Source organism: Clostridium sp. AM22-11AC, assembly GCF_003473545.1.
Taxonomy (GTDB): Bacteria; Bacillota; Clostridia; order Lachnospirales; family Lachnospiraceae; genus Enterocloster.
The window spans coordinates 1-57671 of the sequence record NZ_QUCM01000016.1 but is presented as its reverse complement, the minus strand read 5'-3'; the positions used below and the strand labels follow the sequence as shown (position 1 = coordinate 57671).

General features: G+C 44.4%; 54 protein-coding genes, 3 tRNA genes and 1 pseudogene (1 of these 58 running past the window's edge). 4 read left to right on the top strand and 54 right to left on the bottom strand.

Annotation, left to right across the window (positions count from 1 at the left end; translation table 11 throughout):
- The 19 genes from DW251_RS12910 to DW251_RS12820 form a co-directional block, all read right to left on the bottom strand.
- Window positions 1-851, bottom strand: partial view of a glycosyltransferase gene (locus tag DW251_RS12910; RefSeq protein WP_118301372.1) — the 5' portion only. The gene continues 196 nt to the left of window position 1, outside the view; the window shows 851 of its 1047 coding nt (coding positions 1-851); it begins with the start codon at window positions 849-851; the stop codon falls past the left edge of the window.
- A 26-nt stretch (window positions 852-877) separates the two neighbouring features.
- Window positions 878-2002, bottom strand: a complete 1125-nt coding sequence (locus DW251_RS12905; RefSeq protein ID WP_118301371.1) for a polysaccharide pyruvyl transferase family protein — start codon at window positions 2000-2002, stop codon at window positions 878-880.
- Window positions 2003-2006: 4 nt separating this feature from the next.
- A complete protein-coding gene (locus DW251_RS12900; RefSeq protein ID WP_118301370.1) occupies window positions 2007-3218 on the bottom strand; it encodes a Coenzyme F420 hydrogenase/dehydrogenase, beta subunit C-terminal domain in 1212 nt (403 codons plus the stop codon).
- A gap of 34 nt (window positions 3219-3252) precedes the next feature.
- On the bottom strand, window positions 3253-4335 hold the full coding sequence (locus DW251_RS12895; RefSeq protein WP_118301369.1) for a glycosyltransferase family 1 protein: 1083 nt from the start codon (window positions 4333-4335) through the stop codon (window positions 3253-3255).
- Window positions 4336-4372: 37 nt separating this feature from the next.
- On the bottom strand, window positions 4373-5623 hold the full coding sequence (locus DW251_RS12890) for a nucleotide sugar dehydrogenase (protein ID WP_279217538.1): 1251 nt from the start codon (window positions 5621-5623) through the stop codon (window positions 4373-4375).
- 22 nt (window positions 5624-5645) lie between these two features.
- Window positions 5646-6386 (bottom strand): nucleotidyltransferase family protein, encoded by a 741-nt coding sequence (locus DW251_RS12885; RefSeq protein ID WP_113998477.1) that lies wholly within the window; start codon window positions 6384-6386, stop codon window positions 5646-5648.
- Between the two features lie 13 nt (window positions 6387-6399).
- Window positions 6400-7572 (bottom strand): galactokinase family protein, encoded by a 1173-nt coding sequence (locus DW251_RS12880; RefSeq protein ID WP_118301368.1) that lies wholly within the window; start codon window positions 7570-7572, stop codon window positions 6400-6402.
- A 22-nt stretch (window positions 7573-7594) separates the two neighbouring features.
- The gene (locus DW251_RS12875; RefSeq protein ID WP_182433624.1) at window positions 7595-8629 is read right to left on the bottom strand and encodes an NAD-dependent epimerase/dehydratase family protein; all 1035 of its coding nucleotides are present in this window, start codon (window positions 8627-8629) and stop codon (window positions 7595-7597) included.
- Between the two features lie 94 nt (window positions 8630-8723).
- Window positions 8724-9848 (bottom strand): glycosyltransferase family 4 protein, encoded by a 1125-nt coding sequence (locus DW251_RS12870; RefSeq protein WP_118301366.1) that lies wholly within the window; start codon window positions 9846-9848, stop codon window positions 8724-8726.
- 321 nt (window positions 9849-10169) lie between these two features.
- On the bottom strand, window positions 10170-10604 hold the full coding sequence (locus DW251_RS12865) for a glycosyltransferase family 4 protein (RefSeq protein WP_347474663.1): 435 nt from the start codon (window positions 10602-10604) through the stop codon (window positions 10170-10172).
- A 239-nt stretch (window positions 10605-10843) separates the two neighbouring features.
- On the bottom strand, window positions 10844-12298 hold the full coding sequence (locus tag DW251_RS12860) for a sugar transferase (protein WP_021869685.1): 1455 nt from the start codon (window positions 12296-12298) through the stop codon (window positions 10844-10846).
- 74 nt (window positions 12299-12372) lie between these two features.
- Window positions 12373-13077: a hypothetical protein gene (locus DW251_RS12855; RefSeq protein ID WP_118301365.1), complete on the bottom strand. Its 705-nt coding sequence runs from the start codon at window positions 13075-13077 to the stop codon at window positions 12373-12375.
- Between the two features lie 80 nt (window positions 13078-13157).
- Window positions 13158-14270, bottom strand: coding sequence for an LCP family protein (locus DW251_RS12850; protein ID WP_118301364.1), 1113 nt, complete (start codon window positions 14268-14270; stop codon window positions 13158-13160).
- 29 nt (window positions 14271-14299) lie between these two features.
- Window positions 14300-15064, bottom strand: a complete 765-nt coding sequence (locus DW251_RS12845) for a CpsD/CapB family tyrosine-protein kinase (RefSeq protein WP_118301363.1) — start codon at window positions 15062-15064, stop codon at window positions 14300-14302.
- Complete coding sequence (locus tag DW251_RS12840) at window positions 15061-15849, bottom strand: Wzz/FepE/Etk N-terminal domain-containing protein (protein ID WP_243034952.1); 789 nt, start codon at window positions 15847-15849, stop codon at window positions 15061-15063. Before DW251_RS12840 ends, DW251_RS12845 begins: the two co-directional genes overlap by 4 nt.
- A gap of 27 nt (window positions 15850-15876) precedes the next feature.
- A complete protein-coding gene (locus tag DW251_RS12835; protein WP_118301362.1) occupies window positions 15877-16596 on the bottom strand; it encodes a CpsB/CapC family capsule biosynthesis tyrosine phosphatase in 720 nt (239 codons plus the stop codon).
- 290 nt (window positions 16597-16886) lie between these two features.
- Window positions 16887-17417, bottom strand: a complete 531-nt coding sequence (locus tag DW251_RS12830; protein WP_021869678.1) for a nucleoside recognition domain-containing protein — start codon at window positions 17415-17417, stop codon at window positions 16887-16889.
- A 138-nt stretch (window positions 17418-17555) separates the two neighbouring features.
- On the bottom strand, window positions 17556-18491 hold the full coding sequence (gene cysK, locus DW251_RS12825; protein ID WP_118301361.1) for a cysteine synthase A: 936 nt from the start codon (window positions 18489-18491) through the stop codon (window positions 17556-17558).
- Between the two features lie 131 nt (window positions 18492-18622).
- Window positions 18623-19534: a glycoside hydrolase family 25 protein gene (locus DW251_RS12820; RefSeq protein WP_118301360.1), complete on the bottom strand. Its 912-nt coding sequence runs from the start codon at window positions 19532-19534 to the stop codon at window positions 18623-18625.
- Between the two features lie 178 nt (window positions 19535-19712).
- Here DW251_RS12820 and DW251_RS12815 point away from each other — a divergent pair, with 178 nt between their 5' ends.
- Window positions 19713-21053 (top strand): diguanylate cyclase, encoded by a 1341-nt coding sequence (locus tag DW251_RS12815; RefSeq protein ID WP_182433621.1) that lies wholly within the window; start codon window positions 19713-19715, stop codon window positions 21051-21053.
- 61 nt (window positions 21054-21114) lie between these two features.
- Here the strand turns inward: DW251_RS12815 and DW251_RS12810 are convergent, their stop codons facing one another.
- From DW251_RS12810 to DW251_RS12745, 14 genes are all read right to left on the bottom strand, one after another.
- Window positions 21115-21744, bottom strand: coding sequence for a nucleoside recognition protein (locus DW251_RS12810; protein ID WP_118301358.1), 630 nt, complete (start codon window positions 21742-21744; stop codon window positions 21115-21117).
- 351 nt (window positions 21745-22095) lie between these two features.
- Window positions 22096-22917, bottom strand: coding sequence for a MerR family transcriptional regulator (locus DW251_RS12805; protein WP_021869673.1), 822 nt, complete (start codon window positions 22915-22917; stop codon window positions 22096-22098).
- Between the two features lie 145 nt (window positions 22918-23062).
- A complete protein-coding gene (locus tag DW251_RS12800) occupies window positions 23063-23515 on the bottom strand; it encodes a hypothetical protein (RefSeq protein WP_021869672.1) in 453 nt (150 codons plus the stop codon).
- Window positions 23516-23755: 240 nt separating this feature from the next.
- Window positions 23756-24928, bottom strand: coding sequence for a nitronate monooxygenase family protein (locus DW251_RS12795; RefSeq protein ID WP_118301357.1), 1173 nt, complete (start codon window positions 24926-24928; stop codon window positions 23756-23758).
- On the bottom strand, window positions 24928-26652 hold the full coding sequence (locus DW251_RS12790) for an acetyl-CoA carboxylase carboxyltransferase subunit alpha (protein ID WP_118301356.1): 1725 nt from the start codon (window positions 26650-26652) through the stop codon (window positions 24928-24930). Before DW251_RS12790 ends, DW251_RS12795 begins: the two co-directional genes overlap by 1 nt.
- An 86-nt stretch (window positions 26653-26738) precedes the next feature.
- Window positions 26739-28091: an acetyl-CoA carboxylase biotin carboxylase subunit gene (locus DW251_RS12785; protein ID WP_118301355.1), complete on the bottom strand. Its 1353-nt coding sequence runs from the start codon at window positions 28089-28091 to the stop codon at window positions 26739-26741.
- Between the two features lie 27 nt (window positions 28092-28118).
- Window positions 28119-28544, bottom strand: a complete 426-nt coding sequence (gene fabZ, locus DW251_RS12780; protein ID WP_021869668.1) for a 3-hydroxyacyl-ACP dehydratase FabZ — start codon at window positions 28542-28544, stop codon at window positions 28119-28121.
- 80 nt (window positions 28545-28624) lie between these two features.
- Window positions 28625-29122: an acetyl-CoA carboxylase biotin carboxyl carrier protein gene (gene accB / locus DW251_RS12775; RefSeq protein WP_118301354.1), complete on the bottom strand. Its 498-nt coding sequence runs from the start codon at window positions 29120-29122 to the stop codon at window positions 28625-28627.
- Window positions 29123-29139: 17 nt separating this feature from the next.
- Window positions 29140-30378: a beta-ketoacyl-ACP synthase II gene (gene fabF, locus DW251_RS12770; protein WP_118301353.1), complete on the bottom strand. Its 1239-nt coding sequence runs from the start codon at window positions 30376-30378 to the stop codon at window positions 29140-29142.
- Between the two features lie 64 nt (window positions 30379-30442).
- A complete protein-coding gene (fabG, locus tag DW251_RS12765; protein WP_021869665.1) occupies window positions 30443-31183 on the bottom strand; it encodes a 3-oxoacyl-[acyl-carrier-protein] reductase in 741 nt (246 codons plus the stop codon).
- A 13-nt stretch (window positions 31184-31196) separates the two neighbouring features.
- Entirely contained in the window at window positions 31197-32123 is a 927-nt protein-coding gene (fabD, locus tag DW251_RS12760) for an ACP S-malonyltransferase (protein ID WP_118301352.1), read from the bottom strand.
- Between the two features lie 38 nt (window positions 32124-32161).
- Complete coding sequence (gene fabK / locus DW251_RS12755; protein ID WP_021869663.1) at window positions 32162-33088, bottom strand: enoyl-[acyl-carrier-protein] reductase FabK; 927 nt, start codon at window positions 33086-33088, stop codon at window positions 32162-32164.
- 158 nt (window positions 33089-33246) lie between these two features.
- The gene (acpP, locus tag DW251_RS12750; protein WP_021869662.1) at window positions 33247-33480 is read right to left on the bottom strand and encodes an acyl carrier protein; all 234 of its coding nucleotides are present in this window, start codon (window positions 33478-33480) and stop codon (window positions 33247-33249) included.
- A 101-nt stretch (window positions 33481-33581) separates the two neighbouring features.
- The gene (locus DW251_RS12745) at window positions 33582-34544 is read right to left on the bottom strand and encodes a beta-ketoacyl-ACP synthase III (protein ID WP_021869661.1); all 963 of its coding nucleotides are present in this window, start codon (window positions 34542-34544) and stop codon (window positions 33582-33584) included.
- 281 nt (window positions 34545-34825) lie between these two features.
- Between DW251_RS12745 and DW251_RS12740 the strand changes: the two genes are divergently transcribed.
- Complete coding sequence (locus DW251_RS12740) at window positions 34826-35089, top strand: AbrB/MazE/SpoVT family DNA-binding domain-containing protein (protein ID WP_021869660.1); 264 nt, start codon at window positions 34826-34828, stop codon at window positions 35087-35089.
- Between the two features lie 158 nt (window positions 35090-35247).
- On the opposite strand, the gene rsmI is transcribed toward DW251_RS12740, so the two are convergent.
- The 17 genes and pseudogenes from rsmI to DW251_RS17990 form a co-directional block, all read right to left on the bottom strand.
- Window positions 35248-36093, bottom strand: coding sequence for a 16S rRNA (cytidine(1402)-2'-O)-methyltransferase (gene rsmI, locus DW251_RS12735; RefSeq protein ID WP_021869659.1), 846 nt, complete (start codon window positions 36091-36093; stop codon window positions 35248-35250).
- A 24-nt stretch (window positions 36094-36117) separates the two neighbouring features.
- Window positions 36118-36894 (bottom strand): tRNA1(Val) (adenine(37)-N6)-methyltransferase, encoded by a 777-nt coding sequence (locus tag DW251_RS12730; protein WP_021869658.1) that lies wholly within the window; start codon window positions 36892-36894, stop codon window positions 36118-36120.
- Window positions 36884-37801 carry a stage 0 sporulation family protein gene (locus DW251_RS12725; RefSeq protein ID WP_021869657.1) on the bottom strand — a complete coding sequence of 306 codons (918 nt, stop codon included), beginning with the start codon at window positions 37799-37801 and terminating at the stop codon, window positions 36884-36886. Before DW251_RS12725 ends, DW251_RS12730 begins: the two co-directional genes overlap by 11 nt.
- A gap of 49 nt (window positions 37802-37850) precedes the next feature.
- Window positions 37851-38840, bottom strand: a complete 990-nt coding sequence (gene holB / locus DW251_RS12720) for a DNA polymerase III subunit delta' (RefSeq protein WP_021869656.1) — start codon at window positions 38838-38840, stop codon at window positions 37851-37853.
- A 163-nt stretch (window positions 38841-39003) separates the two neighbouring features.
- The gene (locus tag DW251_RS12715) at window positions 39004-39774 is read right to left on the bottom strand and encodes a response regulator (protein WP_021869655.1); all 771 of its coding nucleotides are present in this window, start codon (window positions 39772-39774) and stop codon (window positions 39004-39006) included.
- 27 nt (window positions 39775-39801) lie between these two features.
- A complete protein-coding gene (locus DW251_RS12710; RefSeq protein WP_118301351.1) occupies window positions 39802-41532 on the bottom strand; it encodes a sensor histidine kinase in 1731 nt (576 codons plus the stop codon).
- A gap of 20 nt (window positions 41533-41552) precedes the next feature.
- Window positions 41553-42599 carry an extracellular solute-binding protein gene (locus tag DW251_RS12705; RefSeq protein WP_118301350.1) on the bottom strand — a complete coding sequence of 349 codons (1047 nt, stop codon included), beginning with the start codon at window positions 42597-42599 and terminating at the stop codon, window positions 41553-41555.
- Between the two features lie 123 nt (window positions 42600-42722).
- The gene (locus tag DW251_RS12700) at window positions 42723-44162 is read right to left on the bottom strand and encodes a phosphoglucomutase/phosphomannomutase family protein (protein WP_118301349.1); all 1440 of its coding nucleotides are present in this window, start codon (window positions 44160-44162) and stop codon (window positions 42723-42725) included.
- A 93-nt stretch (window positions 44163-44255) separates the two neighbouring features.
- A complete protein-coding gene (locus tag DW251_RS12695) occupies window positions 44256-45908 on the bottom strand; it encodes an iron ABC transporter permease (RefSeq protein WP_118301348.1) in 1653 nt (550 codons plus the stop codon).
- Complete coding sequence (locus DW251_RS12690) at window positions 45902-46981, bottom strand: ABC transporter ATP-binding protein (RefSeq protein WP_118301347.1); 1080 nt, start codon at window positions 46979-46981, stop codon at window positions 45902-45904. The genes DW251_RS12695 and DW251_RS12690 overlap by 7 nt, the downstream gene beginning before the upstream one ends.
- Before the next feature lie 169 nt (window positions 46982-47150).
- Complete coding sequence (locus DW251_RS12685; protein WP_118301346.1) at window positions 47151-48278, bottom strand: ABC transporter substrate-binding protein; 1128 nt, start codon at window positions 48276-48278, stop codon at window positions 47151-47153.
- A 434-nt stretch (window positions 48279-48712) separates the two neighbouring features.
- On the bottom strand, window positions 48713-49579 hold the full coding sequence (locus DW251_RS18095; RefSeq protein WP_207663360.1) for an NAD(P)-dependent oxidoreductase: 867 nt from the start codon (window positions 49577-49579) through the stop codon (window positions 48713-48715).
- Between the two features lie 375 nt (window positions 49580-49954).
- Window positions 49955-50176 (bottom strand): annotated as a pseudogene (locus tag DW251_RS18355) (guanylate kinase); the annotation flags it as partial.
- Between the two features lie 25 nt (window positions 50177-50201).
- Complete coding sequence (locus DW251_RS12675) at window positions 50202-51686, bottom strand: aminotransferase class I/II-fold pyridoxal phosphate-dependent enzyme (protein WP_118301344.1); 1485 nt, start codon at window positions 51684-51686, stop codon at window positions 50202-50204.
- Window positions 51683-52249, bottom strand: coding sequence for a hypothetical protein (locus DW251_RS12670; protein WP_021869646.1), 567 nt, complete (start codon window positions 52247-52249; stop codon window positions 51683-51685). Before DW251_RS12670 ends, DW251_RS12675 begins: the two co-directional genes overlap by 4 nt.
- A gap of 175 nt (window positions 52250-52424) precedes the next feature.
- The gene (gene thrS / locus DW251_RS12665; protein ID WP_021869645.1) at window positions 52425-54179 is read right to left on the bottom strand and encodes a threonine--tRNA ligase; all 1755 of its coding nucleotides are present in this window, start codon (window positions 54177-54179) and stop codon (window positions 52425-52427) included.
- Window positions 54180-54388: 209 nt separating this feature from the next.
- Window positions 54389-54526 carry a hypothetical protein gene (locus DW251_RS17990; RefSeq protein ID WP_182433620.1) on the bottom strand — a complete coding sequence of 46 codons (138 nt, stop codon included), beginning with the start codon at window positions 54524-54526 and terminating at the stop codon, window positions 54389-54391.
- Between the two features lie 123 nt (window positions 54527-54649).
- On the opposite strand from DW251_RS17990, the gene DW251_RS12660 reads away from it, so the two are divergent.
- Window positions 54650-55060, top strand: coding sequence for a DUF3842 family protein (locus DW251_RS12660; protein WP_118301343.1), 411 nt, complete (start codon window positions 54650-54652; stop codon window positions 55058-55060).
- A gap of 31 nt (window positions 55061-55091) precedes the next feature.
- A complete protein-coding gene (locus DW251_RS12655; protein WP_118301342.1) occupies window positions 55092-55334 on the top strand; it encodes a hypothetical protein in 243 nt (80 codons plus the stop codon).
- A gap of 29 nt (window positions 55335-55363) precedes the next feature.
- Here the strand turns inward: DW251_RS12655 and DW251_RS12650 are convergent, their stop codons facing one another.
- The 4 genes from DW251_RS12650 to DW251_RS12635 all read right to left on the bottom strand — a co-directional run bounded on the left by DW251_RS12650 (window position 55364) and on the right by DW251_RS12635 (window position 57566).
- A complete protein-coding gene (locus DW251_RS12650) occupies window positions 55364-57196 on the bottom strand; it encodes a DUF5050 domain-containing protein (RefSeq protein ID WP_118301341.1) in 1833 nt (610 codons plus the stop codon).
- Window positions 57197-57302: 106 nt separating this feature from the next.
- Window positions 57303-57375, bottom strand: a tRNA-Lys gene (locus tag DW251_RS12645).
- A gap of 17 nt (window positions 57376-57392) precedes the next feature.
- Window positions 57393-57465: transfer RNA gene (locus DW251_RS12640), tRNA-Phe, on the bottom strand.
- A gap of 27 nt (window positions 57466-57492) precedes the next feature.
- Window positions 57493-57566, bottom strand: a tRNA-Met gene (locus DW251_RS12635).
- Between the last annotated feature and the right edge of the window lie 105 nt (window positions 57567-57671).

The window sequence follows — 57671 nt, the reverse complement described above, 5'->3', positions numbered from 1 at the left end:
GCGCCACCTACCGGGCAATCCGTGCATACCGCCGGAATTCCAATTGCCAACGCTTCCAACATGGAATTCGAAATACCTTCATAGTCAGAGGAAGAAACATAAATAGCCGATTCGGCCATAATTTTGTGAATTTCACTGGAGAAACCGTGAAATTTCACCGCCTCCGAAATGCCCAACTGCTCAGCGTACCTCACAAGGGCTTTCTTCAGCTCCCCTTCTCCGTAAATCGAAAGTTTATAGTCCTGCCGCTTTTCCCAAACAATACGGTATGCGTCCAATAGCATAAAAAGGTTCTTTTGTTTGTTAATACGACATGCAACCACAACTTCTTTTCGGTGGTTTTCTTCATTCCAGTAGGGTAATCCGCTCTTCACAGGGTTGGGAATCAAGACTCCATGTTCACGGATCTTTTGGCAAAAATAATCTCTGGCATCTGGGGTTTGAAATACGATTTTATCCGCATCCCAATACACTAAATTTCTAAGGATCTTTTTAAGCCCACTATTAAAGAACTTTGTCGGATCATTCCGCAAGGAATATATTTTAAAAAGTTTTTTATTGCCAATCAAGAAAATACCCTCAACAGAAATAAAAGAAATCATGACTTCTATATTATTTTTCTTTATGTATTTTCTCAGATTAATAGCAATAGATAGCTGCCCTCTAAATCCGCCTCTTTCTGTTCCTATATAATCATATTGAACTTTCGGATCCAAATAATATTCCCTTCTATCTGAATGTACGGCACAGAAAAACACCTCGTTCTCGTTCAATAAATGGTTTGCTAAATTAACAGCCACACGTTCTGCTCCACCACCACCGGCACTGTGAGATATAATAGCTATATTCATTCGTCCATCCTCCACTATCCTTACGGTCAAATTCCAATCTGCTCTGCCAGCATTTCCTCTAAAATCCGAATGGATTCTATTCTACTTGTACCAATCTTTTCATTCGCTTCCTTAAAATCAATCTCCTGATCGATATATGAAAAATCATTCAAATCTCGAACGATTCTATCTGTCAGTCCAGTCAATTCTAAAATACTCTGATTTCGGCTGCTGGTTCCTGTATTCGGAAGCACTTCGACAAACTGTGTATTGAAATTGATAGCAAAAGCTGTACCATGAAATGAATCTGTTACCATATAGGCAGCATTTTTTACGAGATCCAAAAATCCGCTGATATCAGGGCAGTACACAAACTTTCCGCTACGTTTTGCTTGGTGAAGCAACGGAGAAACGCGGAGCAATGGTAACTCTGCTTTTTCAGCAAACTTCACTGCGTAGTGATCTAAATCCGAATTTGCATGGATCTGATAAACAAGTACATATTTTTCAGGTTTCTTCATTGGTTTGACATATTCGGACCAAGCATCAGCGTCCATTAATAAAGTAGGATCAAGTACCTGCTTTGCCGAAATGTCCATTTTTTTCAGGAGTTCAACCGCAACGTTCTCTCTAACGGCCAAACTGTCATATTTTTTTAAAAGCACTCCATATTCTTTGAGTGTTTGTTCATCAAATATTGCTTTTCCAAAACTGGCCGCAAAAGCAAGCTTGCGTGAACTTTTCGGGGCAAAATCAAGAAAATAAGTTGGATCGTAATGTCCGGTAGAGATAGGTCCCCACACCTGATCGCTTCCGGTAAGAAAAACTTCGTCCTTTTTCTCAGCATACAATTTCTTAAGCTCCCCTGTTGTGGCACAACGGGGTCCCATCAGCAGGTATTTTTTTCTCATTGCCAAGAATTTTCTATCCATCAACAAAGTTTCAGGCTCCGCCACCATTAGATATATCGCTTTTTTAATCGGATTGCGTCTCCACTTTGTTTTTTGTTCAAGCTGCGTAATCGCCATCCTAACGCCAGTTTCGCATTTCGGAATATAATTTATTATTCGACACTCATACCCCAGATTCATAATCACTCTTTGTGTTGCAATTGCCTGTAACAGAGAACCATAATTCGTCGGAGCATGTCTTGTAATCACATTTACAACCATCAAATTACCTCTTCAAAATTTTCTTCAACCTCTTGCGCACTTTTTGCGGAATCAAATCATATCCAGTATAGAGTAAAATTTGATAACGATATTTCCTGCTGAAATAGCGCTCTACACCTTCATATCCGTTTCTTCTATTAATGTCCAAGATATTATTACGTTCCATTGGCATGACTGAAGGTGCCTTTAACTGCCCATTGGTCTTCGCAACCTTTGCAAACTGGGACGGAACAAAATGAATCTGATTTTCTATAAGTTCGAATAATTCCTGTCCCTTAGGGGAATTGATTAGAAGGCAAGAAATGCCTTTTTCTTTATCAAAGTCAGGATCATGATCCAACTCAGGATGTTCGTTTTCAATACCCCAATAGTCCCCAATTGTCACGTCTCCAACTCTGCTTGAGCCGGCATACGGGCAGCTGTAGCAGTTTTCTCGAAATATTTTACAATCATAGAAAAGCGAAAGATATGACTGAACTTTTGCAGTTTTAAAAATCGTCGTCTTCTTATCCCCGCGAACAATCTCAAAGGCAGTATTCATCCCCCAACCTTTTGTTTTATCGCGGAACTTATACTCTGTTACTTTGCCACGATATTTCTTATTCAGCTCTTGAATATAACCATCAAAGAATTCGGCAGAGGGAACGCCATGGCAAATAAGGTCCATTGTATAAAGGTTCTCATACACTTTCCCCAAATAGCTTTTTAAGCCAGCTATCTGGCACGGTGTACCAGAAAAGAGAACCGTTCGCCCATGCTGCAGGCATTCCTTTGCCTGCTGATATGTCCTGCCAATCCGACTCTGCACATACTTCGATCCTTGCAACTTCCAAAGATCCTCTTTATTCTCTACCATGATGTGGTGTGTATCGGGGTGACCGCTATCAAATGTTAATGTCGCACCAAATACACACCCACCATCCGACAAGATAGTTGAAGCCGCTGCTGAGAACAAGCCACCGGAAGCAGCCTTCATAATTTGCTTCTCATCTCTATTTGTCACAGCGTATGTACTTTCAACAGCATTCAAGTCTGATGTTTTATACTTGCAAACTCTCTTGCAGACGCCACATTCCACGCACTTGTTGGGATCGATTTCAGGATACAAAAATCCCTCCGCGTCGGGTTTCATTGAGATCGCACTTTTGGAACAGACATTCAGGCAAGCTCCGCATGCGCAGCAATCACTTTTATTCTCAAATAATACAATTCCCATTTATTCCCTCCACGAAAAATATTGCAAATACCAATCAAAAGGCAAGATAGTAATCCTGCAAAATTTTGTACGCAGTTTTGATATCATAATGGCTATTTACAATTTCATTCCGGTCAGAACTTCTTCCCTGCCCTCTACACGCAATAATTCGATTAGCCCACGCTTCCGGAGAATCACTCAATGGAAGAAAACATACTTTCTCACTGAATGCGACTTCGCTGGGGACCTTATCAGAAAAAACACAAGGCAAGTCCGCGAACTGAGCTTCAACACCCACCACTGGAATTCCTTCAAAGTGGGATGGTAACACAAAAACATCCATGGCCTGATAAAGCTCTGCGACATCGCTCCTATTGCCAAGAAACACCACCTGGTTGTTCAATGCAAGCTGCTCGACCAACGCTCTAAGTTCCTGCTCCTTTTCGCCGGTGCCTGCCAGCAGCAGAATCGCGTTCTGTTCTTTTTTGACAATTTCAGCAAAAATTTTCAGCAGGAACCTATGGTTTTTCTGATAAGACAAACGCCCAACATGTCCGATAACAAACTGATCTGTGAGGCCCAATTCTTTTCTCTTATCAGCCCTGACATCTGCATTGAAATAGAACTGCTCAGCATCAACCGCGTTCGGAATAACCTTGAAATCATCATTTCTGTACAGAAACCGTCCCGCTTCCGATCCACACGCTAAGTGATAGTTAGCAACAGAGTTAATACCATATCGGAACAGTTGCTTCAGAATATACTTAAAATCCTTGTCAATAGAGGTGTTATGGCTGTGAGCAATTCTCACAGGTACACCTGCCTTCTTCGCTGTCAGAAGAGGGAGATAGCTCATGGAGTCAATATGTGAATGAACGATTTTGTACTCCGGATGCTCCGCCCAAAATTGCTTCATATATTTGAAATATGCCGGGTAATTCTGTGGATACAATCTCGGAGCATAGTAAACCTTACCTCCAAGGCTAACAATTTCATCGTCGTAATCGCTTTTCTCCGGTCGGTGCGTCAGAAAGTCGAACTGAACTCTCTCACGATCAATATTCCGATAATAATTCATCAGCATCGTTTCCAACCCAGCGCGATGCATGTCATTTACAACTTGTAAAATTCTTATCACTGTCCGTTCTCCTTTCTGCGCCGTTCTATCGTCTCCATTAATCCCTCTGGAAAATATCTCTTGTATAAACCTTGTCCTTCACATCATCCAAGCAACTATCATATCTATTTGCAATAATCGCCTGGCTCATTTCTTTGAACTTCGCCAGATCATTTACAACCTTACTTCCGAAGAAAGTCTCGCCATCTTTCAGAGTCGGTTCGTAAATAATCACCGTTGCTCCCTTGGCCTTAATACGCTTCATGACCCCCTGAATGGAACTCTGTCGGAAGTTGTCGCTGTTACTCTTCATGGTCAGACGATATACGCCAACCACTACTTCCTTCTCCTTGTTTTCATCCCAGCTGTCATTTGCTTCATAGGCACCAGCAATTTCAAGCACACGATCAGCAATAAAATCTTTACGAGTTCTATTGCTCTCGACAATTGCTTCAATCAGGTTTTCCGGTACATCGGCGTAGTTCGCCAGCAGCTGCTTGGTGTCTTTCGGCAGGCAATATCCACCATAACCAAAGGAAGGATTATTGTAATGAGTACCAATACGAGGATCCAGGCAAACACCGTCAATGATTTGCTGAGTGTTCAGTCCCTTCATCTCAGCATAGGTATCCAGTTCGTTGAAGTAGCTGACACGCAGTGCCAGATAGGTGTTGGCGAACAGCTTAACTGCCTCTGCCTCAGTAAAGCCCATGAACAGAGTGTCAATGTTCTCTTTAATTGCGCCTTCCTGCAGGAGTTCTGCAAAAGTGTGTGCTGCCTTTACCAGTCGAGCATTATCCACGTCGGTTCCGACGATGATACGGGAAGGATACAGATTGTCATACAGGGCCTTCGACTCGCGCAGAAACTCCGGGCTGAAGATAATATTGTCGCAGTGATATTTTTCGCGGACACTTGCTGTGAAGCCAACAGGAATCGTGGACTTTATCACCATAATTGCTTCCGGGTTATACTCAATTACCAGTTTGATAACCGCTTCAACTGCAGAGGTATCAAAGAAATTTTTCTTGCTGTCATAGTTGGTAGGAGCTGCAATGACAACAAAATCAGCATCAGAATACGCTTCCTTGGCATCCAGAGTTGCAGTCAGATCCAGCTCCTTTTCTGCCAGATACTTCTCAATGTATTCGTCCCGAATCGGAGATTTCTTGTTATTGATCATCTCCACCTTCTCAGGAACGATATCCAAAGCCGTTACCTGATGGTGCTGTGCCAGCAACACTGCCAGCGAAAGCCCAACATATCCCGTACCGGCCACGGCAATTTTCAAATCTTTAAACTCCTTCATTATTACTTTCTCCCTTGTATACTTATCTTGAGAACACACTCTTCACATACTCATAGCTGTTAATATCGCCAATGTCATACCGTTTGCCCGGCATAACGTAAGCGTGCATTGGGGTCTGTTTGCTCAGCCATGCGGCAAAGCTACCTGGTGCGTCATAACCGCAGCCATTGTCCAGTGCTTCCTGAATCCGCTTTACATCACAGGCACGGTAGCAATAGAACGGCGGCACAGCCAGATTTCCTTTCGGCTCTTTCGGCTTTTCCTCATAGCTGGTAATCAGGTCATTGCCATCCAACGTGATAATCGCCGTTTTCTGCTGCTTTTTCAGTTCATTTTCCACATGGCACATCACACAGGAAGTATCCTTTTCCTTTGCGAACTCCACGAACTTGGAAAGACTGAAATCCAGCACATTGTCGCCAGCCATAACCAGCAAATCATCAGCTAAATTCAGCTTTTCCACCGCCAGCTGAATATCTTTGACTGCTCCCAGACGAGTTTCATTGGTGCTTGTGCCATCGTCGATTACAGTAATCTCATAAGGCCGCGTCTTTTGCTTATTGCTTTTCCAATCCTCAAAATGCTGCGCGAACTTGTGGTTGGAAATTACCACAAATTCGTCAATATCGGTGGTATCCACTAAATCATCCACCAGCCAATCGAGGATGGACTTTTCTCCCACTTTCAGGAGCGGCTTCGGAAAATTCTCCGTCAGCGGATAAAGCCGTGTAGCGTAGCCCGCTGCTAAAATCAAACATTTCATCTATGTATTCTCCTTACAGTTCCACACCATCGGCACTCTCGCACAGATGGAAACTGTACTTACCTTCCAATGCCGGGAACGCTTTCAGATACTCTGCTGTGACCTTTGCTTCAATATCTTCGGCCTTGTCTGGGTCAATCAGCGCCATGCAGCAGCCTTTGAATCCCGCACCGGAGAAGCGGCCACCGTAGATACCATCAGTGTCAGCCATAATTTCATACAGTTTTTTCAATTCATCGCAGCCACACTCGTAATTATAAATGGAAGATTTGCCACTCTCGAAAACCAGCTGACCGTAGCCTTCCAAATCACCTTTACGCCACAGTTCTGCACCCTTTTCGGCACGAGCAAACTCGCTGTAATAGTGTTCTGCGCGTCTACGCCACAATTCTGGCAGACGGTCTTTATAGGCTTCAAACACCTCATACGGCACATCGCGCAGCCGGGTATTTGCAAAGGTGTCATAGTCCATCCCTGCATAGCCCATTAGTGCATAGGCCGCTGCCTTGCACTCGTCCTGCCGCAGATTGTACTTAGAGTTTTTCAAAGAACGCTCCAAGCCGGAGAAGAAGATTGCCACCTTATAAGGCTTCATTTTCTCACTGGTAGGGATCAGTTCATAGCTGTCATCTTTCGTATCGAGGTACAGTAGATGGTTTTTCTTAGAAAGAACTTCGCAGCTCTGGTCGAGCTTGCCGCAAGCAACACCAACATACTGGTTTTCTGCGGCCTTCGCCGTGAGAATCATCTCCATCGGCTCTAGATGGATACCATTCACTTTGCACAGTGCAGACAAAAAGCAAATAATGACCGAAGCCGACGAGGACAAACCGCCAATCGGCAGGCTACCCTCGATAATGCCAGACAGACCAACTTTCAGGCGGTACTTTTCTCCCAGCATCTTTGCCGCACCACGCAGATGATCAGCCCAGTCTCCCTGCTTTTCTTCCGGCACTGCATTTACAAAGAACTGGGCACGCTTCGGGAAGTTCAGCGACTGCAACTCCACCACACCATTCTGTTTCGGGTGGTAGGCCATGTGGATTCCCTTGTCGATTGCCAAACCATTGATTTTTCCGTACTGATGGTCGATATGCGCACCCAGCGGACTGATGCGGTACGGGCAGAACGCCACATCAAACGGTTCCTGATGATATAATTCCTTGTAAACCTCAACACACTTCATCGGTTTATTTTCCTATTCTTCATTATTTGTAGAACTTTGCGTACCACTCAGCGAACTTCCGCAAACCCTCGCGCAAACTGGTAGAGGGCTTATATCCGAAGTCACGCTCCAACGCACTGGTATCTGCATAGGTCACAGGTACATCACCCGGCTGCATCGGAACCAGCTCTTTGTGTGCCTCGAAGTCATAATCTTCCGGCAGAACCTTTGCACGAACCAGCTCCTCACTCAAAATCTGCACGAAGTCCAGCAGATTTTCTGGATTCTGATTGCCGATGTTGTAAACTGCATACGGCGGAATCGGCAAACCGTCCTCGCCATTCTTTTTGTCCGGTGCCTTCTTCATCACACGGACAACGCCCTCAACGATGTCATCCACATAAGTAAAGTCACGCTTGCAGTTGCCGTAGTTGAAAATCTTGATGGTCTCGCCCTTCACTAGTTTGTTGGTAAAGCCGAAGTAAGCCATGTCAGGACGCCCTGCCGGACCATACACAGTGAAGAAACGCAGACCGGTGGAAGGAATATTGTAGAGTTTGGAGTAGGCGTGTGCCATCAGTTCATTGGATTTTTTGGTTGCTGCATAGAGAGAAACCGGATTATCTACCTTGTCGTCGGTGCTGTACGGAACCTTCTTGTTGGAACCGTAGACGGAGGAAGAAGAAGCATACACCAGATGCTCCAGACTCTCGCAATGACGGCAGGCTTCGAGAATATTAAAGAAGCCGACCAAGTTGGATTCCACATAAGCATCCGGGTTGGTGATGGAGTAGCGCACACCAGCCTGTGCTGCAAGGTTAACGACCACAGATGGCTTGTACTTCTCGAACAACTCAGTAATCAGTACTTTGTCAGCGATGTTGCCTTTGACAAAAGTAAATGTGGGATACTTGGCCAGCTCATTCAGACGGAACTCTTTCAGTGCTACATCGTAGTAGTCATTCATGTTGTCGATACCAACGACCGCAGCGGAAGGTGCTTCCTGATAGATTCGCTTCACAAGGTTGGAACCTATAAAGCCCGCTGCGCCTGTGACTAAAATAGTTTTATTATCCAAATTTATTGTACTCATTGCATTTGTCTCCTTATTAATTTTAGAAGAGTGTATATTGTGTCTTACTACTTTTATTGGAACAGTTGACTCTAATATATTATTTTCCTGTGTATAACTTCATCGTTTCCTTTACAACTTCATCCCAGTTATATTTCTCGCAGATAAAGTCAGCAGCCTGATTCTTCATTTTCATAACCATTTCAGGATGGTCACAGGCATCTTGCAATTTTTCTCGCAAGTCCTCTACATCTGACTTTTTGAAAATCAACGCCTTATCTTCCACAACCTCTGCACACTCTGGAATGTCGGATACCAGACAGCAATTGCCGTAGCTCATCGCCTCCAGCAGACTTAATGGCATTCCTTCCAGATCGGACGGCAGCGTGTAAATGTAAGCGTTGCTGTACAGTTCATCCAGCATTGCTCCCTGCACAAACCCAGTAAAAAGAATCCGATCGTCACCCTTCGCCAGTTCTTTCAATTCCTCCATAAAGGAATCCGTATCACTAGAGCCACCTGCGATGACCAGTTTTTTATCTGTCTTGACATTCTTGAATGCCTCAACCAGATATCGAATCCCCTTCTCCGGCACCAGACGACCGAGGAACAGTATGTAGGAATCCTTTTCCAGTCCAAAATGATCCGTGATCAGCTTTGCCTCCCGAACCTCTGGCCGATTGACACCATTAGGGATAAAATGTGTCTCCCTTCCGTAGGTCTCCATGAAATATTTCTGAACGCCTTTGCTTAGAACAATGATTTCATCTGCATATTTTACGGCATTTTTTTCACCCTGCCGGATAAATTTTGATCCAACGCCAAATTTCCATTTTTCGCGGGCCCAGTCCAAACCGTGAATAGTGCTGATTACACGCTTGCCAAAAAGTTTTGGTATCCAACAGAAAAAAGCAGGACCTTCCGCATGGATATGCACCACATCATATCTTCCAAATGCACTACAAAGTGCTGCGAAAAAGGAAGAGCTTACCGCTGCAAGTCCCTTCTTCTCAATGGTCGGAACAACCTTTTGACGGATGCCATCATATTCAATTGTTTTGTCATACTCTGCACCGCTCACATGATGGCCTGCTCTATTGTAGCAAGTTATATCACAACCATTCTGTGCCATTCGGGTGCATAACTCTTTTACAACAATCTCTATCCCGCCTTCACGCGAAAGACGTTTCTGTCCGAAAACCGCAAGTCTGATTTTTTCTTCCATTACTTCTCTCCAACCGTCATTCCATAGTTTCTATTCTTGTCCTAGGCTTATACACAATCCCAGCAGTTCTTTTCCTTAAATTGTCATGCTCATCTTTCACTATTCACCTTTCCTACTTCATAGCACAACAACAAGCCTGTATACAGATTGCAGCAACAATCTATACGCAGGCTTGTCCTCGTACCTCCTCATTCTGTTTTCTGCTCTATCAGCTTTCGCTGTGGTGGGTTAAGTATAGAGCGCAACCAGAAGCCATTAACCCCTGAAAACACGCAGGCCCTAACGCACCATGACAAGCAGAAACAAGTTGAGGTGAAAAGGTCAAGCCGCGCAAACCCGCATGAAATCAGGCTTTTTTCTGGTTGTCCATATTATTTCACACTCCCCATGTATTGTAACCACGACCCTTTTACCAAACATCTTTGGCAGCCATGAGAAAAAAGCTGGTCCTTCCGCGTGAATATGTACAACATCATATTTTCCAAATGCACTGTAAAGTGCTGCAAAAAAAGATGAACTAACAGCTGCTAATCCCTTTTTTTCAATCGTTGGAACAGATTTTTGGCAAATGCCTTTATATTCATTTTTTTTATCAAACTCTGCCCCGCTTACATGATGTCCCGACCGGTTATAGCAAGTAATCTTATGCCCATCTTGCGCCATTCTGGTGCAAAGTTCTTTTACAACAATTTCAATTCCGCCTTCTCTGCTCAGTCTTTTTTGACCAAACATAGAAATAGCTAATTTCTTTTCCATATGATTTAAAGCTTTCCTATTTCTTTATTTTGAAAAATACGTGGGAATTTCTTGTTGAGTAGACATTTCTCAGTGCGTACCAAAAACGCCTCTTTTTTCGGGCTTGCATATGACATTTTGGTTCATATACAAGCCCCATGTCTTCTCATTTTTATCCAGTTCGGTGAACTTCATGACCGCTTTATGATCATTTTACGAAGCCACCTTGTATACAATTAGTATACCATTAATTTGTGATCCTACATCGCACCGTCCCGTTTGAATACAACCAGTACGGTTTTGAAAAGGATCTTTATATCCAGAGCAAAGTTCCACTCTGCAATGTACTGCCTGTCGAGTTTTACTACATCCTCGAAGTCAGTGATGTTGCTTCGTCCGCTGACCTGCCACATTCCTGTAATGCCAGGTTTGGTGGCAAGGCGGGCACGGTGGTGAAGATCATATTTGTCCCATTCATCTACCGTCGGCGGTCTTGTGCCTACAAGGCTCATGTCACCTTTTAATACGTTAAAGAACTGTGGGAATTCATCCAGGCTGAAGTCTCGAATGATATTTCCAATTCCTTTCTTTATTGTACCATCCGGAAGTTTCTTGGTTCCGATGATTCGTGGATCCCATTCCAGTTTAAACATCATACCGTCTTTTACACGGTTTTGTTTCATCAGTTCTTTCTTCCGCTCTTCTGCATCCATATACATACTGCGGAATTTATAGATTTTGAATTTCTTTCCATTTTTTCCCACACGGACTTGGGAAAAGAAAATCGGTCCGGGAGATTGTATGTAGATCAACGGTCCTAAGATCACGGTAAGGATCAATGTGATCAGGCATCCTACCAGTCCGCCTAAAATGTCCAGAGCGCGTTTCATAAAAAGCTGCTTGGTAGTTGCATAGTTGATACTGGTTGTCAGTACTGTGTAGATTCCCAGGCGTTCTACAAATTTCTTTTCGCCGATCAGGTTGGATGTCTTTGCCAGTTTCATATGAACAACCGCGCCCATTTCTGTCAGCTGGTTTAACAGCGTTTCCGGATACGGAGCATCGTCTGGAAGATTTACAAATACTTCATCTACCCATTCCCTGCAGACGTAATCCGCTACTGTGTCTGCATTTGCTACAACTGTAATGCTATCTCCACAATCATGCCCTACCATATCGCAGTCGATCACTGCCACACCTGCAACATGAAACATTTCATAATTAAAATTGCGAATATTATAGACCACCGTATCCAGCATGCTTTTTGTAGTTATGATCAACAGAGAACGTTTCATGCTGGAACGCATTTTTCTTTTCAGCTGGTCTTTCCACAAGATACGGGTCAGATAAGAAACAAGTAAATACAGAACCGTCATATAAAGCAATGCCAGTCTGGAATAATCCTCGCTTCTTTTTATATAGAAAAGATAAAACGTAGTTACCAGGATCACCAGGATCACATGTTTTACTGTCATTGCAAATTCCTGATAATATCCACGTTTTAACACATTTTTCAAAGATTCAAAGAGTAATAGTACGCCGGCATCGATCACAACTAAGATAAATGCCACGTTACAGTATATTAAATGGCTATAGGGGTTGCTAAGGCCATTTCTTAACATATAAGCCAATAAAAATGCGATCTGTAAACTCAGTTGGTCCCAGATCATAAAATCCAGATGTTTTTCCCATCCTCTGGCGCTTTTTCGATACATATCCCCACTTCATCCTTTTTCGTTTGCGTTTATAACAGAGCCGGAAATGTCTCCCGGCTCCATCATAATAGTTGTTATTTTGCAAGAACCTGTACAGTACAAGAACCTGGTACTTCAAAACTTACATATTTTGTATTCCAGTTAATGGTAGGATTCTTAACTGTAACCCAATTGCTTGTATTGTTGTCTAAGTAGATAATTACAATATCTTTGCCTGCGGTTAAGGTACTTACATACAGATTAACTGTAGAACGAACATCATGTCCATTTTTCTGAGAGATGATCGCACGGGTTTTACCTACATTAGCATACTCTTCCAGACCTGCATTAGGAACAAAATCACTAGCCTTTTTGGTTCCGTTATTTAAGCCATTAATCTGACTTACAGATTCATCACCAAGTCCGGCAGTTTCTGCTTCACCAGTTGCAATACTCTGGTCAACGTCACTATTGGAAGCATCTTCAATCAATCCCATAGTTACTTCAGAACCATCCTTTGTAACATTGGTTACTTCCTGTCTTTCGTTGTCTCTTCCCTGGACAACAGTTGCTTCTGCTACTTTGTTTACTCCTGATCCTGCATTGGATCCAGCATTAGTATCGGAGTTCTGCTCTCCCTGCTGGCTGCCAGTATTAGTATTATTCTGGCTTTGGCTTGATGAATCCTGACCAATAGTTCCATCAGACTGACTACCAGGACTTGTAACTGCACCAGCTACTACCGGCATTGCTACCATAGCTGCAGCCATTGCCATAGCTACTAAAGCTTTCTTCTTCATGGTTATCACGCCTTCCTCCCTTTTGGGGTAAAATATATTTCAATAAGCAGCGTGTTTCCACACTGGATATTGTATAGTAATTATTCTGTTTCCCGGTAAAACAGATCTAAAATGATCTGGATCGCTGCCTGACGGTCAGCACGGTATACATCGTACTTCTCTGTTGTCTCTTCTACTCCGGGAACTGTGTAAAAATCTTCGCTGGTTAAACTGCCAGCTTCCATTCCATCCATTGCTATCTTTACATACTGATCCTTGGTCATATCTGTTACCATATAATCCTGAATCATGTCAAACAGATGTACCACGATCTGGCTGTCTGTCTTGGATGCGGCTTTTACTGCCTGAAAATACTGCGTAATATATTCCTGCTGCTGGTCCATACGGTACAGTGCAGTAAAATGATAATCCGTATCACGGTAACGCACAAAGGCTTCTGCCTGTTTTCCATGGAGAGTGACCTGATTGCCTTTGACAAATGCCGGATCCTTTTTCTCCATTCCCTCTGTAGGGACCGTTACTGTAACACCGCCTACAGCGTCATTTAACTGTGCTACTACTGTGGTATCAACTGCCATATACTGATCAATAGTAAATCCGCAAAGAAGCTTCTGTACAGATTCAACCATATTTTCACAGCTGCCTTCCCTGCCATCACCATAAGCATACGCCATAGTCAGCTGGGTGATCTTGGTATCATGAAGGGTTCTTTCCTTATTTGTAATAGGAATTTCTGTCATGGTATCACGTGGGATCATCAGGATCTTTAATGTATGTCGGGCAGTGTCCTGGGCGATCAGAAAGATACCGTCCGACTGACCGGCCAAGCCCAGCTCCTTTGTCTCTGTCATTGTATCACTTCTGTCAACACCCATACAGAGGATTGCCTTTACATACTGGTTTCTTCTGTAATTTTTTCCTTTATAGGTCAACTGATCCTGGGCTAAGATAGGCACCAGATTCAGATCTCTTGGATCTGCTGTCAATTCTTCTTTTTGCCCCGGAGCAATTCCTATTTCTTCTTCAGCAGCTGTCTGAGACTCTGCTTCAGCTTTCTGTCTTTCTTCATTGCGTGCCTGAATGATCAGTTCTGTTGCCTGCCGGTTTTTGTACATAGTCACGCCGCCCCAGATCCCCAGGGTCAGTGAAACAAGTCCTATACCGATCAAAGCGCTGTATATCTTCTTTTTCATATCAATCAGCCTGATTTCCTGTGTAACTGTTACTTATCAGTTGTCTGTGCTGCTTCAGCTTTTTCATATGGACTGTAGGCACCGTATTTATCATACTTACCATATCGGCCATACTTACCGTATTTACCATATTTTCCGTATCTGCCATAATAACCATTCTGGCTGAGGTCAACTTTGTTTAACACAACACCCAGAACACGGCAGCCGGTCTTGTCCAACTGGCTCTTTACCTTCTGTTCCAGACGGTAGCTTACTGCACCCTGTTCAACAACGATGATCGCACCGTCACAGTTGCTGGCTACAATAGCACTATCGATCAGGTTTGCCATAGGCGGTGTATCGATGATCACATAGTCGTAATCTTTCAGAGACTGGATCAGATCATGGAACAGATCTTCTTCCAGAAGCTCTGCCGGGTTTGGTGAATATGGTCCGGCAAAAATAACGCTGAAACCTTCATAGTTTGTTTCGTAAATAATGTCTTCTCTGTTTTTCTGACCACTGAGGTACTGGGAAAGACCGTTTACCTCACCTTCCAGCTGATAACGGGATACCAGAACAGATTTACGGATATCTGCATCAATGAAGATCACCTTTTTACCGATCTGTGCAAATGATGCTGCTACAGAAAAGGCAACATCACTTTTTCCTTCATCTGGAAGTGCGCTGGTAAACATAATGGTGCGGATGTTGCTTCCGCAGAACTGGATATTGGTACGCAGGGTCTTAAGAGATTCTCTATAGTTATAATCATCTTTTATTTCGCGTTTTAAAGAAATTACTTTGTTATTCATTTACGATCCCCCTGCTTTCCTTTTTTCTTATCGTCTTTGTTATGCATATGAGAACGTCTGAGTGTCTGTTCATTCTTATTTTCTTCTGCTTCACCTTCACGAAGAGGTACAGATGCAAGAACAGTCAGTCCCATATATTTCTCTACATCTTCTTCTGTCTGAATGGTATCATTTAACAGCTCTTCTACAACTGTCAGACCACATACCAGAACAATTCCTAACATAGCTCCGATCATGGCATTCTTGCCATTGCTTGGGCTTGCCTTTTTATCAGATACAGTACCTTCCTCAATTACTTTAGGAGGAACCATTTCCATAATGTCTCCGATATACTCGGAAGAAGTCTTTGCAACGGAGTCTGCAATATCCTTTGCCATCACCGGATCTGGATCCTGAGCAGTGATAGAAAGAATTCGGGTATCATTTGGGTTATTAATGGTAATCTTGCTGACCATATTTTCGTAACTGATATCCAGTTTCAGTTTATCAATGACTTCTGAAATAACCGGACGGCTGGTTACGATGATCTTGTAGTCCTGAGTCAGCTGGCTTCCGATCTGCAGGTCAGCTAAAGATGTCAGTGTAGTTTCTTTTGAAAGAATATATACCATTGAAGTCGAGGTATACTGCGGGGTAATAGCAAACTTGCTGAACAGACCGAAGGCGCCCCCCATGATCACGCCTGCGCCAACGATCCAGAGAATTCTCTTCTTTAACGCGCGGAACAGCTGGAGAAGATCGATCTCTACTTCGTCATCATTCATGTTGATTGTCTTGTTATCCATACGTACTTTTTCCTTTTCTTCCTATTATTATATAGTTTCTTTTTTTATGACGCGCAACGCGTTCTGGTAAGTAATGCACCAGATCTGTTGTGCATCAATATGACCGTCAAGCCATTTGAGTGCCTCTGTGATTTGAGGCGGTCTGTAATCTGACCTGTGCATGTCTGTCCCCAGGAAATGGATCACTCCTGATTTTACCTGTTCCCTGCACCACCGTACCTCCGGTGAGAACCAGTGTCCCTGGATACTGTCGTAATTCATCTGAAGTTTACATCCAATATCAAGGAGCTCTGAAGTTCCTTTTTTTCGCAGGCAACCGTAACGCTCCATATGAGCAAGAATAGGCGTGTACCCGTTAGAGACCAGTTTGCGGATCCCCTGAAAAAGAATTTCATAAGAAACAGAAGGCATAAATTCTACCAGAACATATTGGCTGTCTGCCATGGTATATGCCTTCCCCTCATTCAGGCGCTGTGCAAGCTCATCGTGATAAAATGTTTCCTGGCCCGGAAAGATCCTGAACTTAGGATAGGTTTTCCGAATTTCCTGCTGAAGAAGCTTTGCTGAGTCATTTAATCCTTTCAGCACATGGCGTCTGGAATAGTGAGGTGTAGCGACCACACCTACAATCCCCTGGTCGGCCGCCCGTTTCAGCATTTCAACGGATTCTTCCATTGTCCTTGATCCATCATCCACACCCGGTATCACATGTGCATGAACATCTATTATTCGCTGCCGAACTTTCATTTTTATTAGTACCTTTCTTCCGGAATATTCTCAATGGGTTTTAATGCAGAAATAAGAAGTGTCAATTTTTAAGAATACCCCCCCCCCAGCTAAATACTATATAGTTTCCGCTTCGGCACGCCGGGACTGCCTAAAAGGGGATTTTTTCTATGAATGATTTTACATCATATTCTTTATAAAAGAAAGGTCATTTTTGTTTTTTTATGAAAAATAAGGCCAAAGTTATTGTTTGTAACCTTTGCCTTAGTGAATTACTTCCTATTATATAGTGTTACACTGCGTTATTTCAGTTACAAAGCCAATTGATTTGCCAGGATCACACTGGCTGCCAGGCTGACAAACGCTGCTAAAAGTCCGCCTGCAAGTGTATAACGGGTACGGCTGATGCCTGCAGAACCGAAATAGACACTCATACAGTAAAGCACGGTTTCCGTACTTCCCATAAGGATAGATGCCATAAGCCCCACCTGGGAGTCGGGACCATAATTTTTAAACAGATCCAGCACCAGGCCTACTGCGGCAGAGTTGGAAACGAGACGTATAAAAGCAATGGGGATAATGGGGCCGGGGAGACCGATGGAAGTAGCCGGAACTTCTAAAATATGGGTTAAAAATTCTAAAAATCCCGATGCACGAAGGACGCCTACCGCTGTCATTAATCCAACTAATGAAGGAAGGACCTGGACAACGGTCTGCATCCCCTCTTTTGCGCCATATAAAAAATCATCAAATACCGGTCTTTTTCCAAGTATGGCGAAACCAACAATATAAAAAATGATCAGTGGAACCATAAAATCTGATAAAAATAAGAGAAAGCCCATAAAAAATGCCTGCCCCCACGCATGTTTTGTTTTTACAGCATACGCTGGAACAGGTTTTATTATGTAACAAATATATCCCCCGCGCAAGCGCAGGGGATATAAGTAGGAAGTATGCATTTTGCGAATATACGATCCAGATTATGCCTCAGTAAATAATGGAGTGGAGTAATATCTGTCGCCACTGTCCGGAAGAAGAGCTACAATGGTCTTTCCTTCGTTTTCAGGACGTTTTGCAAGCTGGATCGCTGCGTATAATGCTGCACCGGAAGAGATACCGGTTAAGATACCTTCTGTTTTTGCAAGAAGTTTGGATGCTTCAAACGGATGCTCATTGTCGATGGGCATAACCTCATCGTAAATCTTGGTGTCTAATACTTTTGGTACGAAACCGGCGCCAATTCCCTGGATCTTGTGGGCACCGCCGTGTCCTTCAGACAGTACAGGAGAAGTTGCAGGCTCTACTGCTACTACCTTTACATTTGGGTTCTGCTCTTTTAAGTATGTGCCAACGCCGGTAATGGTACCGCCGGTACCTACGCCTGCTACGAAGAAGTCTACCTGACCCTCTGCATCTCTCCAGATTTCAGGACCTGTGGTCTCTTTGTGGATCTTCGGGTTTACAGGGTTTACAAACTGGCCTGGGATAAAGCTGTCCGGGATTTCTTTTGCCAGCTCATCTGCTTTTGCGATAGCTCCGCTCATTCCCTTATCACCAGGTGTGAGAACGATTTCAGCTCCATAGGCCTTTAAGATGTTGCGGCGCTCTACGCTCATGGTCTCAGGCATGGTCAGGATCACACGGTAGCCCTTGGATGCTGCTACAGATGCAAGTCCGATACCTGTATTTCCGGAAGTTGGTTCAATGATAACAGAACCTGGCTTTAAAACACCTCTTGCTTCTGCATCTTCGATCATCGCTTTTCCTACACGGTCTTTTACACTTCCTGCCGGGTTAAAGTATTCCAGCTTCAGTAAAATCCTTGCCTTTAATCCTTCTTTTTTCTCCAGATTTACCGGTTCTAAAAGTGGTGTGTTTCCTACTAATCCTGCTGCTCCCTTAACGATTCCTGCCATAATAAGCTCCTTTCCATGCATTGTATGATACCAGATCCTTCACCTTTTGATCCTGGTCCCATATGCCTATCTGTTTACTGGGTTTTGATTTGTGGGTATTATAAAACCTATAAACCCACTTGTCAATAGGTTTATGGGTTTTTTGTATTGCTGACCATAGCTCCGCTGGCATCCATATAATACCAGGTATCTCCCACCTGTACCCAGCCGGTCTGTTTTACATAATCTTTCATGTAATACCATTTTCCGCCGATCTTCTTCCAGCTGTTTGCAGGTATCTTTTCACTGTAATCGGTAAATGAAAGTTCAATGGTCACATGATCATTGATCCCGTCTACATTTCCTTCCTGTGTACACTGCCAGATGGTACGGTTTGGATAGCTGTTAATGGTGCCATAGCGGGCGTACCAGATATCGTATGGGATTTCTGCTGTATTTAAGTGATTAGTGAGCCAGTCATTATTTGCATATACGATGGGACAGTAACCTGCATCTGCGATCACTTTACAGAAGGCATTGACATTTTCCGTGATCTGGGCGGAACTTAAGCCCTGTTCCAGCAGGTAATTGGACTCCACATCATAGGCAACCGGATAGGATACCGGAAAATCCTTGATAACCCGGAGCACATATTCTGCTTCGTCTGCTGCCGTCTGTGCATCCAACGCCTGTGTATAGAAGAAAACACCTGTTTTTATACCATGAGCTGCTGCTTCCGTTATATTCCGGTCAAAATACGGATCTTTATCCTTATAATAACCAATACGGATCATGGCAAAACCGACGCCATCTGCAGCTACTTTTCCCCAGTCAATGCCATTTTCCCGGTTTGCACGGTTCTGATATTTTGTCACGGTGATACCTTTTGCCACTGCCCCTTCAATGGGAGTGCCGGAAGCATCTACATAACTGCCATTTTCAAAATCCCATGCTTTTGCCTGGGCTGCCATAGGAAAAGCCAGCGAAACTGCAAGCATAGCTGCCGCTAATTTTAAAGATCTCTTATATTTTATATGCCAGATCTTATTCCCGTTCTGTCTCATTTATTATTTTCTTCCTTTCTCTGCTTTGCATTTTTAAGTTTTACTCTCATTCTTTGATTATAACATTATCCCATTATAAAAATATTAACTTTTGTCGAAGAAAGTCTAAAAATTCTCCTACCATTCTTCTAAACAGTCAGCTATAATAAATACAGTTATGCAACACGGGAGATTTTTTATGTCTAAAGTTTGGGAATTTTTCGAAAATATGAATGAGGCTGTTTATGCCTCTGATGTGGATACATACGAACTGCTCTATTTGAATAAAGCTGCCAGAGATCTGTTTCAGTTTAAGGATGAGTCTGATTATAAAGGAAAAAACTGCTATGAGATCCTGCAGCAATGTTCTTCCCCCTGTGCCATGTGCACCAACAACCGCTTAAAACCCGGTGTGTTTTATGAATGGTCCCGTTTTAACCCGCTGGTGCGCCGTTCTTATCTGCTGAAAGATACCATGGTAATTGACGATGGACGCAGAGTCCGTATTGAAATGGCAATTGACCTGGATATTCATGAACTGGCTAAACGTTCTTTTTCTGAATTTACAGACAATGAAGCACTGATCAATGAGGGACTTCGCTGTGCACTGGCAGAAGAAACACCGGAACAGTCTATTGATACATTATTACAGTATCTGGGGCAGATGTTCCAAAGTGACCGTGTTTATATTTTTGAGAAAAATAAACATGGCAATTTTGACAATACTTATGAATGGTGTGCTTCTAAGGTTTCCCCTCAGAAAAATATTTTACGCAATATCCCGCCGGAAACCATGGGTACCTGGATTCCTACCTTCCAGAAAGGTGAAAGTATTATCATCCGGAATGTGAATGAGATCGTATCTTATGACCCCACTGTATATGAAACACTGATACCGCAAAACATTGCGCGCCTTATTGTCAGCCCTATTTGCCGTGACCGGGAAGTAATCGGTTTCTATGGTATTGACAATCCGCCACTTGACCGTATGGATCATATTGCTTTTATGCTCCAGCTCCTTGGACATTTTATCAATTCCATGCTGCGGCGCAGAGACCTGGTTGGGAAACTGGAAACATTAAGCTACCATGACCAGCTTACCGGTGCGAAAAACCGTCATGCCATGAACGAAAAGCTGGCTTCTCTTGCAAACGGTGGAAGTCTTGGCATTATTTACAGTGATGTAATGGGCTTAAAGCAGATCAACGATGATTTTGGACACCAGGCGGGTGATGAGGCGTTGATCTATGCCTGTGAAAATTTAAAGGCTCATTTTCCGGATAAATGTGTTTACCGTATTGGCGGTGATGAATTTCTGGTACTGATACCGGGTATTACAGAAAATCTTTTTCAGTCTATGATCCGTTCTATGTTAGTTGACATGGCTAAAAGTTCGGTTCACCTGGCACTTGGTTCTGTCTGGGTGGATGACTGCACCGGAAAAGTAGAAAAATCGCTGTCTGAGGCAGATGCCAGAATGTATGAAGATAAACGTGCTTATTATGCCAAGAACCGGCAGTTAGACCGAAGGAGACACTGATCATGGTGTCTCCTTTTTTATTAGGATATACCCGAAATGAGGTGAGCATTTTGGGGAAGATCTATGTGGGGTTACGGAGATGATCCATGATCTTACAGAAAATGACCGCTGCCAGTGTACTTACCATTGTTGCTGCAAAACAGGGACCGGTGACGGCTGCCGGGGATGTACTGTGATACTGGCTTCTGTATGCAATGATATTCACCGGGATCAGCTGAAGGGATGAAATATTCATGATCAGAAAGGTACACATTTCATTACTGGCAGTGCCTTTCGAGACTGCGTGAATTGTCCTTTTCGCCACTTTCTCTTTTCTGCGCTCTTCTTCTACCTTTTCCAGTTCTTTCATGGCTTTTAAGCCTGCAGGTGTCGCCGCCCAGCCAAGTCCCAGGATATTTGCAATGAAATTTACACAGATCTGTCTGGCGGCTTCACAGTCTGACGGCAGATCCGGAAAGAGGAATTTCAAAGCCGGTCTCATTTTCTCTGAAAGCTGTTCTACCAGCCCGGCTCTGCTTCCGATCTCTAAGATCCCGTTCCAGAAAACTACGATCCCCAGCATGGTGATACTCAAGGTCACGGCTTCCCCTGCTGCGTTTAAGGCTCCTTCTGTTACCTGAGCCAGCCTTCCGTGAAACGCGCCCCATATGATCCCCAGAAAAAGCATTCCGCTCCAGATATAATTTAACATATTCCTTTTTCCTGTATTGCCTATACGCCCATTTATACACATTTTATGCTCTTTCACACAGAGAAATACACATTCTTATGGTGGAAAAAGTTATCCACAATCTAAATCTTGTATTTCCTCTTCTTTTTACCACATATCTTGTGTTTGTCGGTGGATAATGTGGATAACTTTGGGGATAACTCTGTTTATAGTGTGTGTAAAGCATGGGGAAACTGTGGGGAAATATGGATTTTTATGTGGAAACCGGAAATTTTGTGGATTTTTTATCCACATTTTGGCAGATTTTGCGGTTTCCTTTTGGGCTTTTCCTTGTTTTTTCCTGCTTTTTCTTGTTTTGCCGTTTTACTGTTTTTATTTTACCGGCATATACAGTTCCAGGAAATAAATGTTGCTGTCTTCTCCTAAAAACGAAGTCATATTATTGGAATACAGAACTCCTGTTGGCTCTGCTCCCTGTTCCTTTCCCCAGCGGACCATCTGGCAGGCTGTTTCTTCATCGGGATAAATATTTTCAGACTCCAGGATCGTATAAATACAGGGAACGGGTGCAGTCTGCGGATATTGTTCCAGATGGAAGTCACTGCTGATAAAGGGACCTACTTCCTGATACAGAAACAGCTTGGTGCCCTGCTCCTGCATCTGCCCTTCTTTTATGGAAAATTCGGTATAGAAATAAGTCATGTCCAACCCGCCTGTTTCAGATGACAGGGAAAACCATTTTTGCAGACTTGCGTGGAGACTGTCGCAAACTCCTAACTGATAGGCTACCGGAAAATTTTTCCAGGTACATTTTCCACCGTATTGCTCTGCCATTTGAATATCTTTTGTGGCAAGCCGCATACGGGCAATGGCCTGCTGATGATAGTGGATCTTCATCTCTTCCTGTTTTATACGGGTCTGCAGATGTTTTTTCATATATTCTACAGAATTCTCGCCTTTTATGTATCCTTCGATTTCTTCCAGGCTGTCATTCATTTTTCTCTTATATAGGATAACCATCAGTCTGAACAGGTCTTCTTCCAGATAATAACGGTATCCGTTTTCCTTTTTTCTCGCCTTTATGATCCCTTTTTTTTCATAAAAACGGAGAGTATCCCGGCTTACGCCCACAATTTCGGACATATCGCCTATGAGATACTCTCGCTGTTTTATTTCCGTTCTGTTTTCTGCCATGCCTTTCCAGTCTCCTGTTTTCCCATTTTCTCACGATCAACATTTCTTCCGAATGTGTTTATGAATGTTATCTTATCCGGATTTTGCGAGCTGGTCAATGGGACGCAGAAAATCGAAAGGAAACTGTAAAGTTTTATCTGGATATTTATCTTACTCCAAATTTGGTTCCCCGTTTGATGATACCGTTGCTGTTCCATTCATTGTAAACATATGGTCCGCCATCTGTGGTACCGTTTTCTGTAAATTCATGAGTTCCGCCATTATAGCTGTAGTTGCCCGTTACCATTTTGCAGGTACTGGTATCAAAATAATAAACATTTCCGTTGATCTTCATAATACCACCCTGAAGTTCTCCGGTATCAGCCGCATAATACCAGGTGCCGTCCTTCTGGATCCAACCGGTTCTCATTAACTGGTCATCGCCAAAATAAAACCAGTGATTTTTATACTGTACCCAGTTATTGGTGCAGTAAGCTCCATCACCCCACTGATACTTTACGCCTTTTCCTGTACCTGTAAAACCTGCTGCAAAAGATGTCATAGCGCTTCCTGCCGTCAGAGCCAGCGCAAGTACTGTAATAGCAAAACGTTTCTTCATAATTAAATGCCTCCTGCGTTTTTATATATGACAACGTCCCCCTCATGGAACATGTCCTTTTGTTTTATGCAGAAAGCATACACCTTGAAGTTACTCCAAGGTCAAGGCAAGTAAGGATTTTGTAAGGGTTTGTAAGAAAAAACGGCCATACCTTTTTATGGGTATGACCGGTATTTTTGGGGGGACTCGCGAACTCGTACCAACATGCTTATCTGTCTGCTTACGCAGGCGGTTCATGCGTTACAATTCTCCCACCAGTTCTTTCATCACATCATCTACTTTTTCAATCTTTTCGGCTCTGTAAGCGTTGCTGCCGCAGAAGAGAAGGGCGTTGTCTTCGTCTCCTTCTGCTGCATTTACCAATGCCTTTGTGATGCAGTAAGGAATGGTTTTGATATCGCAGTGTTCCAGACACTGGAAGCAGGTTTTGATGGCCGGACGGACGCCGTCTTTGATCTGCTGTAAAAACGGATTTAAGATGGCACGTCCTGGCATTCCTACCGGGCTCTGGGTGATAACGATATCTTCTTTTTTTGCGTTGATGTAAGCCTGTTTGTAAGCATCCGGAGCGTCACATTCTTCTGTCGTGACAAAACGAGTTGCCACCTGTACGCCTTCTGCCCCCAGTTCAAACTGGTGTTTTACATCTTCATGGGTATAAATTCCCCCGGCAGTTACTACCGGGATATGTTTCTGGTATTTTTCTTCGTAAGTCTTTACCACTTCCATAATGGAGCGGACTTCTTTATCGTAGGCTTCCTGGTTATAGGTATTTGGCACATCTTTGGTGTCTGCGCCGTACTCAGCCAGTTCTTCTCTGGAAAAGCCCAGATGACCACCGGCTAAAGGTCCTTCTACTACTACAAAATCAGGAACCTGCTTGTATTTTCTGTCCCAAAGTCTGCAGATAACCTGTGCAGACTTTGCGGAAGATACGATGGGGGCAAGCTTTACTTTTTTTACTGCCTGCTTGCAAAATTCTTCGCAGTTTTCTTTTGCATCTGCAATACCGGCTTTCATCTCTTCGTAAGCAGCCTGTGCATATTCCGGAAGACGTACCGGAAGACCTGCGCCGGATACAATGGCATCTGCGCCGGATTTAATGGCTTCCTTGACCCACAGGTCATAGTGCTTGGTGGCTACCATAATATTAAAACCGATAGCTCCTTTTGGCGCAATCTCTCTGGCTTTCTGCATCTCCCGCCTGATAGCGCGCAGATTTGCCTCTACAAAGTTGGTCTTAAAATCAGGTTCCCTAAAACCGATCTGTGCTGTGGAAATCAGTCCCATGCCGCCGGAAGCTGCTACAGCTCCCGCCAGTTTATGAAGGCTGATGCCTACGCCCATACCGCCCTGGATCACTGGTCTTTGCAGTACCAGATCTCCTATTTTTAAAGCTTTGATCCCACTCATTACATTCTCCTAAATCTTTCGTATCTGTGCTCTGCCAGCTCTTCCCCTGACATATCCTGATACTTTTTCATAAATCCGATCATAGACCGGTCCATATAGCCTGCGATGCGGTACAGTGTATCTGTATTTGCCGGTTCTTCCTCCGGTATGATCCGCTCGATCAGTCCCAGTTCCTTTAAATCAGCAGCGGTCACTTTCATGACTCTGGCTGCTTCCGGCGCCTTTTTACTGTCCTTATAAAGGATAGACGCAAAGCCTTCCGGTGATAAAATGGAATAAATGGCATTTTCCATCATCCATACTTCGTTTGCTACTGCCATAGCCAGCGCACCGCCGCTTCCGCCTTCGCCGATGACGATAGAAAGCACCGGTACTTTTAAATCCGACATTTCAAACAGATTTCTTGCAATGGCTTCTCCCTGACCTCTTTCCTCTGCTTCCAGGCCGCAGAAAGCTCCCGGTGTGTCTACAAAGCAGATAATGGGGCGTCCGAAGGTTTCTGCCTGCTTCATTAAGCGCAGCGCCTTGCGGTAGCCGTCTGGAGACGGCATACCGAAGTTGCGACGGATATTGTCTTTGGTGTTCTTTCCCTTCTGCTGTCCGATGACAGTCACCGGCATGCCGTGGAACATGGCAATACCGCCAATAATGGCTCCGTCATCTTTAAAGCAGCGGTCTCCATGGAATTCCATAAATTCATCAAAAACAGCGTTGATATAGTCAAGAGCGGTGGGTCTGTCTGCCTTTCTGGAAAGAAGGACTGTATCCCAAGCACTCTTTTCTGTGTTTTCCTGAGACTGTGGAGCTGCCAGGGTATTTACAGGTATATCTGTCTTAACCCCGTTCTCTTCCACATCCATATCATGTTTTCTATGCATGTAAAGGATCCGTCCGATCACATGCTTCTGGTCCTGACGTGGAAGGATCATGTCTACAAAGCCATGGTCTAACAGGAATTCCGCTCTCTGGAAGCCTTCCGGCAGCTTCTGTCCAATGGTCTGTTCAATGACTCTTGGGCCTGCAAAGCCGATCAATGCCCCTGGTTCCGCAATGATGATATCGCCTAACATTGCAAAACTTGCAGTTACTCCGCCGGTTGTTGGATCTGTAAGAACGCTGATAAACAGCTGTCCTGCTTCATGGTGACGCTTTAAGGCTGCGGAAGTCTTTGCCATCTGCATCAAGGAAACAATGCCTTCCTGCATTCTGGCACCGCCGGAGCAGGCAAACAGGATCACCGGAAGTTTTTCTTTGGTAGCACGTTCTACTGCCTCAGTGATCTTCTCCCCAACTACATGGCCCATACTGCTCATGATAAAGCGGGCGTCACAGACACCTACAACAGCAGGATTTCCGTCGATCTTTGCCTTTCCAATAACAATGGCTTCATTCAGATTTGTTTTTTCTCTGGCTGCTTCTACCTTTTTTTCGTAATTTGGAAAATCCAGAGGATTGGAAAATGGCATTTCTTTATTCCATTCCTCAAAAGTTCCTACATCGGTAAGCATTTCGATCCTGCGGTAAGCATGAACACGGAAGTAGCCGCCGCATTTGGGGCATACATAGTAATTGTTCTTTACGTCTTCCACATAGATCGGCTGCCCGCATTTATTACATTTGCGCCATAAGCCTTCCGGGATGGATGGTTCTTCTCCTTCATGGCTTACCGGTCTGTATTTGGTATCTATTTTTGTATACGTTTTTCTGAACATGTTGCGCAGCATACGACAACTTCCTTTCTGCATTATCCTTATTCAGGATCATAAATATCCGTCCGGGACCTGGTCGCGGAGGATTTTCCAGATTAAAATCATTTTATGTAGTCCGGGAAATACTTTTCAATAAATCCGGTGTCTGTATCACCCTTCTGAAAAGCCTCATTTTCCAGGATCTCATACTGAAAATCAATATTTGTTTCAATGCCTTCTATGATGACCTCGCCTAAAGCACTGCGCATTTTTGCAATGGCAGATGCCCTGTCTTTATCGTAAACGATCAGTTTCATAAGCATGGAGTCATAGTTAGCAGGTACTTTATAATCATTGTAAATGTGTGTATCCACGCGGACACCATTTCCACCAGGAATATGCACGTTGGTAATGCGGCCCGGACATGGCATAAAGTGCTTTTTCGGGTTTTCCGCATTAATACGACATTCAATGGCATGTCCCTTGATCTGGATGTCTTCCTGTGACACACTTAATGGCTCTCCTGCGGCAACACGGATCTGCTCTTTGATCAGATCGATGCCGGAAACCATCTCTGTTACAGGATGCTCTACCTGGATACGGGTGTTCATTTCCATAAAATAGAAATTTTTGTCTTTATCCAACAAAAACTCAATGGTTCCTGCATTTTCGTAATTCACGGCTTTGGCTGCCTTTACTGCAACTTCACCCATTTTTTTACGAAGTTCAGGGGAAATGACCTCACAAGGGGACTCTTCCATTACCTTCTGATGACGGCGCTGGATGGAGCAGTCACGTTCTCCCAAGTGAACAACATGACCAAACTTGTCACCCATGATCTGAAATTCCACATGACGTGGTTTTTCAATATATTTTTCAATATACATGGTATCATCGGAAAATCCCTTTACAGACTCTAACTGAGCTGCATTAAAATGCTCTGTAAAGTCCTCTTCGCTTCTGGAAATACGCATTCCCTTTCCGCCGCCGCCGGAAGAAGCCTTGATCATGACCGGAAAACCGATCTCTTTTGCCATGGCAAGTCCATCTTCTGCTGTGTATACAGGCTCTTTGCTTCCAGGAACAACAGGAACTCCGGCCTGCATCATGGTATTTCTGGCTTCTGACTTATTTCCCATGCGGTTGATGATCTCAGCAGACGGTCCGATAAAGGTAATGTTGCACTGCTGGCAAAGTTTTGCAAAACGGGCATTTTCTGATAAAAATCCAAATCCCGGATGAATGGCATCTGCCTTCATTGCAACAGTTGCGGAGAGAATACGCTCCATATTCAGATAGCTCTGGCTGGAAGGAGCCGGGCCGATACAGATGGCTTCATCTGCCAGAAGAGTGTGCAGACAATCCTTATCAGCCTCAGAGTAAACCGCAACGGTGCGGATGCCCATTTCACGGCAGGCTCTGATGATGCGGACTGCGATCTCACCTCTGTTTGCGATCAATATCTTATTAAACATTTCAAATCTCCTATGGACCAGTATTATCTATCCGATCATAAAGGTCAGTTCGCCAACAACTGCGATCTTGCCGTCTACCGTAGCAGTTGCTTTTCCTACGCCAACCGGTCCCTTCTGCTTGATGATCTCACATTCCAGTCTTAAACGGTCTCCCGGAACTACTTTGTGCTTGAATTTTACGTTATTTAAGCCGCCAAAATATGCAGTCTTTCCCTTGAAATTCTCCTGGGAAAGAATCGCTACAGCGCCGGTCTGAGCCAGTGCTTCCACGATCAGAACGCCCGGCATAACCGGTTCCTGCGGGAAATGGCCTCTGAAATATGGCTCATCATAAGTAACAGATTTGTAGCCAACTGCCTTTACGCCCGGCTCTAATTCTTCAATACAGTCTACCAGGAGAAATGGATGTCTGTGCGGAATGATCTCCTGGATTTCTTTAATACCCATTAACATGGTTGTTGCCCTCCTATTTTCTCTCGGAACCAATGTTCTCCCGGAACCTTTTTTATTTGGAAAGGTTCCAGGAGGACATCTTATTTAATACGGAATAATGGCTGTCCGTACTCTACTACTTCCTCATTATTTACAAGGATCGCTTCAATAACGCCGTCATATTCGCTTTCGATCTCGTTCATCAGCTTCATAGCTTCAATAATGCCAAGTACCTGTCCCTTTTTCACAGTATCTCCCTCTTTTACGAAGCTTTCTGCATCCGGGGAAGAAGAACTGTAGAAGGTTCCTACTAATGGGGAGGTGATCACTTTATCAGAAGCAATGTCATGGCTTTCTGCTGCTTCCGGTGCAGCTGCAGGTGCTTCTGTGCTTACTCCTGCGGAAGCTGCAGTGACTACAGGTGCTGCACTTGGAGCCGGAACTGCTGCTACAGCGCCAGGTGCGCCAACGGTGATGATCTTTGCTTCTTCTTTCTCTTTCTTAAGGGAAATATGCATATCGCCCTGGTCCAGTTTAAAGCTGGTCAGCTTTGAATCAGATACAGCCTGAACCAGTGTCAGGATTTCATCCATATTCATGTCCACGTTCTCCTTCCTTATGCAGTGAATTTCTTCACGATCAGGCTGGCATTATGTCCGCCAAAGCCTAAAGAGTTGCTGATGGCATAATTTACATCCATAGATACGCCCTCATGCATGGTGTAATCTAAGTCGCAGCCTTCACCTGGATTTTCCAGACCTACCGTTGGATGTACATAGCCGTCTTCAATGCTCTTTACACAGGTAATGAACTCTACACCGCCTGCTGCGCCTAATAAGTGGCCGATCATGGACTTGGTGGAGTTGATCTTTACTTTATTTGCATGATCGCCTAAAGCCAGTTTAATAGCCTTTGTCTCGAATAAGTCATTGTGATGGGTGCTGGTTCCATGAGCATTTACATAATCAAGCTGCTCTGGGGTAATTCCTGCATCCTTCATGGCAAATTCCATTGCCTTTGCAGCGCCGCTTCCATCTTCTGCAGGGGAAGTAATGTGGTATGCATCACAGGTTGCACCGTACCCAACTACTTCTGCCAGGATCTTAGCCCCTCTTGCCTGTGCGTGCTCTAAGGACTCTAATACAACGATACCGGCGCCTTCGCCCATAACGAAACCATTTCTGTCCTGGTCAAATGGGATAGATGCTTTCTTTACATCATCGGTGGTGTTTAATGCAGTTAAGGAGGTAAAGCCAGCCACACCAATTGGAGTAATACTTGCTTCTGTACCGCCTGCTACCATTACATCTGCCTCACCATGCTGGATGGAACGGAATGCTTCGCCGATGGAATGGGTACCAGTTGCACATGCAGTTACTACATTGATGCATTTTCCCTTAAGACCAAACTGGATAGAAACATTTCCTGCTGCCATGTTGCTGATCATTAAAGGTACTAATAATGGCTCTACTCTGCCAGGCCCTTTTTCTAACAGTCTCTTTTCATTACGCTCTAACGCCTGTAAAGAACCGATACCGGATCCTACGCTTACGCCAACACGGAAAGGATCTTCTTTTTCCATGTCAATGCCTGATGTTTCCAGAGCTTCCTTTGCTGCTGCCACTGCGAACTGGCAGAAAGGCTCCATACGGCGTGCAGTCTTTGGATCCATATACTGCTTTGGATCAAAATCTTTTACTTCTGCAGCCAGTTTGCACTTAAAATCAGCTGTATCAAAATGAGTGATCGGTGCAATGCCTACTGTATTTGACTTGACTGCAGTCCAAAAAGCCTCTACACTATTTCCAATTGGGGTAATAGCGCCCATACCTGTTACTACTACTCTTGTATTCATATATTTGACTCCTGTTCTATTTTTGCCTGATTGGCGGTGTAACGAAACAGCGAAAGCTGTTTTACTACATAGCCATGCCTCCATCAACAGATATTACCTGACCGGTAATATAGCGTGCTTCCTCAGATGCTAAAAATGCAACTGCATTTGCAATATCTTCCGTCTCACCAAAAGCCTTCATAGGAATATTTTCCATGATTGCTTTCTTGATATCATCCTTTAATACATCGGTCATTTCTGTCTTAATAAATCCTGGTGCAACTGCATTTACAGTAATACCGCGGCTTGCCAGCTCTTTTGCTGCACTCTTGGTCAGTCCGATGACGCCGGCCTTAGCTGCACAGTAATTTGCCTGTCCTGCATTTCCTAATACACCGGATACAGAAGAAATGTTGATGATGCGGCCGCTCTTCTGCTTTAACATCTGTCTTGCAATGTGACGGGTGCAGTTGAACACGCCCTTTAAGTTGGTCTGGATCACTGCGTCAAAGTCTTCCTCAGACATTTTCATTAACAGGTTGTCTCTTGTGATACCTGCGTTATTTACCAGGATATCCAGACGTCCATGCTCTTTCACTACTGCATCTAACATTTCCTTGCAGCTTTCAAAGTCGGAAACATTGCACTGAACTGCCTGTCCGTTTCCTCCGGCTGCCTGGATTTCTTTTACTACTTCCTCTGCCTTTGCAGCAGAACCATTATAATTTACGATCACAAATGCGCCTTTTGCCGCTAATGTTTTAGCGATCTGGCGTCCAATTCCGCGGCTTGCGCCAGTAACCAGTGCAATCTTTCCTTCCAGCATGTTTATTCTCCTTCTACGCCTCTTTTAAAGCTTCTACTACCTTTTCTATATCCTCTAACTTCTCAACGTTTAATGTTTTTACGCTGCGGTCGATCTTTCTCATAAAGCCAGCCAGTGTCTTTCCTGGTCCGATCTCAATGAAAGTATCCACACCGTCTGCCAGCATGGTTTCCACACACTGCTGCCATTTTACAGAAGAAGAAACCTGCTTTACTAAAAGATCTTTTACAGGTTCTGCCTCTGTTACATACTGGGCAGTCACATTAGCTGCATATGGGATAACCGGCTTGTGGATCTCTACGTTTTCAAGAACCTTTCCCAGCTTCTCGCCTGCGCCAACTAACATTCCTGAATGGAATGGGCCGCTTACATTTAACATAATGGCACGTTTTGCACCTGCTGCCTTTAACTTCTCACAGGCTTCTTCTACTGCTGCTTTCTTACCGGAAATAACGATCTGTCCCGGACAGTTGTAATTGGCGATCCATACACCGTCTATATCAGCAGTTACTTCTTCAATCACTGCTGCATCTAATGCCAGGATGGCTGCCATAGCGCCTTCTCCGGCAGGAACTTCTTCCTGCATGAAGATGCCTCTCTGACGTACCGTTGTAATGGCATCTTCTTCGCTCATAACCCTTGCTGCTGCCAGTGCACAGTACTCGCCAAGGCTTAAACCAGCTGCTACGTCTGGTTTTACGCCATTTTCTTCTAAAACCTTCATCATGGCAATGCTGGTGGTGACCATAGCTGCCTGTGTATATTCTGTAATATCCAGTCTGTCATTCGGCTCAAAGCAAAGCTCCGGAACAGAGAAGCCTAAAAGCTCTGTGGCTTTGTCAAATACCTTGCGGCCTGTTTCTGTCTGCTCATAAAAATCTTTTCCCATACCGCAGGTCTGTGCGCCCTGACCTGGGAAGATAAATGCGATCTTACTCATGTTCATTACTCCCTGTTTAAAAGCGGTTCAAAAAGTACCTAACAACGACCTAAAAGTTTCTCTGTTTGATCCATCATCTCTTCGATCATTTCCTTACAGGTCTGCTCTTTGGAAATAAGACCTGCGATCTGACCAGCCATAACGGTTCCGTTCTTTACATCGCCTTCCTGAACTGCCTTGCGTAAAGTTCCTAAAGTCAGGTATTCCAGTTCCTCAAAGGACTTTCCTTCCTGCTCTAATTTGATGTATTCTCTGGTCATCTGGTTTCTCAGGCAGCGTACCGGATGTCCATGGGTTCTTCCTGTAACAGTGGAGTCGATATCTTTTGCCTTGATGATACGCTCCTTGTAATTTTCATGTACAATAGACTCTTTGGAAACAACGAAGCGGGTACCGATCTGTACTGCCTCTGCACCTAACATAAATGCAGCTGCAATGCCTCTTCCGTCACCAATACCGCCTGCTGCGATCACCGGGATAGAAACAGCGTCAGCAACCTGTGGTACTAAAGTCATGGTAGTCTCTTCGCCGATATGTCCGCCGGACTCCATTCCCTCTGCAACAACAGCGTCAGCTCCATATTTTTCCATACGGCGTGCCAGAGCAACAGATGCAACAACTGGAATGACCTTAACGCCTGCGGCCTTCCACATATCCATATATTTTTCAGGGTTTCCGGCACCTGTGGTAACTACCTTGATGCCTTCTTCTACAACTACTTTTGCTACGTCATCTGCATGTGGGCTTAACAGCATAACATTGACACCAAAAGGCTTCTTTGTCAGCTCTCTTGCCTTTCTGATCTCTTCTCTGACTACTTCGCCAGGAGCGTTTGCGCCGCCGATCAGTCCCAGACCGCCTGCCTCAGATACGGCTGCAGCCAGGTTGTGCTCTGCCACCCATGCCATTCCTCCCTGAATGATGGGATATTCGATTCCTAACATTTCTGTAATTCTTGTATTCATTCTTTCCTCCAAAATTCCGGGATTTTCCCGTAGCCTTGTAGAAACAGCGTGCTTCCATAGTAAGCACGCCGTCCCCCTGTTGCTATTGATGTACACTCCGCTTTTTCGCGGAGCAGCTGACTTTCATTGCCGCCGCCTGGCAGCATGTCTACTTATAATTAAGCCTCAACGCCTTTGTTCTTTAAGTAGTTCATAACATCGCCTACAGTTGCCAGGTTCTCTAAGTCCTCTGCAGGGATCTCTACGGAATACTCATCCTCTAAAGCCATAACCAGCTCGAACAGATCCAGGGAGTCTGCTCCTAAATCGTCCTTAAAAGAGGAAGCCTCTGTGATGCTGTCTGCATCTACGCTTAACTGATCTGCAATAAGTTCTTTCATCTTCTCTAACATGATATTGTTCTCCTTTTTCTGATTAAAATTTATATTTTTATTTAACTTATCCGCTGCGGCAAAGCCACTGCGTGTATATTACGTTATTTATTACTGTCTGTTTACCACTCCAGTAAAACAGCTCCCCAGGTAAGACCTGCGCCAAATCCGGCTAACACCAGCTTGTCTCCGTTTTTAAGCTTTCCGGCTCTGTTTAACTCGTCCAGTAAAATAGGTACGGACGCGCCGGATGTATTTCCATAGTGTTCCATGTTCACCGGGAATTTCTCCAGATCCACTTTCAGGCGTTTTGCAATGGACTCAATGATGCGGTAATTTGCCTGGTGGATGATGAACTGGTCAATATCTTCTGCTGTATTTCCGGTTTCTTCCAAAACTTCTTTGATACACTCTGGAACCTGCTTTACAGCAAATTTGAACACTTCCTGTCCTTCCATGGTCATGTAGCCAAGCTCCGGTTTCTTTCCTAATAAGAAGTTTCCCGTAGAACGGCTTCCACAGGTCAGTACCCCGCCTTTGGCTCCGTTGGAATGCATGTTCAGACCGATGATACCATTTTCAGCTGCTGTTACCACTGCTGCTCCTGCTCCGTCTCCAAAGAGAACGCAGGTGCTTCTGTCTGTCCAGTCTACTAACTTGCTTAACAGGTCAGCGCCGATCACAAGGGCTGTTTTATAAAGACCGGAAGAAATATAGGCATGTGCAGTGCTTAAGGCAAACACGAAACCAGTACATGCAGAACTGATATCAAAGCAGGCTGCATTCACTGCGCCAACTTTCGCCTGTACCTCGCAGGCTCCATTTGGGAAGCAGTAATCCGGTGATGAAGTAGCCAGGATGATCAGGTCGATCTCCTCCGGATCAATTCCCGCCTGCTCAATGGCTCTCGCAGCTGCTTTCGCCGCCATATCTGATGTACTGTCGTCTGTTGCGATCCTTCTCTCTCCGATCCCCGTGCGGCTGCGGATCCACTGGTCATTGGTTTCGACGATCTTTGACAGGTCATCATTTGTTACGATCTGAGCCGGTACATAGGAACCAGTTCCTATAATTTTTGTAGTCATTTTTCTTACCTTTCCGCAGAAATACTTTGAACTTCAAAGTAATACTACAGGAAGAGATACTATTTGTCAAGAAATATTTTTTTAATATTTAATCCACTGTTTTTTCGTTTCTGTTCAGTATTTTCCTGTATTCTTTTATAATCCCCCCTTTATCATTGACTTAATTTCCAAAATTTGCTACTTTTTAATTATACATTGTAAACAATGCATGATGTCCCTTAAGTTAGGGATCGCAGCGGTATGGGGTTCGCAAAGTACAACAAAACAGGAGGTATTTCATTATGAAAACAACAGGGGTTATAAGAAAACTGGACGAGCTTGGACGGATCACCCTTCCTATCGAGCTGAGAAGAAGCCTGAACCTGGACGTAAAAGACGCCCTTGAGATCACAGTCCAGGATGACTGCATCATCCTAAAAAAAGCAGCAAACACAGATATCTTCACCGGGGGAACAGAAGATCTGGTTGAATATGAAGGAAAGAAAGTTTCTAAGGCATCCATTCTGGCGCTGGCAAAGCTGGCTGGTTTGAAGTTAGCTGAGTAAATTACATAAAAACAATTAAAACTGCCGCAAGACCATGAAATCCGTGGTCTTACGGCAGTTTTTTTTATTACTTCTAAATTCATTACACAAAACATGAGGGAATATCTGGCTCAATCCCACAAAACATGAGCGAATATTTCAGCATCACGCACATTTTATTACAGCAGCTGCTGATACACATCTCTCTTGGATATTCCTCTGTCCTTTGCAACTGCTTTCATTGCTTCTTTTTTGTCCATTCCCTGTGACAGATAATGCTCCATATGCTCTTCAATAGGCATCTCTTCCCAGGCGCGTATCTCTTCTTCACGGATCTCTTCTACCGGCTTTCCGGCAATGACGATAACACATTCGCCCTTTGGCTCTTCGGTCTCATAATGCGCCAGAGCCTCTTCAAAAGTAGTCTGGAAGGCGCTTTCAAACTTCTTGGTAAGTTCTCTGCAGATGGTGATCTTCCGGTTTCCCAGTGCCCCGTACAGGTCCTCTAAAGTTGCCACCAGATGATGAGGCGCTTCATAGACGATCATGGTCCTGGTCTCTTTTTTCAGTTCTTCCAGGATCCGCTGGCGTTCTTTTTTATCACTTTTTTCTGCAGGCAGAAATGCCTCAAAACAGAACCTTCTGGTTGGAAGCCCGGACATGGTAAGGGCGGTGATACAGGCTGCAGGTCCTGGAAGTGAAGTGACCGGAATACCTGCTTCATAGCATTGTCTTACCAGTTCTTCTCCCGGATCGGAAATTCCCGGTGTTCCCGCATCGGTGATCAGGGCAATGTTGGTGCCTTCTGCCATTTTTTCTACCAGATATTTTGCCTTTTCCACCTTATTATACTCATGATAACTGGTCATAGGCGTTTTTATGTCAAAATGATTTAACAGCTTGATACTGTGTCTTGTATCTTCCGCTGCGATCAGATCTGCCTCTTTTAATGTTTTTAACACCCGGTAGGTAATGTCTTCCAGATTACCGATGGGTGTTGCACACAGATATAATTTTCCTGTCATGTACCTTTCCTCCGCAAGCGCTTTTTAATACCCGTAAGTAGTCCGTATCTCCTGTGAATACTCCCCGTTCTCATCAAATACAATAACCGGCGCTTCTACCTTCATCAGGGCTCCGCCGCCTCTTACTGCCTCAATCAGCACCATATTGGCTTTCCGGTCCTTATAAGGATGTACAAATTTCATCCGTTTAGGCTCTAAACCATACTGCTTCATAGTCTGTAAGATCTCGATCAGCCTTCTTGGGCGGTGGACCATATAAAACCGGCCCCCTGGTTTTAACACTCTTGTGCCTTCTCTTACCACATCATCTAAGGTGCAAAGCACCTCATGACGGGCAATGGCCTTGGCATCTCCCGGGTTTTTAATGCCGTGGGCATCATTCATATAAGGTGGATTGCTGGTGACTACATCAAAAGAAGCCAGTGCAAACCTGCTTCCGGCCTCCTTGATATCTCCTGTTACGATCTCCACCTTTTCTTCCAGGTGATTGTATTTCACACTTCTCCTGGCCATATCCGCAGACTCTTCCTGGATCTCAAGGCCGGTAAAGTGCCTTCCTTCTGTTTTTGCTTCTAAAAGAATGGGGATAATACCGGTTCCTGTTCCCAGATCCAGCGCCTTTTCTCCCGGCTTTACCACTGCAAAACCGGACAGCAGCACCGCATCCATCCCAAAACAGAAGGTGCCTTTTCTCTGGATGATGCCGTAATGATTTCTCTGAAGATCATCGATCCGCTCATCATCCCTTAAAAGGATATTTCCTTCCTGTCTCCAGCTGTGTTCCATTTCACTATTTATCATTCAACCTTGACTTTCCTTCCCTCTTTTCCAGTGCTTCCAGTTTCTTTAACTCTGCTTCGTCCTGCTTTTCGCCGCCTTTGCCCTTCTTTCTTCTGGGCTTAAACTTTAACTGGTCTACCTTGTATTCACGGATCTCTTTTTCGTCTTTATCTACTACTACGATCACCTTTACAGTCTGGCGCAGCACATTTACACTGTGTACTTCTCCCCTCAGGCCGTCTGCAGTGGTAACTGTATCACCAATTCCCGGCAGTTTGCTGTTTAATACCTCGTAGGTCTCTTCCTCATTTTTCAGGCAGCACATCAGTCTTCCGCACACGCCGGAAATCTTAGTTGGATTTAAGGACAGGTTCTGCTCCTTTGCCATTTTAATAGAAACCGGGATGAACTCAGACAGATAAGAATGGCAGCACAGCGGTCTTCCGCAGATGCCGATACCACCCAAGATCTTGGTCTCGTCTCTCACACCTACCTGCCGCAGCTCAATACGGGTCTTAAATACACTTGCAAGGTCCTTTACCAGCTCTCTGAAGTCAATTCTTCCGTCTGCTGTAAAGTAAAACAGCACCTTATTATTGTCAAAAGTATATTCCGCATCGATCAGCTTCATTTCCAGGTTGTGCTTTTTGATCTTTTCCTGGCAGATCTTAAATGCTTCTTTTTCTTTCTCTTTGTTCTTTGCCTCAATGGCACGGTCCTCATCCGTTGCCATACGGATCACCGGTTTAAGAGGCGGTATTACCTTTGTCTCATCTACTTCTCTGTTTCCAAGAACTACGTAACCGTATTCAATACCTCTGGCAGTTTCTACGATCACATGGTCCCCAATTTTTATCTGACGGTCTGCAGGATCAAAATAGTAGATCTTTCCGGCAGCCCTAAAACGCACTCCGATTACTGTTAACATTTCTCTTACTTAATTTCCTTTCCTAAAACACCCTTAAAATACAATTCTATTAATTCTCTTTCATGGTCAGAAGTAAAAGCTCCATGACCAGTTCCATATTTACATTGGCATCTAAACGGACTCTGGCCTTATCAATGGCCCCTAAGATCTGTTCCAGCCCTTCATAACTGCTTAAAGACGCCGCCTTCTTCACTGCGGAAAACTCATCCTTGAAAATGAGAAGGTTTAAATCTTTGGTAGTTTTATACATCAGGATATCACGGTACCACATCTGCATAAAATCCAGACATTCCTTAATATCCGTATTGTCATCTTTTAATTTGCGGATCACATCCAAAAGCTGGGAAATATCCATTTCCTTGATTTCCTTTAACAGCTTTAAAATCTCTTCATACATCATCTTAAAGTCCTCTGACTGGGCCAGATGAATTGCTTTGCCCAGATTTCCTCTTGCAAATGCACTGTATATTTCTGCCTGAATGTCCTTTACCTGAAGCTTTTCTTCCAGATAAGTCTTCACAACAGAGTCTTTTAATGGTTTCAGTTTCAGCTGCACACACCGTGAAAGAATGGTCTGTAAAAATGCATCCTGGTTTGTAGTCAAAAGCATGATCACTGCATAGGCCGGTGGCTCTTCTATGGTCTTTAAAAGAGCATTCTGGGCCTGCACCGTCATTTTCTGCGCTTCATCTACAATATAGATCTTATACTGGCTACTGTAAGGACGCACCATAATGGTATCATTGATCTGCTCACGGATATCATCTACACCCATACTGGCCGGTTTTTCATGTGTTACATAGATCAGATCCGGGTGGTTTCCTGACAGGACCTGCTTGCAGGCATGACACTGCATACAGGGCTCTCTGCCTCCTTCTTCACAGAGAAGAGTCATGGCAAAGGCATTTGCAAGGGTCTTTTTTCCCATTCCTTCTTCGCCGCTTAGAATATAAGCGTGGGAAACTTTCCCCGTTGCTGCCGCATTCTGAAAATGTTCTTTGATCTGTTCATGTCCTAAGATGTCTTTAAATTCAAGCATGTGGCCACCTCCCCCAGTACCTTGTTTGTTACCGGATGCTCTGCACTTTGTGCTCTCACGATCTTATCACTATGATAACATAATTACTTTTTCCTGTACACACTTTTTCCAGGTGCAAAAATCTCCAGTGCAATTACCATTCACAGGCTCCATGACCAGCCGCCTAGTGCCCTCTTACCCGATCCTGATACTCAGAAGGCGCGATCCCCACTATTTTCTTAAACTGGGCGCTGAAATAGGCTGTATCTGAATAGCCCGCAGCATCTGCTACTTCATATACCTTTAAATTTCCCTCTTTTAACAGTTCCATTGCCACTTTCATGCGGTAATAAGAAAGATAGGTGGTAAATGTATAATCTGTCTCTTTTTTGAACACACGGCTTAAATAGCCTTCGCTGATCTGCAGCTGCTCTGCCACTGTACTGATATTGATATCTTCTTTATAATGTTCACGGATCTGTTTGATCGCCTGCTCTACATACTTATTTTTTGCTTTTCTGTCTGCATTAAACCGGAAAATAGGCGTTTCTTCCTCTTCTTTCTGCCGGAGCCGGTCTCCTTCTTCTAACTGGTCGATGATCCGGGTCACTGCCTGCTCCAGATCACCGTCCTTTAATGGCTTTAACAGATAATCGCTGACTCCCAGCTTCACCGCACTCTGGGCATATTTAAAATCCCCATAAGCCGTCAGGATAATAAATTTCGCCCTGTTTCCCTGTTCCCGCAGCTTTGCGATCATTTCCACGCCGTCCATACGGGGCATTTTCAGGTCTGTAACGATAATATCCGGTGAAAGGCGGCGGATCACCTCTGCCCCTTCTTCCCCATTGGCAGCTTCCCCGGCGATCATACAGTTTAATGCATCCCAGTTAATGGTAAATATAATGCCTTTTCTGGCAATCTCTTCATCTTCTACCACTACTACTTTATACATCGTCCCCCTCCTTTCTAAGATGTCCTCTCAGGGTCTTTCGGCACCAAAAGATCCCGAGCGAACATCCGGCAGTCTCAAAGTGACAGTTGTTCCGTCTTCTGTCACTTCTGCCTTCAGGCCATATTCATTTCCATAATATAATTTTAATATCCTCATAATATTATAAAGCCCCAGATGTCCTTCCCGCTTCTCCGGTTCCGGACTGTTGATCCAGGCCAATATCTCCGGGCTCATGCCACGGCCGTCATCGGTAATGGAAATATTTAAAACATCTCCTTCACGGCCTGCATAAATACAGATATATCCATTTTCACAGCCTTCCAGCCCATGAATAATAGCATTTTCAACCAACGGCTGTAAGATCATTTTCGGCACCAGGCACTCCTCTAACTGGTCCGGTATCTCCTTTTCACACAAGAACCGGCCTGTAAAGCGGATCTTCTGCACTTCTACATAGCTGTCAATGGTCTCCAGTTCCTCTCTTAAAGGGATAAATGGCTTACTGGAAATGCTTTTTCGCAATATGATCGCCAGATTTTCCGCCAGCACTGCGATCCGTGGCACCTGGCGGATCCTTGCTTCCCATTTGATGGTGTCCAGCGTGTTATAGAGAAAATGGGGATTTAACTGGGTCTGGTATAATTTTAATGTTGTTTCATTCAGGTCCTTCTGCCTCTGCACCTTATCTTCCAGATACCGGCCCAGATCTTCTGTCATCTGGTTAAAGCTGCGGGTAAGACGTCCCATTTCATCATTGGACTGGGTATGGATACGGATAGAAAGATCACCCTTTTTCACTTTTTCCATAGCTTCATCTAATGTCTGTACCGGGCGGGCAATACTGCCTGTAAGTACGCCTGATACAGCCAGGCAGAGGAATAATCCCAACGCTGACAGGCATAGGCTGACGGTCCACATAGTCTGCACAGCTGGCTGGCTCATAGGCGCCTGGCGGCATAAGAGAAAATAAAAGCCAGTTTTTCCTCCATGGCTTACCAGATACTGTTCCCTGTCATGGCCTGCATCGGACATTTTCCTGTTTTCCAGTATCTTTTCGATCATGTCACCTGTCTGAACCTGGCTCTTGTCCTGTCCAGAGCAGTACACCGTCCGTTTATGGGTATCTAAAAGCAGCAGCACATCCCCAGATGACACCTCTGCCCCTAAAAGATCATCCAGGTTTTCCCTTGTAAAATCAAAAACAATATAGCCAGTTTTTGCACCGCCTTCTGTATACAGCGGTCTTGCACCCTGAAGCAGAATGTCCCCGTCCGTAATAGAAAGATCCGGATCAGTCCTGTAATATACAATATCATCCGTTCTGGAAGCCTTTCTTAAAAGCCCCCAGAATACAGGCAGGTCTTTTTCCTTCCCCTCTGTATCCGTCGTATAGCACAGACGGCCTCCTGAATCATAAATAGAAAACCGGGCATATCCTGAGGTTTCCTGGGTGGCCTGATATAAAGATAAGTACATCTCCCTCTGGTGATCTGCTTCACTTTTTTCGATCATAATCCGGGCTGTCTTTTTATCCGTGGCAATGGTCTTGCAGGCTTCCTCGCATTTTTCAAAAACTGCTTCCAGTCGCGCCTCTGCCTTTGTGATCTGAGTCCGCCCCTCATCTAAATTCTGCCGGTCAAGTGCTGCCGTAAACAGCCGGATCATAACCACACTGGAGCACAATAAAGGCACCAGTGCCGTCAGCAGACAGGCAAGAAAGATCTTTTTATGAAATGAAAGCTTATTTAATATCTTCATCTTTTTCCCTGCCTTCTTTATTACTGTTCCTGTTCATGGGCTGAACCAGACTTTTCTTCCATAATAAGCTTCCAGATATTTAAAACTTCCTGCTGTCTGGAATATCTCTGTTTCAGATCTTCATCTGACCGGTCATTCTCTGCAGCCACATCTTCTGCCGGTTGGCGTAAAAGCTGGGTCCGTAAAAGCCATTTTGTATCATCACAGGTAGTGTAGGTTACAAATGCTTCAGAAGCATCCAGATTTGGGGTTCTTTTCCGGATCGCAGTTCCGTCTTCAAAGAAACATTCTCCTTCTTCCGGATCAATGTAATCTACGTCCTGACCTGCAGCCAACATCGCTTTCGCTGCCTCTTCTGAGGTAACGCCAATAGAATAGCGGCCGTCAGAAATGCCCTGTTCCACCTCTTTAAAGGTCTCCGGCATCTGATACTGCATATTTTCCGCTAAAAGGTCCAGAAATTCTTCTTTTTCACTGTTTTTTGCCGCCTCTGTGAGAACAGAAGCAGCCATATCTGATTTAAGCGGGTCCGGCACTGCCACGCGGCCTTTCCACCGTGGTTCTAACAAGCTGTCCCAGCCTGTTGGCAGCTCTCTGTAGGTCACTACATTGGTATTATATAAAATCACAAAGGATACCGCTGAATACCCTGTCCAGGCATCTTTGCCTGTCTGCCAGTACTCTTTGCCTTCCTCTAAGGCGTCCGCACTGACCCCAAAGGCCACATCCCAGTCTGCCTCTTCTTTTTCCAGCTGGGAAAGCATCTCCTTTGCAGAGCCTGTTTCTACCCTTACATTCCAGCCGGTACGCTCCTCAAATTCCTTGATCACCGGCTCCCATTCTTTCCTTTCCTGGGCAGTAAATACGGTCAGGGCATAGTTCTCCGGTTCTGCCTGTTCCTGCACCAGATCGTCAGCCCGGCGGCAGCCTGTAAGAACTGTTCCAGCCAATATTGCAGCTGCAGATATGACCGATAAAAAGAACAGGGAACGCCCTTTTTTGCATTCCCTGTTGAAAAATTTATGTGTTTTATATACTGCATTTCTGTCTGCTTTTCCTGTATACATGCTGCGGTGCCCCTTGTATTTTTTAGACTCGCAAACACGCGCTGACGCGCTCTACTGTCCGCTAATGCGGACGGTTTGTTCGTTCCATCAGTATACCAGAAAAACAGTTCCATTTCCACACTTTTACAGCCCCAAAAACCTCTCAAACACTACGCAGGCCCGGACTGCATCTTCCTCTTTTTCCATTTCACAGAAGATACGAAGTAACGGCTCTGTACCGGAAAATCTGGCGCTTACCCAGCCACCATTTTTAAAGTAGACCTTGCAGCCGTCCTGATAAGAAACACGGGATACCTCAAATGGCAGTTCCGGCAGTTTCTGCTCTTCTAACAGCACTTTCTGTATACGTGCCTTTTCCTCTGCTGTAAAACGGTAGCTGCGCTCTTCCATATGAGTCTCACCGTACTGGTCCTCAATATCCTTTACGATCTCAGAAAGGCTCTTACCGGTCACTGCGATCATTTCTACCAGAAGGCTTGCTGCATAGATACCGTCTTTTCCATGGATATGACCTTTTACAGTCAGGCCACCGGAAGACTCACCGCCAATAATGGCATCTGTCTCCTGCATCTTTGCAGAAATATACTTAAAGCCTACAGGCACTTCATAACACTTCTGGCCAAAGCTTTCAGCCACCTTGTCCAACATATGAGTGGTTGCCAGGTTTCGTACTGCATCGCCCCGCCAACCCTTATATTTCAGAAGATAATAATACAGCATAACTAAGATCTGGTTGGCGTGAAGATAATGTCCCTTATCGTCAATAACGCCTAACCTGTCTGCGTCACCGTCTGTCGCAATACCAATATCACAATAACGGTCCAGCACATAGTTCTGAAGGTTCTTAAGGGTATCTTGTGCCGGAGCCGGCATCTTACCTCCAAACAGTGTATCATGCTGGGCATTAATGGTTTCTACCGTACATCTTGCAACTGCCAGAATGGTGCTTAAAGCCGTCAGGCTGACACCATACATAGGGTCAACAGCTACTCTCAGATCGCGCTTTCTGATCGCATCTACATTGATCACAGATAAGATATTATCCAGATATTCATTCATTGGATTGATTTCTTCTACAATGCCCTGTTTTACCAGTTCTGTATAACTTGGCGGCGGCATCTGCCCGTCCTCTTCGTGACATGGTGTATACAGCTTTTCCGCCTCTAACAGCCATTTTTCAATGTCCTTTGTCTGAAGCTCATCTGCGTCTCTTCCGCCGTATGTAAACACCTTGATGCCATTGTAGATCGCCGGGTTATGGCTGGCAGTGACCATCATTCCATAGTCCAGCTCATGTTTCATCACATAAAACATTAACAACGGAGTCGGCGCGCTGCGGTTTACAAACTGTACGTGGATCCCCTCTTTTCCAAGAATCTGGCATGCCCAGATCACAGCCTCTTTGGAGAGGAAACGGCGGTCATAACCGATGACCACACTTTTTGTATCTTTATGTTCTGCCTTCATTTTCAGGCACATGGCTAAGGTCAGCTTCTGTATATTTTCCTTGGTAAACTCTTCTCCGATGATCGCACGCCAGCCGCCAGTTCCAAATTTTACCATTTGTGTGTTCCTCCCATCTTTTCAATATACATAGACTTACAAAGCCTGCGCCAGAGGCGCAGGCACTGTTTTCATGTTGCAGTATGAAACAAATTAAACGATCGATACCTTACCTTTACTTACCTTCAGGAAGATAAGCAGGGAAATAACTGTACTGACAGTAAGGATCGATGCCAGCGCTGCTGCTGTACCAAAGCTGTTTCTTACAACCTCTGTATAAATGGCTACAGAAATAGTACTGGTCTTGCCGCCGTAAAGCATAACGCTGGAAGACAGCTCATTGATACAGGTGATCCAGCTTAAAATCGCACCGGATAATACGCCAGGTGCCATTAATCTTGCTGTCACCTTGATAAATGTCTGCATAGGTGATACTCCAAGACTGATAGACGCTTCTTCTACGCTTGGATCCATCTGCTGTAAGAAAGCACTGCCGGAACGTACCGTATAAGGCAGTTTTCGTACAACAAAGGCAATGATCATGATCACTGCGGTTCCTGTAAGGATCACAGGTTCCTTGTTAAATGCCACGATCAGGCTGATACCAAGAACTGCGCCTGGAATTACGAATGGGAACATGATCAGCAGATCCATTAACTGTCCTGCAAAGCCCTTCTGGCGCACAACGATATAGGAGATCAGCATACCAATAATGATGATAAATATAATGGCAATGGTTGAAAATACAAAGGTATTGCGGATATTGGTCCACAGACGGTTAAAAATCGTAATATAGCTTCCCAGGCTGAAGCCTTTCTTAAATCCTGTAAAGTCGCTCTTGATAAAGCTGCTGACGATAACTACGATCTGAGGAAGGATACCGATAAATGTAACCAGCATAACCGGGAATGTTGCCAGGAAACGCTTTACTCCGTGAAGTTCCTCTTCCTTTGGCGGACGCATGGCAGTCATTACATAGTTCTTCTTTGTAACAAAATGCTTCTGCACCAGAAGGACTGTGGTAGAACAGAATACTACTACTACAGAAAGAGCACTTGCCAGGTGGGCATTTCCGCCGATCTCACTCATGTACTCATTATATACAAGAACAGGAAGTACCATATAACCTTCGCCGATGAGCATTGGAGTACCAAAGTCTGCCAGACTGGTCATAAATACCATAATGGCACCGGCTGCAATAGACGGAAGGACTACCGGCAGTGTAATGGTCCAAAGTCTGCGAAGCTTGTTGCTTCCCAGGTTCTCTGCAGCCTCTTCCAGACTGGAGTCGATGCTTCCCATAGCACCGGAGGTATACAGATAAACATAAGGGAACAGCTTAAAAGTAAATACCAGGATGATACCCAGTTTTCCGTAAATACTTGGAAGATGGATACCAAACTGGGAAAACATATTTGTCACCAGACCAGAACGTCCAAACAACATGATCCAGCTGTAGGCGCCGATAAATGGCGGGCTCATAAGGCTCATGATGATAAAAATATGGATGAACTGCTTGCCCCATACATTATAACGGGACATTACATAGGCAATGGGAACACCTACAACCAGTGTGGTGATCGTTGTTACCACAGATACAAAAATACTTCTTCCCAATGCGGAATAATAATATTTCTTTGTGAAAAATCGGATATAGTTCTCAAAGGTAAAGCCGTCCACCTTGGTTGAGAAAAAGCTTCGGGTGATCAGGGTACAGAAGGGATAGATCAGAAATACCAGCATAAATCCCACAACTGCCACTTTCACCCAGAACCAGAAGTCTAACTTCTTTCCGGAACCTACCATGAGATCACCTCCTGGGTCGCTGAATCATATACACCTACGGCGCGGATGTCAAAGTTTACCTTTACCTTTTGTCCGTCCGGGCGAAGTTCATGTACATCTTTTGTATACTCATTTAACTGTACGGTCTGTCCATTATCCAACAGGATCTCATATTCAATGAAGTCACCTAAGAAAGTGGAAATGATAATGGTTCCCGGCAGTCCCTCTTTATCGTCAAAGAACAGCTGCTCCGGTCTTGCGGAAATAATTCCCTTACCGGTAAATGGCTTCTTTAAGGTACAGGTAATAGAACACTCTCCCTTAATATCCAGCACTGCCTGATTTGGGTCATCTCCCTTAACATCACACTCTACAAAGTTGGAAACACCGATAAATCCGGCTACAAAGGTATTTTCCGGCTTTTTATAAATCTCTTCAGGAGTTCCCACCTGCATAATATTTCCTTCCTTCATAACAGCGATCCGGTCGGAAATAGCCAGTGCCTCTTCCTGGTCATGGGTTACATAGATGGTTGTAATTCCCAGACGGCGCTGCAGCTTCTTAATAACCGTTCTCATCTGCACACGCAGCTTTGCATCCAGGTTAGACAGTGGTTCGTCCATCAACAGAACTCCAGGTTCAATAACGAACGCTCTTGCTAAAGCTACTCGCTGCTGCTGTCCACCGGAAAGTTCATTTGGCTTTCTGTCCTTTAACTTGCCGATCTGCACCAGTTCCAGGGCTTCTTCTACCTTTCCAGGGATCTGATCCTTTGGACACTTTTTCGCTTTCAGGCCGTATGCTACGTTTTCAGCCACTGTCAGATGTGGGAAAATCGCATAGTTCTGGAAGACCATACCGATGTCTCTTTTATGAGCCTCCAGATTGTTGATCACCCGGTCATCAAAACAGATCTCTCCTCCGTCTACTGTATTAAATCCTGCGATCATACGCAGAAGGGTGGTTTTTCCGCATCCGGACGGCCCTAAAAGGGTAAAAAATTCTCCCTGTTTAATATCCAGGCTTACTCCGTTTAATGCTGTAAAATCACCGTATTTTTTCACGGCATTTTTAATGATCACTGCATGGCTCATATATCTGGTCCTCCTTTTTGTTCAATGTCCTCTCAAAATCTTTCTGCAACCGCTTTTCTGGAAGACACTCCCACTTTTTACATTCCTTATATATGCGAAAGACTGCCCGCCCGCCAGGGCCAGGCAGTCTTTCTATTATTTGTTTCCCGTTACTTTCATTTCAGAAAGATTAATCTACCATAATATCATTGAAGTGTTCAATAATGGACTCTTTTTCATTTGCAGCCCAGTCAAAGTCATAATCAACTAATACCAGGTCGCTCAGCTTTGCCAGTCCATCTGCAACGTCCATATCACTTCTTACAGGACGACGTCCCCAGTTCTCGCTCTGCTCTGTCTGGCACTCTTTAGAGGTAACGAAGTCGATGAACAGTTTTGCATTTTCTTCATTCGGGCATCCCTTAACAAGAGCTACACCATCCGGAACTGCACTGGTTCCATCCTTTGGATATACAAATCCAACAGAAGGATCATCCTTGTACTGAACAGCTGCTTTCTCAAGAGTAAGACCTACATAGAACTCACCGTCAGCTACCATCTTGTGGCACTTACCTGAAGAGTCAACGATCTTTCCATCCAGGTTGTCATACAGTTTCTTGATGAAATCCCATCCATCTTCCTTGCCGCCATGACCCAGGATCATAGTACATAACTGGGTGTAAGCAGAACCGGATTTAGATGGCAGGCAGTATGCAATTTTGCCCTTCCACTCAGGCTTTGTCAGATCTTCCCAGGTCTCCGGAATGGTCATTCCGTCTTTTTCGATCAGATCTTTATTGTAGAACAGTACCATTGGCAGTGGGCTTTCACCGATCCACTTGTCATCCGGGTCTTTGTACTCTTCTGCAATTACATCATCATTTGCACAAACATATGGTGCGAAGTAATCCTTAAATGCTGCCAGGGAGTCAGCACCGCCGCCCCAGAGTACATCAGCGATCGGGTTAGCAGACTCAGCTGCAATACGGTTGCACAGCTCGCCGGTTCCGGCTGCTACTACTTCTACCTTAACATTTGGATACTTCTCCATGAACAGGTTCACACCTGCATTTAACGGATCTGCATCATGAGGAGAATATACAACTACGGTACCGGAGTAATCTTCCGGAGCTTTCTCAGCAGTTGCCTCAGACTCTTTTGCTTCTTCTTTAGACTCTTCCTTAGCTTCTGCTGCTGTTGTTTCCTCTGCCTTGGTCTCTGCCGGTGCTGCGGTAGTAGCGGTGTTTCCGCCTCCACATGCGGTCATACTCAGTACCATCATGGCTGCCAGTGACGCTGCTGCAAATCTTTTTTTCATATACACCTCTCCTTTTCTATGTACCCTCCCGGTACATCGTTCCCGGTCTCACCGGGACTTAAATAAATTTTGCAGTCTGAAAACTGCTTCTCACGTTCTTTGGAGTTTTCGTTACAGATCATATAGCATGTACCGTAACTTTTCACTCCTGATGTTGTTATTATATAATTTTATTATGCATTTTTCCATTTGTTATTCTAACTTTTGTTGTGTTATTCTGAACTTTTGTATAATTTTTAAGTCGTATTTTATATTTATATGTGCATAGTACACATACACCAGCAATAAAACAGGACCGTCCTGTCATAAACGCAGCTAACTTCTTACTATTACTACGTCTATTTACAACGGTCCTGTTTTCATCTGTCGATTTTTTCTGTTACAATACTTCTACCTTAAATTACCCTGTTCTGCACAGACAGAGCACCTGTATTTTACCACTTATAATGCTTGATCAGCGCCTGGGTTCCCAGATCTCCCATGCCTTCCTCTTCCAGTTTTTTACAAATTCCAAGAACATCCTCTAACACATCTAATTTGGTTCCTCTTTCGGATGCTTCCTCATCTGCAAGGCTCATATCCTTGATAAAATGCTTTAAGAAGAAGCCCGGTGCATAGTCATCTTTTGCTGCCTTGGAAGCTACATTATTCATCTGGGCGCTTCCTGCAGCACCTGTGGAAATAGATTTAAGCATTACATCTACGTCCAGTCCTGCATTCTTTGCATAGACCATAGCCTCGCATGCGCCTGCTAAAGCACCTGCAATGGCGATCTGATTACACATCTTGGTGTGCTGTCCGTTTCCGGACTTTCCTTCGTAGTTGATAGCCTTTCCCATTGCCTCAAATACAGGCAGACAGGTATCAAAGTCCTCTTTATCACCGCCTACTAAAATAGTCAGTGTTCCCGCCTTTGCACCGCTGTCACCGCCGGTTACAGGGGCATCTAAGCCATGAAGTCCCCTATTCTTTGCCTCTTCATAGATCTGCTGGTCTAACTTCGGGCTTGTAGTGGTCATGTCGATCACATAAGTGCCTTTATCTGCATTTTCAAGGATACCATTTTCCCCGAAATATACTTCCTCTACATCCTTAGGATATCCAACAATGGTAATGACCACATCTCTGCCTTTAGAGCAGTCTGCCACTGTATCACACCATACAGCGCCCTCTGCGATCACATCCTCCACCTTTGACTTTGTTCTGGTATAAATAGAAACCTCATAACCAGCCTTCATCAGATTGCGCACCATGGATTTTCCCATAATGCCAACGCCAATAAATCCAATTTTCTTTAACATCTGTTTCTCCTTTCCTTCGTTACACAAAATGTCCTTTATGATTTCTTCTATACACGGTTCAAGCCCGGTATTTTCATATTGTTTATTGATCCCGCACTGATCCAGACGTTCTTTTGCAAAGTCCTTTTCATCAGCTAAGAACCTTCGGCACATTTCCGCATACTTGGGATTTTTCTGGGTATTTTCCCTGTCTAATGCCCGCTGTAAACGAATACGATCTTCCACATGGATATATAAAGGGACCATGACCTCTGCCCCATAATAACTGCAGAGCTTTTCATAAGACTCCAATGTTCCCATCATCAGATAACTGCCGGATCCCAGATCGATCTGCCCGTCATCTGCCGTAAAATAACTCCACGGCCCGTAAATGGTATCATAAGTGCGGCATTCGATCACTTTACCTGCATCTTTCATAGTTTGAAGCTGCTTTTCATCGGTAAAAATGTATTCCACCCCATTGGTTTCCCCATCACGGATGGGCCTGGTGGTGTACATGCGGACTGTTCCAAGTTCTGGCAGTTCCTTTACCAGACGTTTGTAAATGGTGTCCTTACCTGAGGCACTTTTTCCCATTACATAATAAATCTTTCCCATTATGTTTCCATCTTTCTCTTTCTTTTTAAACGGACCTGCCACCTGATAATGCCATTACCTGTATGGTGACAAGGTCTGTATCTTCCAGTCCCTGGACCGGCAGATCTTTTTCTATATAATCCTGTAATGTTTTCAGTATTTCTTCTGTGATCTGCTCTCCCGGCGCTAACAGCGGGATACCCGGCGGATAAATATAGGCAAATTCCCCGCAGATGCGGCCGCAGCTTTCTTTTAAAGGCACTGCTTCCTTTTCCCCGTCCATTGCTTTAAAAACAGGCATCACCTGCTTTGCATGACGGCTGTAAACATTTTCATCAGGATCATCATTGCAGATATTTCCATTTTTTTCCAGTTCTTTGTCAATTTCAAGTAATGCCTTTTTCAGACGTTTCAGCCCCTTTTTGCTGTCTCCAATGGCTGCAATGGCTGTTACATAATCAGCACCGCACATTTCCATTTCCAGATGATATTTTTCCCTTAAGATCTGGGAAAGCATTTCTCCGGTAAGCCCGCTACCTCTTACTGAGACAACGATCTTGGAAATATCCACATCAAAAATCCCTGCTGTTCCCCTCAGGTCCCGTTCTACCAGGCGCAGGGGCTTCATTTTTCCCAGTTTTTTTCGTATCTTAAGCAAAGCAGCTTCAAATTCAGCCACTTTACCTTCTTTTCTATACTGATCCATGAGAAAAATGCTGTTCTCAATGGACGCCATAAGCACATAAGAAGGACTGCTGCTCTGATAGATCTGCAGATAACGCTCTACCTTTTTCACATCCAGATAGCAGCCACCATCCGGCCTGTTATTTTTCACATGGAGCAGCGCTGTCTGGGTAAGACTTGGCAGTGTTTTATGCACACTCTGGATCACCGCATCTGCTCCCAGTTCAAGGGCTGACTTTGGAAACGCATCTCCATAAGCAAAATGAGCGCCATGAGCCTCATCTACGATCAGGGGAAGACCCGCTTTATGGACGATTTCTGCAATTGCCTTCACATCAGAAACGATCCCGTCATACGTAGGCGAAACCATCAGTACTGCCTGGATATCAGGATCCTTTTTTAATGCGTTTTCCACATCTTCCGGTAAAATTCCGCCCTGTATCCCCAATCCAGGAACCGACTGTGGATAAACATAAACTGCTTCCAGATGGTTTAAATAGATCCCATGATACACCGCCTTATGGCAGTTCCGGCTGACTAATATCTTTCCCCTGTGGGGAACGGCTGCGCTGATGGCCGACAGCAGCCCGCAGGTGCTTCCATTTACAAGATACCATGTGTGGTCCGAACCGTAAAGGCTGGATGCCCATTTCATGGACTCTTTTAAAATTCCTTCTGGATGATGGAGATTGTCAAAACCATCAATTTCTGTTATATCCACAGAAAATGGATCTGGAAAGGACAGTTTTATACCTTCTGCCCGCTTATGTCCCGGCATATGAAAGGGATACATATCCAATCTCCGGTACTTTTTTAAACGTTCAATGAGAAGTTCCTCTTTTTTCACCTTTTTCTGCTCCCGGTTCCCGCGTAAAGCCCTTTTTCATTTTGCAGCTGCAAAAGGCGGATCACTGTAGCACGCAGCTGACGGCGGTTTCTCACCTGGATGAATTTATCCGGATACTGTGCTCCCACCCGTTTATAATCTTCCTTCTTTTCCCGGCTGCGTCCATTTTTCAGGATCCATAAGATAAATTCTTTATCCATCTTTTCTATACAGCCATCTGCCATGCTTTTTCTGGTATGGCCTTTGTATCTGTAATAACGGCGCAGCGCCTGCCACAGACAGATCCATCTTGGATAATCCATAAAAATGATCAGGTCTGCTTCTTTCATCCGCCTTTTCTGACAGAATTTTTCGTAATTTCCGTCAATGACCCAGCCACGCTCTTTATTTTCCTCTAAAAACTGCTCACAAAGCCGGTTCCCTTCTGCTTCCTTTCGCTCCTTCCAGCCTGCTTCAAACTGAAGTTTGTCCAAATGGAGCACCGGACAGCCAAGGATCTTGCCCAGTTTTGCTGCCAGCACCGATTTACCGGAGCCGGTATATCCGATCACTGCAATTTTCATTTTTTCCTTCCCCGAATGTTAAAGCACTATTGAAAAAATCCCCTGCAAGGGCCTTATACCTGTTATAAAGTCTCTGCAGGGGATTGGCTGCCTAAAACAGCTTATTTATTATTTTGTTGCAGTTCTTGTTTTCATGAATATGGAAACAAGAAGATGTCATGGCTGAACTGTAACATTATTTTTCTCTTGTTTCAGTCATTTTCTTAACATCTGCGATAAATGTGCTAAGATCAGCAACACCAAGGTCGCCCTTGTCACGGCTTCTTACAGTGATCTTGCCTTCTGCTGCTTCCTTCTCACCTAATACCAGCATGAACGGAACTTTCTCTAACTGAGCCTGACGGATCTTGTATCCAACCTTCTCATCCTTACGGTCTAACTCTGTACGGATACCGGCTGCTTTTAACTGATCATACACACCCTGGGCATATTCCATGGACTTTTCTGATACAGGAATAACCTTAACCTGAACAGGAGCCAGCCATACTGGGAACTTGCCAGCGAAATGCTCGATCAGGATACCGATGAAACGCTCAATAGAACCGAAGCATACACGGTGGATCATAATAGGACGCTTCTTAGTACCATCTTCTGCTACATACTCAGCCTCAAAACGCTGTGGAAGCTGGAAGTCAAGCTGAATGGTACCACACTGCCAGGTACGTCCGATAGAGTCTCTTAAGTGGAAGTCGATCTTAGGTCCGTAGAATGCGCCGTCGCCTTCATTTACAATGTACTTTAAGCCCATTTCATCCAGTGCATTTCTCAGGCCGTTTGTTGCCATCTCCCAATCTTCATCAGATCCCATGGAATCTTCCGGTCTGGTAGAAAGCTCTACGAAATAATCAAATCCAAACTGAGAGTAAACTTCATTGATCAGTCTTGTAACGCCCTTGATCTCGTCAGTGATCTGATCCTGGGTCATGAAGATATGTGCATCATCCTGGGTGAAGCAGCGTACACGCATCAGACCGTGAAGCTGTCCGCTCTTCTCATGACGATGTACCAGACCTAACTCACCAACTCTTAATGGCAGATCGCGGTAGGAACGAGGCTGGGACTTGTATACCAGCATACCGCCTGGACAGTTCATTGGCTTAATAGCATAGTCTTCGTCATCAATAACGGTTGTATACATGTTCTCTTTGTAATGATCCCAGTGACCGGAGGTCTCCCACAGCTTACGGCTTAAGATAACAGGAGTAGAAACTTCCTGATAGCCTTCTCTTAAGTGGATCTCACGCCAGTAGTCGATCAGGGTATTCTTTAAGGTCATGCCCTTTGGAAGGAAGAATGGGAAACCAGGTCCTTCTTCTGCAAACATGAACAGTCCTAATTCCTTGCCTAATTTTCTGTGGTCACGCTTCTTAGCCTCTTCCATCATGGTTAAGTAAGCTTCCAGGTCTTCTTTCTTTGCAAATGCAGTACCATAAATTCTGGTCAGCATCTTGTTCTTCTCGCTGCCTCTCCAGTAAGCACCTGCAATGCTGGTCAGCTTAAATGCCTTGATGCCCTTTGTATACAGGATATGTGGTCCTGCGCACAGGTCTACGAAATCACCCTGCTGATAGAAGCTGATTGTCTCGCCTTCTGGAAGGTCTTCGATCAGCTCTACCTTGTAAGGCTCGCCCTTTTCCTGCATAAATTTAATTGCTTCGTCTCTAGGCAGAACGAATGGCTTTAATGCCAGGTTCTCCTTAACGATCTTCTTCATCTCAGCCTCTAACTTTTCCAGATCATCCGGGGTAAATCCGCCTTCTCTGTCAAAGTCATAGTAAAATCCGTCATCAATAGCCGGTCCGATTGCCAGCTTAGTCTCTGGATACAGTCTCTTTACTGCCTGTGCCAGTACATGGGAAGCAGTGTGGCGGATGGCTCTTAATTCGTCTTTTGCTTCTTCAACACTTCCGTCTGGTAAAATAATCTTCATGGTAAACTCCTTTCGCTTTAAAACGCGTTTTTAGATCTTTTGGATATGTCCTATAAGATTTTCAGGTATTAAAAAACCCCTGGACACATCTCTATGTCCAAGGGTGCATATACACGGTTCCACCTTGATTTTCACTCATTCATCCCTTAACGCGGGGTACGGTATCATTTCCCTTGTTCAAGTTCCCTGATACGGCTCAGGACTGGTCTTCATCTGTCTCCCACATGCGCCTTTCCACCAACCGGCTGCTCTCTGTCTGCTTTCATCAGATTACTGGTTCCTTCAATGCCTTTTGCATTTCTGCTAACCTTGATTATAACATTTAAGCCATTTTTGTCAAGATACAATCAATCCTCTTATTCCCTTTCCGCTGTATTTCTGATAAGATATACTCTGATTTATCATTTCTCCACTTTCCGAGAACAACAACCGTAATCCATAAAAGAGATTATAAAGGAGGAAGACAACCTATGAAGATCGTTATCATAGATGGCCAGGGCGGCCGAATGGGAAAAGCTGTGATCGAACAGTTAAAAAGCAGCTATCCCGAACTTGAACTTTACGCCATTGGCACCAACAGCATTGCAACCTCTGCCATGTTAAAAGCCGGTGCCTCTTATGGAGCCACCGGCGAAAATCCTGTGATCGTCAATGCCAGAAACGCAGACCTGATCATCGGGCCTATTGGTATTGTTATGGCAGACTCCCTGATGGGGGAGATCACCGCTGCTATGGCAACCGCTGTAAGCTCCAGCAGCGCCTACAAAATACTTATCCCCGTAAATCGCTGCAACCACTTTATCGCAGGCTGTCAGGGTGGCAGTTTAAGCGACTATATCCGCCAGGTCTGTGAAGAAGTGGGCAGACATTTATCCATTTAAACATCTAAAAGAAAGAAGGCTTGACCTTATCATGAGAACCGTTGAATTTAAAATGGAACGTCCCGGTCTTGTAAGCGCCGGTGACAAAGTAAAGATCATCGAACGGGAAGGAACCAGCAGCTACAGCTATATCATTGACCCGGCTGTAGCCATGTCCGGCTGCTTCGCCGCCAGAGACCGCATTAAATCCGAATATGGCATTGTAAAAGATGTCCGTGAAAATTCACGGGGATTTTACGTTGTAGTTGATTTTGATGAGGAAGATGTTCATTAAATTTTCTCCAAACTTGCTTCCAGTGCTTTTTATGATAACGGCACGATCTTAATTTCTTCTGCTGTTGTTTCAGCAGCCGTTGTCGCCGGTGCAATAGGCGCGGTCGCTACCGTAGTCTCTTCTACTCGTTTTCCAGGTGCATCTGTTCCGATCACAACTTCTGTTGGATTTACGGACGGATGCACCTTTCCTGTCTCTACAGGTGACACCGAACTATGTGTCGGCGTTACAGGAACGATTTTTTCTGCAGTTGTTGTAGTAGTTTCTTCTACGCTGGTCCCTGTTTCCTCTTCTTTGATCTCTTCCACTGTTTCAACTCTCGTTTTTGCCGAAACATCCAGGGAAACCGGTAAACTCCAAAGTACACTTGTGATCCCACCAGTTCTGCTCCAGTTGCAGTCATGCCAATAACCGATCATCTTCCCATCCTGAAGTGCCAGGATCTCGATCATATCATTTCCTGTAACTTTCTTTCCCGTTCTTTCCGAAGTGTCTTTTACTGCATAAATAGTACCATCCTGCTTTACATTGACCACTACACCATACGCATTTTCCCAGATCTTCGGATGATACTCTCCATATATTTCTCCCTGGCTTTCAAAATAGTAGAGATTAAAAACAGCTCCTGGAAAAATACCGCTGACTACCTTTTTCTCTTTCCCATTCAGATCCGTTTTATAAATACGGCTGTACCATTTTCCATCTGCAGTCTTTTCCACATAAGCGCTGAAAAAAATGGAATTATCCACAATGCAGTAACTTTGTACACCATAATCTGCTTTTGCAATAGTTTTGCTTCCAGAAGAACTCCGCCTTACAAGCTGCATCTGTGATCCTGTTCCCTGAAGTTCGTAAGAACTGTCATCTGCAGCAATCGGATTTTTCTTTACATAACTGATCTTACCATTTTCATCAACCTTGTATACACGATCTTCTACGGTAATACCTGCGCTTCCAGCAGATGTTACCGGCTTTCCAAGTGCATTTACAAGATAACATGCATCTCCTTCGATTTTTACCTGATATCCACCTTCAGAAAGTTCTGTCTCCGTACCGGAAGTGGTTGTATGGATCTTCCCCTCCTGGGCATAATAAATAGTTTCATCCAATACAAGATATCCGTCTACATTTTCAGCAATGATCTCTTTTGTATTCTGTCCCGGTATCATACGAACCAGCACATCACACCGTTCCTTCTCCTCTTCTGAAAGAGAAGATCGTTTGCTTTCTGCCACCTTCGGGAGATAATACACATAGTCTCCATAAGCTCTTAAAGAGTTTTTCGTGGCTTTCTCCGGGTTCTTTTCATTGCCAAGTGGTTTTACCTTATTGTCTACCGTTTTCTTATACAGAATGGTCTTAAAAAGTCCTGTATCTTCACTGTCCAGATAGCACCAGAAAGCATTGGTCCTGATAAAACTGTCCAGGTCTTCCCCTGTATCTTCCGGTACATAGTTGGGATCCGGCTCAATATTTTTCAGGTATCCTTTTACATCATGGCAGGTAAAGATCTGGCCATCTCCTTTCCACTGACCAGTTGCCATGATCCCCTTGTCATCAAAATGATACAAAAATCCTTTTATTTCCAGCCACTGATCCACGGCATAGGTCTTTTCATCGATCTTATACTTCCAGCCGTCCTCTGTTTCCTCCCAGCCCAGCTGATCCGTTTCTTTTGTCTCAGCTGCCGATATTTCCAGTGTCTGTTTTTCACTTGCCCTGGTCATATCCAATTTTTCATAATCTGAATGGATCTTTCCAAAAACGATCACTATAACACTGATGGCCATGATCATAAAAATAATGGCCACGATCAGCAACAGCGCTGTTTTTAAACCAGAGTCCTTCTTTCTTCTTCTCATCTCATTCCATCCTCTTATTCATAATAACTTCGTGATATGATAAAATAAATAAAACGAAAAAAGCGGAAAATCTCAATTTCTAAGATTTTCCGCCACTTTTCAAAGATGAGCGTGCGGGGATTCGAACCCCGGACAACTTGATTAAAAGTCAAGTGCTCTACCGACTGAGCTACACGCCCTTATTAAATTACTTAAATGCCCAAAGTCGGAATCGAACCAACGACACGAGGATTTTCAGTCCTCTGCTCTACCAACTGAGCTATCTGGGCTTTTTCCTTATGCCTAAGGCATAAAAATTGCGGGGGCAGGATTTGAACCTACGACCTTCGGGTTATGAGCCCGACGAGCTTCCAGACTGCTCCACCCCGCGTTACCTAAATTATTATAAATACTTACGTTTCATTTGTCAATAAGTATTTAACTGGGCGAAGGTGGATTCGAACCACCGAAGGCAGTGCCAGCAGATTTACAGTCT

What these genes read in the sequence shown, in the direction of transcription:
- cysK (WP_118301361.1), bottom strand. Translation starts at nt 18,491, where the DNA reads ATGGCAGGAATCGTTAAGGGAGCAGCAGGATTAGTAGGAAACACACCA.
- DW251_RS12890 (WP_279217538.1), bottom strand. Translation starts at nt 5,623, where the DNA reads ATGAAGGAGTTTAAAGATTTGAAAATTGCCGTGGCCGGTACGGGATAT.
- DW251_RS12855 (WP_118301365.1), bottom strand. Translation starts at nt 13,077, where the DNA reads ATGAAGAAGAAAGCTTTAGTAGCTATGGCAATGGCTGCAGCTATGGTA.
- DW251_RS12885 (WP_113998477.1), bottom strand. Translation starts at nt 6,386, where the DNA reads ATGAAATGTTTGATTTTAGCAGCGGGCTACGCTACACGGCTTTATCCG.
- DW251_RS12870 (WP_118301366.1), bottom strand. Translation starts at nt 9,848, where the DNA reads ATGGAAGAAAAAATCAGACTTGCGGTTTTCGGACAGAAACGTCTTTCG.
- DW251_RS12715 (WP_021869655.1), bottom strand. Translation starts at nt 39,774, where the DNA reads ATGTATAAAGTAGTAGTGGTAGAAGATGAAGAGATTGCCAGAAAAGGC.
- DW251_RS12810 (WP_118301358.1), bottom strand. Translation starts at nt 21,744, where the DNA reads ATGTTAAATTATATCTGGAGCGGAATGCTTTTTCTGGGGATCATATGG.
- DW251_RS12725 (WP_021869657.1), bottom strand. Translation starts at nt 37,801, where the DNA reads ATGTTAACAGTAATCGGAGTGCGTTTTAGGGCTGCCGGAAAGATCTAC.
- fabF (WP_118301353.1), bottom strand. Translation starts at nt 30,378, where the DNA reads ATGAATACAAGAGTAGTAGTAACAGGTATGGGCGCTATTACCCCAATT.
- DW251_RS12800 (WP_021869672.1), bottom strand. Translation starts at nt 23,515, where the DNA reads ATGAAGAAACGTTTTGCTATTACAGTACTTGCGCTGGCTCTGACGGCA.
- DW251_RS12905 (WP_118301371.1), bottom strand. Translation starts at nt 2,002, where the DNA reads ATGGTTGTAAATGTGATTACAAGACATGCTCCGACGAATTATGGTTCT.
- DW251_RS12700 (WP_118301349.1), bottom strand. Translation starts at nt 44,162, where the DNA reads ATGGTAAAATTTGGAACTGGCGGCTGGCGTGCGATCATCGGAGAAGAG.
- DW251_RS12710 (WP_118301351.1), bottom strand. Translation starts at nt 41,532, where the DNA reads ATGAAGATATTAAATAAGCTTTCATTTCATAAAAAGATCTTTCTTGCC.
- DW251_RS12835 (WP_118301362.1), bottom strand. Translation starts at nt 16,596, where the DNA reads ATGAAAGTTCGGCAGCGAATAATAGATGTTCATGCACATGTGATACCG.
- DW251_RS12650 (WP_118301341.1), bottom strand. Translation starts at nt 57,196, where the DNA reads ATGAGAAGAAGAAAGAAGGACTCTGGTTTAAAAACAGCGCTGTTGCTG.
- DW251_RS12845 (WP_118301363.1), bottom strand. Translation starts at nt 15,064, where the DNA reads ATGAATAACAAAGTAATTTCTTTAAAACGCGAAATAAAAGATGATTAT.
- DW251_RS18095 (WP_207663360.1), bottom strand. Translation starts at nt 49,579, where the DNA reads ATGTTAAAGAAAATTGGATTTATTGGCGTTGGCATTATGGGAAAATCC.
- DW251_RS12900 (WP_118301370.1), bottom strand. Translation starts at nt 3,218, where the DNA reads ATGGGAATTGTATTATTTGAGAATAAAAGTGATTGCTGCGCATGCGGA.
- rsmI (WP_021869659.1), bottom strand. Translation starts at nt 36,093, where the DNA reads ATGACAGGAAAATTATATCTGTGTGCAACACCCATCGGTAATCTGGAA.
- DW251_RS12880 (WP_118301368.1), bottom strand. Translation starts at nt 7,572, where the DNA reads ATGAAGTGTGTTGAGGTTTACAAGGAATTATATCATCAGGAACCGTTT.
- DW251_RS12745 (WP_021869661.1), bottom strand. Translation starts at nt 34,544, where the DNA reads ATGACTACAAAAATTATAGGAACTGGTTCCTATGTACCGGCTCAGATC.
- DW251_RS12655 (WP_118301342.1), top strand. Translation starts at nt 55,092, where the DNA reads ATGAGAACCGTTGAATTTAAAATGGAACGTCCCGGTCTTGTAAGCGCC.
- DW251_RS12850 (WP_118301364.1), bottom strand. Translation starts at nt 14,270, where the DNA reads ATGAAAAAGAAGATATACAGCGCTTTGATCGGTATAGGACTTGTTTCA.
- holB (WP_021869656.1), bottom strand. Translation starts at nt 38,840, where the DNA reads ATGCTTGAATTTAAAGACATCTTAGGACATGAACAGATCAAAGAACAT.
- DW251_RS12740 (WP_021869660.1), top strand. Translation starts at nt 34,826, where the DNA reads ATGAAAACAACAGGGGTTATAAGAAAACTGGACGAGCTTGGACGGATC.
- DW251_RS12865 (WP_347474663.1), bottom strand. Translation starts at nt 10,604, where the DNA reads ATGGAAAAGAAATTAGCTATTTCTATGTTTGGTCAAAAAAGACTGAGC.
- DW251_RS12730 (WP_021869658.1), bottom strand. Translation starts at nt 36,894, where the DNA reads ATGATAAATAGTGAAATGGAACACAGCTGGAGACAGGAAGGAAATATC.
- DW251_RS12685 (WP_118301346.1), bottom strand. Translation starts at nt 48,278, where the DNA reads ATGAAAAAAAGATTTGCAGCAGCGTCACTGGCAGCCATGATGGTACTG.
- thrS (WP_021869645.1), bottom strand. Translation starts at nt 54,179, where the DNA reads ATGAAGATTATTTTACCAGACGGAAGTGTTGAAGAAGCAAAAGACGAA.
- DW251_RS12840 (WP_243034952.1), bottom strand. Translation starts at nt 15,849, where the DNA reads ATGGATAACAAGACAATCAACATGAATGATGACGAAGTAGAGATCGAT.
- fabG (WP_021869665.1), bottom strand. Translation starts at nt 31,183, where the DNA reads ATGCTGGAAGGAAAGATTGCACTGGTTACTGGCGCAAGCCGCGGAATT.
- DW251_RS12795 (WP_118301357.1), bottom strand. Translation starts at nt 24,928, where the DNA reads ATGAGTGGGATCAAAGCTTTAAAAATAGGAGATCTGGTACTGCAAAGA.
- DW251_RS12690 (WP_118301347.1), bottom strand. Translation starts at nt 46,981, where the DNA reads ATGAGCCATGCAGTGATCATTAAAAATGCCGTGAAAAAATACGGTGAT.
- acpP (WP_021869662.1), bottom strand. Translation starts at nt 33,480, where the DNA reads ATGTTAGAGAAGATGAAAGAACTTATTGCAGATCAGTTAAGCGTAGAT.
- DW251_RS12815 (WP_182433621.1), top strand. Translation starts at nt 19,713, where the DNA reads ATGTCTAAAGTTTGGGAATTTTTCGAAAATATGAATGAGGCTGTTTAT.
- DW251_RS12705 (WP_118301350.1), bottom strand. Translation starts at nt 42,599, where the DNA reads ATGTATACAGGAAAAGCAGACAGAAATGCAGTATATAAAACACATAAA.
- DW251_RS12805 (WP_021869673.1), bottom strand. Translation starts at nt 22,917, where the DNA reads ATGGCAGAAAACAGAACGGAAATAAAACAGCGAGAGTATCTCATAGGC.
- fabZ (WP_021869668.1), bottom strand. Translation starts at nt 28,544, where the DNA reads ATGTTAATGGGTATTAAAGAAATCCAGGAGATCATTCCGCACAGACAT.
- DW251_RS12670 (WP_021869646.1), bottom strand. Translation starts at nt 52,249, where the DNA reads ATGAAAATTGCAGTGATCGGATATACCGGCTCCGGTAAATCGGTGCTG.
- DW251_RS12860 (WP_021869685.1), bottom strand. Translation starts at nt 12,298, where the DNA reads ATGTATCGAAAAAGCGCCAGAGGATGGGAAAAACATCTGGATTTTATG.
- DW251_RS12660 (WP_118301343.1), top strand. Translation starts at nt 54,650, where the DNA reads ATGAAGATCGTTATCATAGATGGCCAGGGCGGCCGAATGGGAAAAGCT.
- DW251_RS12830 (WP_021869678.1), bottom strand. Translation starts at nt 17,417, where the DNA reads ATGGGCTTTCTCTTATTTTTATCAGATTTTATGGTTCCACTGATCATT.
- DW251_RS12785 (WP_118301355.1), bottom strand. Translation starts at nt 28,091, where the DNA reads ATGTTTAATAAGATATTGATCGCAAACAGAGGTGAGATCGCAGTCCGC.
- DW251_RS12820 (WP_118301360.1), bottom strand. Translation starts at nt 19,534, where the DNA reads ATGAGACAGAACGGGAATAAGATCTGGCATATAAAATATAAGAGATCT.
- fabK (WP_021869663.1), bottom strand. Translation starts at nt 33,088, where the DNA reads ATGAATACAAGAATTACAGAAATGTTAGGAATCGAATATCCCATCATT.
- fabD (WP_118301352.1), bottom strand. Translation starts at nt 32,123, where the DNA reads ATGAGTAAGATCGCATTTATCTTCCCAGGTCAGGGCGCACAGACCTGC.
- DW251_RS12790 (WP_118301356.1), bottom strand. Translation starts at nt 26,652, where the DNA reads ATGCTGCGCAACATGTTCAGAAAAACGTATACAAAAATAGATACCAAA.
- accB (WP_118301354.1), bottom strand. Translation starts at nt 29,122, where the DNA reads ATGAATATGGATGAAATCCTGACACTGGTTCAGGCTGTATCTGATTCA.
- DW251_RS12695 (WP_118301348.1), bottom strand. Translation starts at nt 45,908, where the DNA reads ATGGTAGGTTCCGGAAAGAAGTTAGACTTCTGGTTCTGGGTGAAAGTG.